This is a genomic window from Acidithiobacillus sulfurivorans, from assembly GCF_018853815.1.
In the GTDB taxonomy this organism is placed as follows: Bacteria; Pseudomonadota; Gammaproteobacteria; order Acidithiobacillales; family Acidithiobacillaceae; genus Acidithiobacillus; species Acidithiobacillus sulfurivorans.
In genome coordinates, this window is sequence record NZ_JAAOMP010000016.1 from 1 (window position 1) to 41,113 (window position 41,113).

Consider the following 41,113-nt stretch of genomic DNA (forward strand, 5'->3'; position numbering starts at 1 on the left):
CATGATGTCAATCATCGGAATGATTTCGACCCGGCCTTTCTTCTGCTCAAAGTAACGCCGGTTCATTATCCTGCCCTCGCCACGGCCACCGCTTCTGCATTGGGGTGGCCTTCCGCGTCAAAGGTCACCACCGGCTGACCATCCATGCGGTTGATGAGCATGGTTTTCACCGAGTCCAGTTGCAGCAGAATCATACGCACCTGGTTGTTGAAGGCATTGAAGGTCAACAATCCGAGCATGGCGATGAACAGACCGGAAGCGGTGGATACCAACGCATCGGCAACCCCACCCGTGACCTGCATGGGCGCGTGTCCGGGCTGGGCCAGCACTGAAAACGCATGGAACATGCCAATGATGGTCCCAAACAAACCGAGCAGGGGAGCCAGGGTAATAATGGTGTCCAGCAACCAAAGGCGACGATCCAGTTTCGGAGCAATAACCAGCACGCTTTCTTCCAGGCGGCTGGCGAGAGCTTCGCCTTTCACCTGACCACTATGGGCGGCGGCGGTACGCAGCAATGCGGCTTCGGGTAAGTCTCCGGCATCATCGGCCAGGGTGTTGAGGGCTTCGCGGTCGAGGCGGCCATGACGACCAAGCTCCTGCACAAACACCAGACCACGCAAAATGGTCCGCCGCAGGTACCAGAAACGATCTACCATCACAGCCAATTCCACCAGCAGCATCAGGCCCAGTATGTATAAAACCCCGTCCGAGTAGTTGGCGAGGTGAATGAGATAATGAAGATTCATAGGATTACAGGCTCCATAGCAAGCAGAGGCTGACAAATAAGTGAAACGCTGGGTGACGAACCCCAAAATGGGTCAACATGAGGAATACGCTGGATAGGGCGCGAGAAACTCGCCGACCGGTGCTGTCTGGCTGGAGCGCAAAAATACTGGTAATCACATACCGCAGTGTGCCTGTTTGACGCGTGTTGCATATGCAGCCCTCTATCCGTTCTTGCATACGCTCGCTGCAAGAATCATTCGTAGAGTTCTATACCTTTATTGCCGAGCAGAATAACAACGGAATGTGACACTATTGCGACAATTTGATGACATTTTCCTTACAAAAGGGATTTATTATGGTTAATTTTAAAAAACATCAACAAAACAAAAAGATGGAGTTTTAATGATTATTTTTATCTTATTATATAATATACTAATGAAGTGTTGAGATGCTCACTCCCTTTCTCACCACGAATCCGGTACAATGCATTCTTCCCGGTGAGGAGATTTGATCATGCTGCGCTGGATGACCGACAGCTCTGCGGGTTTTGTTGTGCTGCTTGTCATTGCTTTTGTCGTGTTGCTCGGGGTGTATTTGTTACCGGCACTACTGGCATGGATGATGGCGTGTCCGCAGCGGATGACGATTTTATTATTGAATGTTTTTCTGGGTTGGACCGTGTTTGTCTGGATAGCGGCGCTGGTTTGGGCGTTGGCTTCGGGTAAAGATGAGCGTTTTGACGACGATCCCGTTGTCAGAAAAGAACCCTGGTTGCGCTAGTTTTAAATGTTTACATTGTGATTTATCAGGTTATTCAGGAAAATAATGAGCGATCTTAAGCAAAAGGACAAAATTAAAATGGGTGCTGATTCTCAGCCCGTTGATCAGGAAAAATTACCCCTGGTCATTTTTACGGTCGGAACCGCCGCTTCGGGCAAAAGCTCGTGGGCAATATCCATGCAGGCAAAGCACCCTGCCTTGCGCATCATTATCCTGGAACGGGACATGATCCGGATAGCCTTGCAAGAGGCTGAGAATGGTCAAGCCTTTTCCTGGGGCGAATGGAATCCGGCTTGGGAAAGCAAGGTACAATGGCTTTGGGAGCAACGGGTTCACGATGCAGTAAAACAATGTGATGTGTTGATTCTGGCCGACACGCATCTGGACGCCGTGGAGCTGCAAAAAAAGGCCACCTGGTTACGGGAGTTGGGCGTGACGGATTTCACCCTGAAGTACTTTCCGGCGTTGCCGTTAACGGATCTGCTGCGCCGGGATCAGGGTAGAACGCACCCCGTGGGTGGTGAAGCTCTACGCGAACATCTTAAAAAAATTGTTGCGGAAGATCGCTACTGGGCTGCTATTGAAGGGATTTGAGGGTTCTGCTTAGACCTGCTGTTCCGGTCCCAGAGCGCAGGGGTGGTCGGTATCTCCGGTTTCTACTTGCAGGGTAGGATGAACGATGGCGTACTGTTCCCGGAGGGTCGTAGCAATGTCTGATAAAAACCCATCGCCGGGAAAACCTTGAGGCATAACCAGGTGTGCGGTCAGGGCAGTTTCGGTGGTGCTCATGGCCCAGATATGCAAATCATGAACGGCTGCCACATCTGGAAGGCTGCGCAAATAACGGCGCACGGCATCCGTATCTATGTTGTCCGGGACCCCGTGCAAAACCAGACGGGCAGCTTCTTTCAGCAAAGACCATGTGGCCAGAATAATCAAGGCGCTGATTATAAGACTGACGGTTGAATCCAGCCAGTACCAGTGCATAAACAGCATGACAATACCCGCGACTACGACACCCAAAGAAATAAAGGCATCTCCAGCCATGTGCAAGAAGGCCGCTTTGATATTCAGGTCGCCCTTGCGCCCGGACATGAACAACAGGGCCGTGCCGGTGTTGATCAGCACCCCCAGGGCGGCGACGGCAATGACCACCCGACTGTCTACCGGGCTGGGATGGAGCAGGCGTTCTATGGCCTCCCAGGCAATGCCGCCAGTAACAACCAGCAGAAACAGAGAATTCGAGAGTGCTGCCAGAATAGAACTACTGCGCAAGCCATAGGTGTAACGCTGTGATGGAGGACGCAAGGCCAGGGCGCTGGCACCCCAGGCCATCACCAGACCCAGTACGTCACTCAGGTTGTGGCCAGCATCGGCGAGCAAAGCCAGCGAATGACCAAGCACTCCAAATACGGCTTCCGCCAACACAAAAACAACATTCAGAAAAATGCCAATGGAAAAAGCCCGCCCAAAACTTTTGGGGGCATGATGGTGATGGCCGTGATGATGCCCGGAATGCGGATGCGGGTGCGCAGCATGCTGGTGATCATGCTCATGCTGCCGGGATTCGGAGCGCGCTGGCGTATCATGTTGGTGTACAGAGGGGGATTGTGCTTCGCTCAAGGGACTATGCTCTGAATGGATTTTTACGCTTCACAAGCATAGGGAAAAAGCTTAGTCTGGACAACTCTCCATCAAACCGGAGGTCAGAGTTGATATCGGGAATGCCTGGAAAGGTTTTAATTTTGAGCGTCTTTTTACTTTTTTTGCCATTGGCTGCAACGGCAGCTCCTGGCACAAAGCCGCTTGCCTCAAGCGCGACTGAGGCAGTCACACCCGCTGTGTTGGCGAAATGGATGGCCGGGGCCGAGCATGGTTATGGACCGGATCAATATCGCCTGGGACTGGCTTATGCTGCGGGGGATGGTGTTGCCCAGAATTTCAGTGAGGCTGCACACTGGTGGCGTAAAGGTGCCTACAACATCAATCCCCAAGCGGAACTTATGTTGGGTGAAGCCTATGCCCATGGCTGGGGGGTACCCCGTGATATAGACAAGGCTATTCACTGGTGGAAAGCTGCTGCGCGCTATGGCCCGCCAGAAGTAGCCAGCCGCGCCCAGCTCCTGTTGGATTCAGCCATATAATATCCATTAAACAACAGAGGAATTTGTATGTTTTTTTTGCCCAAGAAATGGCCTGCCTGGGTTGCCTTTGCAGCTTTTTTCAGTGTTTCGATGCAGGCTATGGCCGATGAACCGGCAGTGATTCCTTCGGTTATCTCCAAAAGTGAATTTGCCAAAAAACCAGAGTGGTCTGGCACAGTGGGTTTAGGTTTAAGCAGTAGCACAGGAACCAGCCAGGCACTGAATCTCAATACGGATGATGCGTTACTCTGGCATCGCGGTTTGTGGTCGAACCAGAGTAGGCTCCTGTATAACTACGCGACTTCTCAAGGCGAAGTCAGTGCCGATCGCCTGGATGTCAGTAACCAGACCCGCTATGACATTGCCCTGCAGCAATATTTGTTTGCGAATCTCAATTATCATCGCAACCATTTTGACGGTTACTATTTTCGTGCCGACGAAACCTTGGGTTATGGACACTTTTTTGTTCTGAATCAGGTTTCTCATTTGCGTCTTGAAGCGGGTGCCGGTGTGCGTCAATCGCACCCCATTGGCAGCATATATAGCACGCATCCCATTGCCCGTCTCTATGGAAAATATCTCTGGAAATTCAGTCCACATGCGCATTTATCGGAAGCCGTAGATGCCATTTTGGCGGATAATGGAGCGAATACCTATAATTCGGTTTTTACTGTGGTCAGTCCATTATATGGGCCTTTGAATCTGCGTCTCGCCTTTATTGCCACTTATAATGCGAAAGTGCAACCTGGTTTTAAACCGATGAATACCTTGACGACTATCAATCTGGCCTATAACTTTTAAACAGAATATCGGGAAAATTTTTCCTGAAATTTTTGAACATAAGGTGCATAACGCTGTACGGCATCTGCTGCAGGGTAAAATATTTTTCCTGGTGGAGAGGGTGTCTGCCCTAATATTTTGATGCCCCCCAAATCGGCAGCCGCAGCAATGAGAGCAGATCCTTTTGCCGCCTCAGTGTCCATAGTGATTTCTACAGGCCTATTCAAAATGTGGGCACGCATTTGCATCCAGGCAGCATTCATACTGCCACCTCCCACCGTTTTTATGGGCCCCTGAATGCGTACCTCCGCTTTTTCCATCACGTCATAGCCCCAAGCTTCGATATAGCTGAGTCCTTCCAGCAAGCTCTGAAAAGTCTCGGCATTTTGTCCGGTGTGAATGGTACTTCCCGGCCATGTAGGCGCCTGGATCGGGAAGCGTTCTCCGCTGCTGGCCAGAGGATACAACAAAGCAGCGCTGGGATATTCCGTATGGATGGAGGATTCCAGTGCCCGCATTTGTTCACGCTGAAAATGCTGCAGCAGGGTGCCTGCTCCGGCATTGGATGCCGCGCCAACCAGACAAAAATCACCCAGATAATGACTGTAAAGCCCCATTGTGTTTATTGGATTGCCGTGCACGACCTTGAAAGCCATTGATGAACCAAGGCTGCTCAGGGCTGTGCCGGGCATATATAATCCAGCTGCGGTGGCCGCTGCAACACTGTCAGTACAACCGGCGCGAATCTGGACTGCTGTGGATAAGCCCAGCCTTTGAGCCCATGATTTATTCAGCGTGCCGACGCTGATACCTTCATGCACCACTTTCGGTAATATTGCCGGATCAATATCTGCAGTTTCCAGAATATTGATCATTTTCTCCGGATATTTCATCTGTTGAGCATCCAGACCCATTTTTAGAACATTTCCCCGATCTGAAATCCCCCAGTGATCGGTAAGATGCGCGGCTACCCAGTCCGCCTGGTGATGTACATGATGTACATCCGAAAAATTATGCAGATGACGGCGTAACCACAGGAGTTTACTCAGGGAGCTGGCAGGGGATAGGCAAATGCCCCCTTCTGGCCATTGCTGACTCAACTGTTGTGCCTGTGCTGCAGCACGTTGATCTGAATAGGCCAAAACTGGACCCAGAACATTACCCAGTCGGTCACTGAGCAGGAGGGTTCCGGATGTCCCATCCAGACTCATGGCCTTGATGGCAGACCAGGCCCTGGTATGAACGGATCGCAATTGTTGCGCCAGCATTTCCAGTCCCCGCAACCAACCCTGGCTATCGGTAAGAGTTTCAGACGGACAAGCTGGATAGGGAAGGGCGGCACTGGCTATCGTTTTAAGATTTTCATCAATAATCATACCGCGCAAGCCGGACGTTCCAAAATCTATTCCCAGATAAGTGGGCATGTCCGGGGCCGATCAGTAACCGGGCTGCAGCCGGGTCCATTGCACACCGGGCAACTGCCCGAGGATATCGGGGTTATCCCAGCCGGGTTGGCGGTGTTCGATGATCAGATCGGTGCTGATGCCTCCACGCACATACCAGCGGCCCAGAAGGCGCAGATAACGCGGCTGAATCAGTTGAATAATATCGTCAGCAATCCGGTTACTCATGGCCTCGTGAAAAGCGCCTTCATCGCGAAAACTCCAGAGATACAGTTTCAGGGATTTAAGCTCAACATTATGTTGGTCAGGAATAAAATCGAGCATAAAGTGCGCAAAATCAGGCTGTCCGGTCAGTGGACAGAGGCAGGTAAACTCAGGCATATCCATATGCACAACGTAATCCCGCTCTGGATGGGGGTTGGGGAATCGTTCCAGACTTTTGCTGGGTTGACTGGGCATGGCTTAATCCTCATCATAAAAGTTTCGATAGCCCGGTATCATACCTAAAAACCACTGTTCATGCGCCTCTCGGCTATTATTCTTCAAGGCTTCAAGTCCTTTCGCGAAAACACCCGCATCCAGATCAGCGCCAATCCGGTGGTGATTGTCGGACCCAATGGTTGTGGCAAGTCCAATACCGTGGACGCCCTGCGCTGGGTGCTTGGTGAGTCTTCCGCCAGGCAATTGAGAGGCGGCACCCTGAGCGATGTCATTTCCAATGGGGGAGGCAGTCGTCCGGCGGCTTCCCAGGCCAGTGTGGAATTGCGTTTTGACAATAGTGATGGCACTGCGCCCGGTGCTTTTGCCGAAGTGGCCGAAATCAGTGTCAAACGCAGCCTGGACCGCAAGGGAGACGGTCATTACCGGATTAACGGCGCACGTTGCCGGCGGCGGGATGTCAGTGATCTGTTTTTGGGTACGGGTTTGGGCAGCAGTACGTATGCCATTGTCGAACAGGGAACCATTGGTCGGATTATTGAAGCGCGTCCCGATGATTTGCGAGCCATGCTGGAAGAGGCGGGGGGAATCAGCCGCTACAAGGAAAGGCGCCGGGAAACCGCCCAGCGCATTGCCGAAACCCGAGAGCATTTGCAACGCCTGCATGATATTCACGGCGAAATGGATGGTCAGTGGCAGCGTTTGCAACGTCAGGCTGAGGCTGCCCGGAAAATGCGGACCTTGCGTGTGGAAGAACGTCAATGGCAATGGTGGGCTGTTTCTGAACGCCTGCAGATGCTGGAGACGGAAGCACAAGTCCTGAATCAGCGCCGCGATGAATTACAGTCCAAAAACCAGGCATTGGAAGAAAACCGCCAGTTGATCGAGCAGGGTCTGGAGAACTTGCGACAGGAAGCGCGGGTCTGTCAGGACAGTCTGAGCGCGGCTCAGGCCGGGCTGTATGCTGTTCAGGCGGATCTCAGTGAAGCAGAGCATCAACTGAAGGAAAATATCGCCCAGATTCAGCGTGTTCAGTCGGGCATGGAGCAATTTCAGAACCAACAGCAAAAAATCCACGGCGAAATGCAACGTCAACTGGATAGCGAAAAACACAGACAAGAACGGCTGCAGGTTTTGCTGGGTCGTCGTGAAACGTTGAGCAAAGAGGAGGAGTTAACCCGTCAGGCCCGTCTGGCAGCAGAGCGTCAGGCTGAAGAGCAGGAACAGACACGACAGTTGGGCGTACAAAAGGTCGCCGATTTGCGCCGCAAACGTGATGTGCTGCTGGCTCAGATCCGTGAGCTGGAGCCGCGTTTACAGGATCTTGACAAGCGCCTTGCACGATTTGTTCAGGAAATGCCATCAGAACGACCTGCTCTCGACGCCGCCGAACTGCGTGTGCAAACGCTGGCAGAGAACCTGAATACGGCAAGTCAGCATCTGACAGCACTGCGTGAGGAATGGGTACAACAACAAAAACAGATTGAGAACCTGCGCGAGCCGCGTGAAAGCGCCCAGGGGCAGCTGCAAGAGTGCAAGGCCCGCCACAAGGCACTCGAAAGCCTATTGCAACGCCTGCAAAAATCCAGTCCTGCGGGGGTATCCGGGCAATTGTTGTTGATGGATTGTTTACAGGTGCGCAAGGGTTGGGAGGCGGCCATTGAACGGGTACTTGGTGATCGCCTTCATGCCCAGGTGCTGGCTGCGCCTGACCAGACCATTAAGCACAGCACGTTATGGGAATCTGCTGAGGAATTGACGAGCCTTCCTGAAGACGCTTTGCTGAGCGTGCTGGAGATTCCTGATAATTTGCGCAAGGGCATGCAGGATTGGCTCTGGGGTTTGCGGACCGCGCCCGACTTGGCCAGCGCAATGGCCAAGCGGCATGAGCTAAGGGCAGGGGAAGCCTGGATAACTCCGCTGGGAGTTATTGTGCACGCGGTGGGTATGACTTTTCCCGAACACGAAGATGCGGCCAGTCTGCTGCAGTGTCGGCGGGAACTGGAAGACAATCAACAGGTTTTGATTGCCGCTGAAGCGCAGGCCGTTGCTACACAAACGGCGCTGAATGAAGCCGAAGAGGCTCTGCGCGCTTTGCAAATGCCGCTGCGCGAAGCTGAACCGCAAGTGCAGAACCTCAGCCGGGAACTGGCACAGGAACGGGAATCTGTCGCGCGTTTACGCAGTCGGGTGGAATCGGAAGATCACCAGCGCACGGAGCGGCAAACGGAAGCACAGCGTCTGGAATCTGAAAAATCCGCCACTTTGGACCGCTTGAGTGGGCTGCGCAAAGCTTTTGCCGAAGAAGAAGAAAACTGGGCTGTACGGGAAAAGCAGCTGCACGAGGCGCAACAAAAAGCGGATGTGGACAAACGCCGCGTTCAGGAATTGCGCAATGCCTTCGGGCGGTTGCGGGAAGAACGTCAGCAACTGGAATTACAGGTGCAAAAACTGCAGACTGAATCGGCGGCAGCGCAACAGCGCGGTGATGACCTGCAGCAGCAGGATCTGCAACTGATGCAGTCCATTACGCTCAGCCGCCACAATCTGGAGGTACTACAGCAAGCTCTTCCCGATTTGCAGGTCAAACAGAAAACCCTTCAGGATCGGCTGGGGGAACAACAGGCCGTCGTTCAAAAGCATCAGGAATCAGCACAGGCCATAGATCAACAAATACGCAATCTGGAGCAGCAGCGTCATCCTCTGGAAACTCAGCTGCGCCATTCACAACAAACTCTGGCGCTGACCGAACAGGAAATGGCGGCCTTGCAGGTCCGTCTGGAAGAAAATGGTCAGCGAGCTGCAGAACTGGCGGCAACTCTGGAAAAAAATCCCGGACCATGCCCGGATTCCCAGTCTTCGGAAGAGCAACTGGCACGCATTGCCACTGCCATACAGCGCCTGGGGAATGTGAACCTCGCCGCAGAAGAAGAATTACAAGAGCTGGAAGAGCGGCGCGGAAATTTGTTAAGTCAGGTGGAAGATGTGGAAATGGCTCTGAATAGTCTGGAAGAGGCCATGGCCGCCATGGATCAGGAAACCATCTCACGCTTTTCCGAAACCCTCCATCGGGTTAATGAGGAATTGCAGAACCTGTTTGCCATTTTGTTTGGGGGTGGTCAGGCCGCACTGAGTCTACTGAGTGACGATTTGCTCGATGCTGGCCTGATTTTACGCGCGCAACCCCCAGGCAAACGCAATGCCAGTTTGCAGCAATTATCCGGTGGAGAAAAAGCGTTGACCGCGATTGCCCTGGTGTTTGCGCTGTTTCGACTGAATCCTGCCCCATTTTGTGTGCTCGACGAGGTAGATGCCCCTTTGGATGATGCCAATGTTGGCCGTTTCTGCCATTTGGTCCAGGAAATGGCCGTACAAACCCAATTTTTAATTGTCACCCACCGTAACTTGACCATGCAGGTGGGTGAACAGCTTATCGGCGTCACCATGACCGAACCCGGAGTCTCTCGCATCGTGCCGGTCTCTGTGGCGGAAACGTTGGCCGCTGCTGCCGATTCTGAACCCCACGCTGCACATTGATGACCTTTTTGGATCAGGTTTTGGAAGCTTTAGGGGACCAGTTTATCATGCATCGACCCCGTATCCATCAAGGTACCGGTGGCAATCAGCATACTACCAAATGTCCAGATAAGAATGGCCATCTCTAATGCGATCAGTAATACCACGCCCAATAGGGCGAGAACGATTTTTCCTACAAGCATAAATCCCAGATATTTTACCAGAAAAAACAGAATGCCAAAAAATATGGCAAAAAAAATGCCAACACCGATGAATACCAGGATCAGGATTGCGGCCAGAATAAATGGAAAAAACAGCCATTTCCATTTTTTTCCCAAAATACCTAAGCTGCTGGTCATGGACATTTTGGCATTCAATCCATAGGCAGAATACAGCATAAATACATATCCAAAGAATACGCCCAATAACATGAGTGGAATAAACATTATCCAAATCTGCTGATGCATGAACCAGTCTGCAGGCAACTTTTGCCCCGGCTGAACCATGGGCATTCCCGAATAGGCCCCCAGGACGCTGCCAATAACAGCATAGATCAAGGCAAGTACCCAGGCTTCACCGCGTTTGAATGCCCAAAGCAAGTCTCCTATGTGCCATGACTGACCGGTGAGACTTTTAGCTAACAGATAAAATAAACCCATATCCAGCAAGGTGATCCACAAGAATAATGGAAATTGCCATAAGTGGACGTATGTTGGTCCGCTGAGATTGATTATTGAATCTATGGCAAAGCCTATTCCTATTAAGAAAATAAAAATGAGTAAAGCCGGCCATAGCGTTTTAAATTGGTTTTTAAGTAGATGCCAGCCACCACGGATGGCGCTGCTGTAAGTGGGATCATCTGCCTGCATCGGGGTAAAGCTGTCCATGATTTGTTCCTTTTTTCAATGCCAAAGTAGTAACAGAAAGCCACTGCCATTCCATACCATATGAAGCAGGATTCCGGGCCAGAGTGAACGATAGCGGATGCGCAAAAATATTAACGCCGCTGCCAATAAGGCGATGATAATCAATGCGGGAGGGTAATGAAACTGTTCGATTTTGCTGGGTACATGGGCTAAGACAAAAAGCAAACTGACGAACAGGGCCGACCAGCCTGGTGAAAAGCGCCGGCACAGCCCGGCATATATGGCTCCCCGAAAAATAATTTCTTCGGCAAAGGGCGCAATAACAATCAGCAACAAAAGGACCACATAGTGTGTCAATCCTGAGCCTTTCAGTCCCTCAAAGAGGCCTAATGCGCGCGGGTTCAGATGGGTGGGCGGAGGAAATACCTGGAAAAGCTCATGGACAATGAGTCCAATGACAATGGCCAGTACCAAGGCCAGCAGATAGGCATATGGATGACTGGGTTTGCACCAGGCAAAACCTTCAGCTTTGCGCCAGACCGCCCGAGGAAATTTCATCAGCAAAAAAATCAGGATCGCCAATGCACAAAATGTATAGCTCAGAATGCCCAGCCAGATACGAAACTTAGTGCTGATTTCGTGTAAGGCGGTTTTCAGAACAAGCGGCGGAATTTTTTCATGGAGTAAAGCATAATGCATCCCCAACTGCGCGCCTACGACAAAATCCCGCAGCATGATAATAACAATGGCAATAATGGCCTGACCGAAGAAAAAGCTCAGAAAGAGGATTATCGCTGCCCAGGGCCCCCAATGAGTGCTAAGAGATTTTCTCGTGGCCGGTTGCTTGTTTGTTTCTGCTGATAAAGCGTACTTTTGTTCTGTCTGCTGAATTTTTTGGGCAGAAAATTGGGATAAATTCCAGTCACTGCGCCTCAGGCGTTGTCGGGCAAGATAGGCGGCAAGCCCCACACTGATAAGGGCCATAAACATTAAAACCAGTGTTCCGCGCAGGTGAAAGGGCACGTGAATCAGGTGGCGATAAAACCAGTAGTGCGCGGTGCGCAACACCAGAACAGCATCCAAACCAAAAGAAAGGAGCAGGATGATTTGTTGCAGCATACCGGTAAATCCCAGACCAATTGCACCCATGGGTGCCCAGGCCAGCACCAGAATGCCCATATACAAAATCAACAAAATCATGCCGATTTGCAGGCTATGATATCCCAGCAGAACCAAAACAAGGGCCGGCCAAAACAGTAATACCAGGGCCAGCAGACTGGTATGAACAGCGTAACTTTTTACAATGTGCGTACTTGTCTGCTGGTGATTGCCACCAAAACGACCGGTAAGCGTCAGATATTGCCAATCAAATACGCGTGCCGACCAGGTACCCCATGAAAATACAGGTAGAAGGAAAATGACCGGAAGAAAAGGCAGCACCTGAGGCCAATGCGATGTACCAACGCGCAAAAATTGTAAGGCCATAAGAGCGGCCGGGAACAAGGGTTGAATGAAAAGAACCGCCAGTATTCCCTGCGGCCGTCGCGCCGTATCCAGAATGGGATTGTGCCAGTTGCCGGGCATCCAGCGCCAGAGTGCGCTCCACGGGATGTCCCTGATGCGAATATCCTGGGGTCTGTGAATATAGCCTGATACAAAATCTTGCCACTCTCGTGGAGTTTTTCGCATCAGCAGGACGATGAGTAAAAGCAGTAGAATTCCCAGGACCGAATCCACTGGTGCGGAAATCGCCAAAAAAACATTTCTGGCAGGTGGAAAAAATATGAGGGGATACACTGGAAGCAGGGGGAATCCGTACCAATATTTTCGGTCTTTCCTGCGGATTCCGCCGATATTGATCAAAATCGCATAAAAAGAGGCCCAAAATGCCACGTAAACCGTTAAAACAAAGGCCCCTGCCAAGGGAATGTTTGAAAACCGCATTTCCCCGGCAATGATGACCAGCAATAGGCCAAGAATGAAAACAAATATACCAATGGCCTGCCTGCGAAAACCGGGTAAAATTCTTAAAAGATCTTCAGAAATCATTCGCCAGTAATGGATGAGAAAGCCAGCCACGACAAAAAATGCGGGCAGTAATATCATTGTAAAAACCCCTTGCGATTCCTGGGGCTTATCGTGTGAGGAAAGGGAAAAGATGATTATTAGACCCACTCCCATTAAAAATAACAGGCTACCCATTATCAGGGTCAGGTTTTCCTGAAACAGCAGGCGCGGGTGGAGACAGCGCCAGATGCCCATCAGTTGCTGTCTCTGGTCATTGCCAGGAATCGGCTTTCCGCTTCTCCGGGCTGCAAGGTTTCGCGGGGCCATTCTGCAATGATCCGTCCGTGATGGAGTACCAGAAAACGCGAACAAATGCGTTCAAGATCGGAAACAATGTGGGATGAGAGCAGTACTGCAGCTTCCTGCTCCCGGGCGTGTTCCTGCAGCAGGGATAGAAAATCCTGGCGGGCCTGTGGATCCAGTTGCGAAACCGGTTCATCCAGGATCAGTAAACGCGGGCGATGGCGCATGGCAAGAACAATAGCCAGGCGTTGTCTTTGACCACCCGAAAGTTCCTGGACTTTTTTGCTGGAGTCCAGATCAGCCCAGTCTTCGAGTTTTTTCCAGTGGCGACCGGAAGCAGGATAAAAGCCCGCAATCAATTTAAGAAGTTGCTTAACCCGCATCCAGGAAAAACCGCTGAACTCCTGAGGTACAAAGCCAGTCTGAATGCGGTTTTGGGTATCCAGTTGCTGGATATCCTGACCAAATAACTCAATGTCACCATCATTGGCGAGGATGAGGCCGACAAGACAGGTCAGCAGGGTACTTTTGCCGGCGCCATTGGGACCCAGTAAAGCCACAATTTCCGCAGGATATAAGTCCAGAGAAACATCCCTGAGTATTTGTGCTTCTCCATAGAGTTTGCCAATACTTCTGCAGCGTAATAAGGCTGTGTCCTGCCCGGAAGGATTCATAGGAGTACACTCACCCGAATGGCTTCGGGAATTGCGCAAATTCTCCCGTGTTACCGATATGGGGCGCTGATCGGAAATAGGACATTGCGGCTCCTGATCCGGTTTTTACCGGTTAGCAGTTTAATAATAGGCAAATGCTAGCACCGTAATATGACAATTTGATGAACGTTTACTGATCCTGCAAGGAAAGAATCGGCCAGCCTTTGGCTTCTGCATGGGCTCGCAGGCGTTCATCGGGGTTTACAGCAACGGGGAAATCGACGGTTTCCAAAAGCGGCAGGTCATTGTAGGAATCACTGTAAAAGGTGCTGCCTTGCAAGCTTTGCTGCCAATCCAGTTGTTGCTCTTGCAACCAGTGACGCAGGCGTTCGATTTTGCCGGCCTGGAAGCAGGGGGTGCCGACCGTTTTGCCCGTAAATTCTCCGTCTGTGTTTACTTCGGGTTCGGTAGCCAGGAGGTTTTCAATGCCCAATTCAGTAGCGATGGGTGCGGTCACGAAGCGATTGGTAGCCGTAATAATGACCAGCAAATCACCTTGCTGGCGGTGATCTTCCACCAAAGCCCGTGCCCGATTGGAAATCATGGGCAAAACCCTTTCCTGAAGATAGTCACGGTGCCAGACATCCAGTTGGGCGCGGGGGTGGGCGGCTAATGGCGTGAGCTGAAAGTCCAGAAAAGCATGGATGTCCAGGCGTCCGGCCACATAATCGGCGTAAAACTGATCATTGCGGTGATTGAATTCTTCCGCATCGACAATGCCACGACTGCCCAAAAACTCCATCCAGGCGTGGTCGGAATCACCGGTCAGCAGGGTGTTATCCAGGTCAAACAGGGTCAAAGCCATACATTCTCCTTCTGGTTGATAGTGCAATTATCTGCAAAAATATACCAGAAAGGGCATCCGGGATACGCCGCCCAAAAATTACCCACGCCTGAATTTCAGCAAAGGAGCAATGAGTGGCATCAGCCAATGACAGGGATCTGCAGCGAATGATGCAATTACGCGCGCAACTGAGCGAAGCTAATGCCGCCTACTATCAGAAAGATGCGCCGACTCTCAGCGATCCGGAATATGACGTGCTCCTGCGAGAACTTCAGGCACTCGAAAATCGCTATCCACAGTGGCACAGTGCCGATTCGCCGACTCAAAGGGTAGGTGCAGCTCCCCTCAATCATTTTGCCGAAATACATTATCGTGTGCCCATGACCTCTTTGGACAATGTGTTTGACGATGCGGGCTTTGCAGACTGGTTGGCGAGAGTCTACAAAGGGCTGGGACATGACCAGGTCAGCATGAGCGCGGAACCAAAATTTGATGGTCTTTCGGTCAACATCCGCTATGAAAACGGACAATTACTGCAGGCAGGCACCCGTGGGGATGGCAGTACCGGAGAAGACGTCACCAGCAATGTGCGGAGTATTCGCAATGTGCCTTTGCAGCTAAAAGGTAAGAATTGGCCGAACATTGTTGAGGTTCGTGGCGAGGTTGTCATTCCGGTCGCGGCTTTTGAGCGTTTAAATAATGAACGTTTACGGAATGATGAAAACCCGTTTGCCAATCCCCGCAATGCGGCGGCGGGAAGCTTGCGGCAACTGGATTCACAAGTCACGGCGCAAAGGCCCCTCGCTTTTTTCCCCTGGGGCTGGGGGGAAGTGAGTGCGCCCTTGGCAGAAACCCATCTTGAAGCGTTACATCAACTTTCCGGGTGGGGATTTGAAGTGACTCCTTACCTTAACAAGATTGAACATCTTGATGATTGCAGGGATTATTATTTAAAAATGCAGAATTTGCGTGAACAAATGCCCTTTGAAATAGATGGCCTGGTTTTCAAGGTGAATGATTTGCATGAACGGGAGCGCCTGGGCTTCACAGCGCGCGCGCCGCGCTGGGCTATTGCCTTTAAATTCCCGGCGCACGAGGAAAAAACAGTGGTTGAGGACATTCTGGCTTCGGTGGGACGTACAGGTGTAATTACACCCGTTGCCCAGTTGCGTCCCGTGCAGGTGGGTGGGGTAACTGTCAGTCGCGCCAGCTTGCATAATCAGGATGAAGTAGATCGTAAGGATATCCGAGTAGGCGATACGGTGTTGGTGCGACGGGCGGGTGATGTGATTCCTGAAGTGGTCATGGTCATCCATGAAGCCAGACCGGACCATACGCAGCCGTGGCGGATGCCCGATCATTGCCCGATCTGCGGATCGGAAGTGTTGCGCCTCAGTAACGAAGCCGCGCATCGTTGCATGGGGGGTATTTATTGTCCGGCGCAAAGGATGGGCGCAATCAGCCATTTCGCTTCACGCAAAGCCATGGATATTCGTGGTCTGGGCGAAAAACTGATTACCCAACTGGTAGATCGTGAACTGGTCAAAACGGTGGCCGACATTTATTCCCTCAATGAAGACATGTTGTGTGGTCTGGAGCGTATGGCCCGTAAATCCGCACAAAATCTACTGGCTGAAATTGCGGCTTCCCGGCACACGCAATTCTGGCGTTTTTTGTATGCCCTGGGTATTCGTCAGGTCGGTGAAACGACGGCCAAATCACTGGCTGAGCATTTTGGTGATCTTGACCCACTGATGGATGCTAATGTGGAGCAACTGCAAAATATTCCTGATGTGGGGCCCATTGTCGCCGAGTCTGTACAGCATTTTTTTGCGCAATCCCATAATCAGGAAGTGATTACGGGATTGCGCGCTGCAGGCTTGCACTGGGAAAAAGTCACCCCCAAAAGCTCTGGACCTCTGGCCGGGCGTATTTTTGTCCTGACGGGAACCCTCCCACAGATGAGCAGGGATGAAGCCAAGGCGGTTATTGAGTCGGCGGGAGCAAAGGTCAGTAGTTCGGTTTCTGCGAAAACCGATTATGTGGTGCTGGGTGCGGATGCGGGCAGTAAGGCAGAGAAAGCGGCCAAGCTGGGCATTGCGGTTCTGGATGAAGCGCAGTTGCTGGAGCTGTTGAAGGAGTCATACAAAACCCTACATATTGATTGAAACTTAGCAGCGCGGCGGCGGTCACAAGGCTATTGCCATAAGGAGAGAAAAAATGCCACTTTTCCGTGTCCGCCTGCCCATTATGCATATACTATGGATGTTATTGCCTGCTTCCTTGCTTTTGACAGGATGCGCGCAGGAAGTCTCACCCCGCCCGGCCGCCCGCATACCCGTGCCTGCCCATGCTCTACCCCAACCACCTACCCAGCGTTATGCGGCTCCGGGCGTACAGAGTGAGGATCTTAATGGTCCCCTCGGGGGGCGGAACAAGTATTTATCTGACGCTGAACTGGCCGCCTTACCCACGCATCTGCGCGTTCATTTTGCTACAAATAGTAGTCAGGTCAATGTCCACGGCCGTCATATTGCTCTGGATAATGCCCGGTTTTTATTAAAATTCCCCCATGTAAACGTGCGCCTGGAAGGTAACTGCGACCAACGTGGTACCCAGGAATACAATCTGGCTCTGGGAAATCGCCGGGCAGAATCCGTGGCGCGCCTGCTGGAGGCCGATGGGGTATCTGCCCGCAGAATTCAGATGGTTTCCTTTGGTAAGGACAATCTGCTGTGTTATGCCAATGATCCCAAGTGCTGGAAACGCAACCGGCGCGTAGATTTTGTCTATCATGCCATGTTACCAAACTCCAACTAGTGGTACTGGCAGACGCGTGAGCGCTTGGCGACCCGTTTTGCTGGAGATCGGCATGATGGCCTTCCTGACCGGTTGTGCAACCCTACCGCCAGTTTCCAGTCATGCGGCTACGGTAGCAGAAGCATGTGCCCGCGACAGATCTGAGATTGGAGTTATTGATATAGGCTGGCATACCGGATTGATCATTCCTGCTGATGAAATGCAGGGTGACTTAAAGTTTGTACCGCAGTATTTTCGGGTCAAGCCTCATGACTGGATTTTCGGATGGGGTAACCGGCGCTACTATATGGCCGAAAACCCCAGTGTCTGGGAGGGAATCAGCGCCCTGTTGCCTTCTCATAGCGTGATGCTGATCAGAGCCGTGGAAAATCTGAGTGCAGCAAGCGATCTGTCGGGTGTTAAAGTCCGATGGTTACCTGTCACCCCGGAAAATCTGCACAGACTGGATAATTATATAGCTGCATTTCTGACTATAAACCATACAAACGGGTTGACAGTTGTTGGGGCCGGGCCTTATCCTCGCAGCAAATTTTTTGCCTCGCCGGGTACGTATGATGCTTTTCATACCTGCAATACCTGGACTGTAACCGCTCTGAAAACGGCGGGTTATTTGGTGCATCCGGCGGGGGTAATTTTCGCGGGGCAGGTGCTCAGCCAGCTGAAAACTTTGCCAGTCTGTAAATAGCGCTGTTCCGCCCAAATACGTCCGTCGGGGTATATGAAATCAGCAAATACATCTGTTTCGTCCATTGCCGCGCTGAATGACGCTACTCTCGGGCTTTTTCACTTAAAAACCATGTTAACTGCCGGGCTGGGATTTTTTTCGGCAGCCTACGATTTATTTATCATTGGATACGCCTTGGCACTGATTCGTCAGGAATGGCATCCTGATGCCCTGATGATGGGCCTGATTGGCTCCATTTCTTTGCTTGCCGTACTATTTGGGGCATATCTGTTTGGTAGAATTGCGGATATTTATGGGCGCCGAAAAATATACGGTATCGAAGCCCTGTTGATGGTGCTCGGCGCACTCGGATCTGCCTGCGCCAATGATATTACCACATTAATTATTTTTCGTTTTATTCTGGGGCTGGGGGTAGGCGGCGATTATCCCTTGTCTTCAGTGATCATGAGCGAATATGCCAATCGGGATAATCGCGGATTGCTGGTGGGTCTGACTTTTTCCTTTCAGGCTTTGGGCGTTTTAATTGGCCCTGGTATTGCCCTGGCATTGTTGGCCGCACAAATTGACCATGATCTGGCCTGGCGCATCATGCTGGGGCTGGGGGCGTTTCCTGCGCTGGGTGCATACTGGATGCGACGCAGTATGCCGGAATCACCGCGTTGGCTGAATCGGGCCACAAAAGCTCCCAACAACGCGGATTCATCGGTTATTTCTCCAAAACCACTGAGACATTATTGGCGATATTTATTGGGCACGGCTGGGGCCTGGTTTGCTTTTGATTATGCCTATTATGGGAATACTATTTCGACTCCCATGATTATGCATGCACTGGCCCCACAGGGGGGGCTGATGGCCAATATTGCCTGGAGCTGGATTGTTTTTGCAATTGCTGCAGTGCCGGGATATTTTCTTGCAGCATTCACTCTGGACCGTATTGGTCATCGCCGTCTGCAATTGATCGGATTTTTTTGTATGGGCATGGCTTTTCTCGCCATTGGCGTGATTCCTGATATAGCCGGGGCATTTGCTCTGTTTATTGCCTTGTATGCCATCAGTTATTTTTTTGCAGAATTTGGCCCAAATACCACTACTTTTGTTTTGGCTTCAGAAATTTATCCTGCCCATTTACGGACTACAGCCGCTGGTATTTCCGCAGGGACAGCCAAGGTCGGCGCATTTATTGGAGTGTTTTTATTTCCCATTTTGCTCCAGGCGATGGGCATAGAAAATACCCTTCTGCTCACTTTTTTATTCAGTATGACGGGATTGGCTCTGACTTTTTTATTGCCTGAGCCTGCCCGCCAGAATTTGGAACAGGTAGCAGGCGAGGAAAATCTGGCAGAGCAGACGTTTTCCGCTTCCGCCGGACCAAATTCCGAGATCAACCCGGAGGGGTCTGGTGCTGAAGGGAAACAGCAGATTGCGGGCTGATGCGTAACAAGGTCAGATTTTCGTGATTATATAATTCATAACTGACATAAATGCTTTGGATATGGAGAGTATCCGGCAGGCTTCTGCGCATGTCAGGAACATCCCGACTAGGTAAGACCAGATAAAGGGGACTGGGGTTATGGCGCAAAATGTTTTGTAATTCCGCCATATGTCTGGGCTGATGCAAAACCATGTTGCCACGCCCGGCATAAAACAGAAAATTGGGCTGGAACCAATGCCAGGCGGCAATGCTGTAGGGGTTGTCGCCTTGGTATTGACGGATTTTTTCGCCCATGAAGTAAGAAGGCTTCAAAATATTCAATGCTGGCTCGGTATAGGTCATAAGCGCGAAAGTCAAGGCGGCGGCCCCGGCGGTCAGCGTGATCAACCAGCGTCCAACCTGATCTTTCCATACCCAAAGCGCGGCAAGGATGGCAGACAGGGCATAGGGTAATCCCAGGTAATAAAGCGAGCCCAAGGGAGGGATTTTTGCCGGTACGATTACCGCACCGGCATAGATCAGCGCCGCACCGACGCTGAAAAGAACGGACAAGGATGCATATAATCCCCGGCGGCGAAAGGGCATTTCTCCGGATAGGGCCTGGTAAAGGCGTATTCCGAGAAAAATAAACAGGGGTGGATAGGCTTCCCAGACATAATTGGGCAGTTTGGTGGCGGAAATACTGAAAAAAATGACCCACACCAATAACCAGCTGAGTAAAAAGGTATCCACAGGATATCGCTGGACCAGTTGCTTGCGTTTGAGCCACAGAGGCCGCAGTGCCTGAGGGAGAAATATGGACCAGGGGAGCAGGGCGAGCGGAATGGTAAGCAGATAATAAAAAAACGGCCCCTGATGCCCCTGCATTTCCGCATTGTAACGGCTGATATTGGCCCGCAAAAGAAAGCCCAGATCCCATCTCCAGTGGCTTTCCACCCCTACGGCAACATACCAGGGCAGGCCGATCAGTAAAAACAAAGGTAAGCCCCATTGCAGACGCCCTTCTTTCCATAAATAGGGGAGATTACCGCGCAACAATAAAAAAACCACAATAATCAACCCCGGAATCAGGAAGCCTATTGGTCCTTCATCCACAGTGGCCAGGGCCATGGCGGCATAACTGAGTAAAATATTGAAGCTGCGTGCCTCCGGGAATTGATAGGCGCGCAAATAGCTGATCAGGCTCATGCTGACAAATAAAATCAATAAGGGGTCCGGTACCGCCGCCCGAAAAATGATCTGGCTATGCAAGATAGTGGCGGCCACCAGGCCCGTCAGCAAAGCGGGGCCACTGCCTATCAGGCGGCGTGTCGAGACAGTCAGGTACAGGACAAACAGCGCTCCCACCAACACCGAACCCATACGTAAACCCCAGCTGTTCATCCCGAACACTTCCACACCACCCCACATGAGCCAGTAATTCAGAGCGGGTTTGGCAACACGCAGGGTCCCGTTGAACAGGGGAACCACAAAATTATGCTGAGCAAACATTTCCTTGAGTGCCTGGGCATTATTGGGCTCATCAATATCCCAGAGGCTGCCGCTGCCACTATGGTAGGCAAAGAGGCTAAAAGCACCCAGAAACAGCAGGCCGCATAAAAAATAAAAACGGGTCAAACTCATTGATTTGTTGAAGGCCATAAAAAGTGGCGGTCTCCATGGAGGTTAGCAGTGCGGCGCTTATCATATCAAAAATGTGGTCCTGATCCTCCATGGCTTACTGCAAAGCGGGTTGCCGGGAACTTTTGCATTGTCTACATATCATATCAAGCTTATACACCGACTAACTGCTCCAATGCTTTCAGGTAGAACTAATTGTTGTTATTGAACCGTATTGTCAATGGATAGACCCGTAAAATTCCTGCCCGCAGGACGGGCGCGTCTGGTCATCATCGTCCTGTTACTGACTTTTGCAGTTATGTTGATTCGCGATATTTATCTGCAGATTCTGGACCAGTCCACTTTGCGTCAGCAGGGTCAGATGCGCTATTTACGGGCTATTCCTTTGCCAGCCAGTCGGGGAATCATCACGGCCCGTAATGGTGAACCTCTGGCGGTGAATGTGCATGCGGTCACCATCTGGGCGGACCCTGCCATTCTGGATAAACACCACGACCAATGGGCAGCACTCAGTAAAGCCCTGCATCTCTCCGAAGCCAGTTTTGCCCGTCGAGTGGCCAGCGGGGGAGCAGATTATGCTTATATTGAACGTCAGATTGCTCCGGAGTTCGGAACGGCCCTACAAAAGCTGCAGGTGCCGGGCATTTATGTGCAGGATACCAGCCGCAGTTATTATCCTATGGGCGCGGTAACGACCCCCCTGCTGGGGTTGGTGGATGAGGCCCATCAGGGTTCTGCAGGTTTGGAGCGTGGTTACAACACCTGGCTCAGGGCTCATCCTGGAAAGGAATTGGCACTGGTGGATGGACATGGCCAGATAGTGCACGTGGCCAAAGTGCAAAAACTCTCGCATTTTGGTCATCCCCTGCAGCTCACCATTAATCCCCAAATTCAATATTGGGCGTATATTACCCTGACCCGCTCACTGCATCATTTTCACGCCAAAGATGGGTCTGCGGTGGTGATGAATGTGCATACCGGACAGATTCTGGCCATGGTCAGCGCGCCTAGTTGCAATCCCAATGCAGAGGGTTCCTGCATGGACCCTGCCGACTATACCAATAATGCCGTGCATCAGGCCTTTGAACCGGGTTCTGTGATGAAACCCTTTGTCGTAGCAGCCGCCTTGGCGAGCCACAGTGTTCAGCCTGATGCCCGATTCAATGTTTTTCATCCGCTGATGGTAGACGGGTATGCCATCACCGACGATGTGCGCCATCACATCCTGAATATTGAACATATTCTCAAATATTCCAGCTGTATTGGGGCCTCCAAAATTGCACTCAAAACCCCGGAACAGATTATTTACAATATGTACCGCAGTGCCGGGTTCGGGCGCAAACCCGATCTCGGTTTCGTAGATGCGACTTCCGGGGTACTTCCCAACTGGCATAGCTGGAGTCTGGCTCGCCATGCCACCATTGCCTTGGGTTATGGGGTTAGTGTCACCACCCTGCAATTGGCAGATGCTTATGCCGCCTTTGCCAATGGGGGGTACCATATGCGTCCGGAATTGGTCATGGGGCAGGCACCGGTCGCCAAAAGGATCATGCCTGCCTGGGTGGCCAAAAAATTGCGGGTCTGGTTGCAGAGCGTGGCGGAGCCGGGAGGAACAGGCATATTGGCGGCCATTGATGGCTATCATGTGGCGGGCAAGACGGGAACAGCCAATATGGCCAATGGCCATGGCGGCTTTTATGGACATACCACCAATGCCACCTTTGTCGGCTTCGCTCCTGGCAATCATCCCCGACTGGTGATGGCCGTTTCCCTGCGCGGTAGTCATTTCAAATGGAATTTTGGGGGCATAGAAGCGGCACCCGTATTTCGGGTGACCATGCGTCATGCCTTGCAGGAGCTGGATGTGGCTCCTGCCTGTCATCATGGCCCGACCATGCGCGTCACTATCAGATCGGGCCAGAATCTGGCAGAAATTGCTCAACAATATCATAGTTCTGTCGCCCATCTCATGCATATTAATCAGCTGACTAATTCAGAAGATATCGACTCGGGCGCATTACTCAAGGTGCCCACTCCCAAGGGGGGTAAGAATATTTGCCGTTTTGAAGCACCACTGGTTTCCAGAGCTCAGGCCGAAATCTGGAGTGAAGGCGGGGGTGGGGCATAGGACCCGGTCCTATTGGCCCGGTCATGTTGTTTGGGTGTCCCCAGAATAGTTCAATGGGGGGTTTTGTTTTTACCACAATGGGCACAGACACCGTTCACCACCAGTTCCATTTCGATGACCGAATAATCCTTGGGAAGAGTGGGCGTGGAGACCGTGCTTTCCGGGAGACAAAAAACCTGCCCACAGGAAACACAGTGAAAATGGGGATGCTGATTGGATTGTTCCAGGCGCCGGGCACTGAAACGCCAGACCCGATCATCGGCGGTAATACGGTGGGCAAGACCGATATCCACTAACCACTCCAGATTGCGATATAAGCTGACCCGATCTACCGGGCTCGCGATGTTCGATTCCAGTCGGTGCTGTACTTCGGGATGGCTCAGGGGCTGTTCAGCGTCCAGAAGTGTCCTGTAAACAGCCACTCGTAACTTGGTGACGCGCTGCCCTGCGTCCCGCAATAGCTGAGTCACTTCTGCATCACTGTGCGTGGGGGAGGGCGTATCATGAGCATGATTTTTCATGGGTTCATGCTAGAGCAGCCCCTGCATGGGTGCAAGTCCGACCGTGATCCGGGGAATGGCTGGACATCAGGGCATCAGCCGCGCTAGATTTTCAACAGGTTCACTCAGGAGTCTTCCATGTCCTCAGAAAAAATCGCCGTCGGTCAAGATGCCCCGCAATTTCACGCTGCTGCTTATGGAAAGGATTCAGAAATCCGTTTGCGCGATCTCCACGGCAAAATTGTCGTCCTTTATTTTTATCCCAAGGATGATACTCCTGGCTGCACTACTGAAGGTCAGGAATTTACGGCCCTTTATCCTGATTTTCAGGCGGCTGGCGCAGAAGTTTTGGGCGTTTCCCGCGACAGTCTGGCCAGCCATGAAAAATTCGCCTGCAAGTTCAATTTCCCTTTCCCGCTTCTGGCAGATACGGACGAAGCCCTCTGCACCGCTTTTGACGTGCTCAAGGAAAAAAACATGTACGGCAAAGTCAGCATTGGGGTAGAACGCAGCACCTTTGTTATTGACCGGAAAGGTAAAATTGCCTATGAGGAGCGCAAGGTAAAAGCGGCAGGTCATGCGGCGGCGATACTTGATATTGTCAAAAAACTCCCATGAGTACCGGTAAAGCTGTTGCCAAGGATCCCCAAAAACCACGTCTTTATATTCTCGATACCAATGTCCTGATGCATGATCCGGCGTCGCTGTTCCGTTTTCAGGAACACGACATTCTGCTTCCCATGATTGTTCTGGAGGAGCTGGATCAGCATAAAAAAGGACTCAGCGAGCAGGCGCGTAACGTCCGTCAGGTCAGTCGCAGGCTGGACGAACTACTGACGGATACGGCGGATCTTGATCAGGGCTTGCCTTTACCCTACGCCCAGGGACGTCTATTTTTTCAGACTGCAGCCTACCAGCAGGCTTTGCCGGAAGATCTGGCAGGTGGCAAGGCTGATAACGAAATTCTTGCGGTCACTTTGGCCTTGCAAAATCGTCACCCTGAAAAAGATGTCATTCTGGTCAGCAAGGACATCAATCTGCGCATCAAGGGCCGGACCCTGGGTATTCGCGTGGAAGACTACGAAAATGACCGGGCTCTGGAAGACGCGGACTTATTGTACACGGGTTCGGTAATTCTCAGTGGAAATTTCTGGGATCAGCACAGTCGCGATCTGGATGCCTGGCAGGAAAGCGGGCGCAGTTTTTATAAAATCAGCGGTCCAGCCATTCAGCATTGGCATGCCAATGAATTTATTGCCCTGAATCAGGGGGAGGCTGGTGCTGATGATTTCGCGGCTATTGTCCGTGAAGTGCATCCTGACCATGCCATCATCGAGCGGATCACGGATTATCGTCATGATCGTCACGCCGTTTGGGGAATTGTCGCCCGTAATCCTGAGCAGAATTTTGCCTTGAATCTGCTGATGGATCCGGACATTGATTTTGTCACCCTGCTGGGTCATGCCGGCACCGGAAAAACCCTGCTGACCCTGGCGGCTGCTCTGGATCAGGTTTTTGAACATAAACGCTATTCGGAAGTCATCATTACCCGGGCAACGGTACCCGTAGGCGAAGAAATCGGGTTTTTGCCGGGGACTGAAGAAGAAAAAATGCAGCCATGGATGGGTGCGCTGGAAGACAATCTGGAAATTCTGGCGCGCAGCAGCGATGAAGCCGGGAGTTGGGGACGCAGTGCGACCCAGGACTTACTGAACAAACGCATTCGCGTGAAATCCATGAGCTTTATGCGGGGACGCACTTTTCTGGAGAAGTTTGTCATTATCGACGAGGCCCAGAATCTGACCTCCAAGGAAATGAAAACCCTGATTACCCGGGCGGGCCCTGGCACCAAAATTGTCTGCCTGGGTAATATTGCCCAGATTGATACGCCCTATCTGACCGAAACCACCTCGGGTCTGACCTATGTGGTGGATCGCTTCAAGGATTGGGCACACAGCGGCCACATTACCCTGCGCCGTGGAGAACGCTCAAGACTGGCAGATTTTGCCAACGAGGCACTATAGATGACTTGTCGGGTGGCCTGCAGAACCCTTAGACTGCGCTAGGCTTTTGAGGGGGAGAGCGGGCATGAGCTGGACGGTGGCCGATAGTCGTCATCTGTACAACCTGCAGCAATGGGGCGAAGGTTATTTTGACATCGCCGAAGATGGGCAAATGCTTGTGCGGCCCGATGCGCGTGCGGACAGTCCGGCAATTGGACTGGCCGATGTGGCCGCCGAATTAGGAGAACATTCCCTGGGGCTGCCCTGTCTGCTGCGTTTTCCACAAATTCTCGGCCACCGGGTAGAAAAACTGCGTGGAGCCTTTACGGCCGCCATGCAGGATACGCAATATCAGGGGGGCTATACCCCGGTTTATCCTATCAAGGTCAATCAGCAGCGTCGGGTTGTAGAAGAAATTCTGCGGGCTGGCTCAGGCAATGTGGGTCTTGAAGCGGGCAGTAAGCCGGAATTGCTGGCCGTGCTGGGTCTTATGCCCGTGGGCGGCACGGTCATTTGCAATGGCTATAAGGATCGCGAGTATATTCGTTTGGCCTTGAGTGGCGAAAAGCTGGGCTTGCGGGTTTATCTGGTGGTGGAAAAAATATCGGAATTACCACTCATCCTCAGTGAATCCCGGGATCTTGGTGTGCAACCCCGCATTGGCGTTCGCGCCCGGCTGGCTTCGGCAGGTGCCGGAAAATGGCAAAATACGGGTGGAGAAAAATCCAAGTTTGGTTTATCTACCGCGCATATTCTCGATTTACTTGAACATCTACGCCGGGAAAACGCCCTGGAAAGTTTGCAGTTACTGCATTTTCATCTGGGTTCGCAAATTCCCAATATTCAGTTTATTAAAGGCGGTATGCGCGAGTGCGCGCGACTTTATGCCGAGTTGCGGCGTCTTGGCGCGGCACTGGAAGTAGTCGACGTAGGCGGCGGTCTGGGGGTGGATTACGAAGGAACCCATTCGCGTGCTTATTGTTCGACCAACTATCATGTCAGCGATTATGCACATACCATTGTCAGTGCCCTGGCGGAGGTGTCCCGCCAGGAAAACCTGCCGGAGCCTCATGTAGTTTCGGAATCGGGCCGGGCTCTGACCGCGCACCATGCCATTTTGTTGACGAATGTGACGGATGTGGAAATGGCCGCAGGAGAGCTGCCCTTGTCTGCAACAGCCGCGCAGGGAATAACCGAGGAATGGCAACGTCTGCTCCAACGACTGGAAAATGCGCAGTCATCAGATGCCCTGGAGGTTTATCAGGAAGCTATTTACCTGCTGGGTGAAGTGCATCAACAATTTAATCTCGGTCTGCTGCACATTGAACAAAGAGCGCAGGCGGAAGAGATTTACGCGCGCATTATCTGGCAGGTGCGCCGCTTTCTGGACCCCCACAATCGGGCGCATCGGGATATTCTGGATGAATTGGACGAAAAAATTGTGGATAAATATTTCGTGAATTTTTCGTTATTTCAATCCTTGCCGGATGTCTGGGCGATAGACCAGATTTTCCCCATCATGCCCATTCAGCGTTTGCATGAAGAACCAAAACGTCGCGCCCGGATTGAAGATATTACCTGTGATTCCGATGGTCGTATTGACGCTTACGTGACCGCAGAAGGCTTGACGCCGGCCTTGCCGGTTCATGCCGTGCAAAATGACAAGCCCTATATATTGGGTATATTTATGGTGGGTGCCTATCAGGAAATTCTTGGTGATATGCACAATCTTTTCGGCGATACGGATTCGGTGAATGTGCTTTGTAATGCGCAGGGCCAGGTTCTTCTGGAGCAGCCTATGGCCGGGGATACCGTAGAGTCGGTATTGAATTACGTGCAGTTTTCTGCTCCGGATTTATTGGCGCGTTATCAGAAAAAAGTCGATCAATGTGCAGGCCTGGATGCTGAGCAACGGCATCTTTTCCTGCAACAATTTGCCGATGGTTTACATGGTTATACTTATCTGGAGTGATTTGTGATTCTTGAACCTGAAACTTCTCCTTATACCCTGTTGGGCGGCGAAAGCGCGGTCCGGGCATTGGTCAATCGTTTTTATGACTTGATGGACAGTGAAGCCGAATGGCGGAGTCCTTTGCGGGAAATGCATCCGGCCGACCTGACCGAATCGAAGGAAAAACTGTTTTTATTTCTTTCAGGCTGGCTGGGTGGACCGGATTTGTATGTCGAAAAGTTTGGACATCCTCGCCTGCGGGCTCGCCATGCCAGCTTTCCGGTAGATGACCAGGCGCGGGATCAATGGATGGCCTGCATGTTGCGCTCCATGCAGGAACAGGAAATGTCACCCGAAGTGTATACGCATTTGCAGACTGCCTTGCAGCGTACGGCAGATTTTATGCGCAATCGTTAGTGCTGCGTGCCTGGTTAATTTGCCGTGACCGGATTGATGAGCGACCCGATGCCTTCAATACGGATTTCGCAGTGTTCGCCGGCCCGTAAAAAGCGCGGCGGATTGCGGGTGAATCCTACACCAGCCGGTGTTCCGGTAATGATCAGGTCTCCACAACGCAAGGGTGTGACTGCCGCCAGGGCACGAATCAGTGACGCAACGTTGAAAATCAGATCGGCCGTATTGCCAGTCTGCATGACCGTACCATCAATTAACGTATGCAAGGCCAGGCCTTTAGCTCCCATAGGGAGTTCATCGGCACTGACCATCACGGGTCCGCATCCGCCCGTTGCCGGGAAGTTTTTGCCCAGGGTCCACTGACTGGCACGAAACTGGAAATCCCTGACGCTGGCATCGTTGAAAATGGTGTAGCCCGACACGCAATCCAGTGCTTGTGCATCATTCATAGGCCCGAAGCAGGTCTTGCCGATAACCACAGCGAGTTCTCCTTCGTAATCCAGTTCCTGGGAGTTGGAAGGGATACGCAGGGCCTGGCCGTGTCCCACCAGAGTATCTTCGTAACGAATAAAAAAGTTGGGATATTCCGCTGGCGGAGCGGAAACTTCCGTGGCATGACTTTGGTAATTCAGCCCTGCGCAGAGAATTTTGCAGTTTTCGGGTAAGGGGGGCAGAAAATTCAGTTGCGTGGGATCGAGCAGGTCTTCGGCATGAGCACGATTAAGTCGTTGTTCCAGATCATTGCGCAGGCTGGCACTCGCGCCGAGCAAATCCATCAGGGTCAAACGCGGAGCGATATTCCGCAGGGACAGTAAGTCCCGACCGCGCCAGAGTGCCAATTCAACGGTGCTGTTGCTACTGATTTTACTGAGTTTCAATGCTTACTCCTTGCCTTGTTGGTTGCCATATACTAGCACCTCGGCTAAGGTGCGCCTATAAAACACCCGGCAAGGACAGGACATGGTGATGACAGTATACGGGATTGATGTAGATCCCGAATGGCTATTGCATAGAGCTATATATACGGTACTGATTGTACTGGGCAGTTATGTCATTTTGCGTTGGTACGGAAAAGGCATTAATCATCTGCTTTCTTTTCTGGGATCGCGGCGCACCATTTCGCATGGTTATGGCATCGTTTTTAAACGCATAACCACCTGGTTTTTATGGCTTCTGGTTTGGGTAGTGGTGCTGCGCGTCTGGGCGGTGGATGTGACCGCCATCTGGACGACTTTTGTCAGTCTGCTGGCGGTAATCGGTGTGGGCATGCTGGCTTTGTGGGCTATGGTCAGTAATATAACCGCGCGTTTTTTTATCTGGTTCTGGCAGCCCTTACGGCTGGGGCAGCGTATTGAGATTTTCCCCGAAGCACTCATCGGAGAAGTGGTTGAAGAAAACCTGATGTTTACCGAGCTCAAACAGGACGATGGCGCGGTGGTCGTCATCCCCAATAATTTTTTCTTTCAGCGCGTGATCCGCCGTTTACCAGATGTGGGTAAAAAAGTAGAAAACGAGTAATTTTCTATAGCCTTCCAAAGGTCCATCTACCCGGACACAGAACCGGACTTTAAAGCGGCCTGACAGGTGGGTTTCTCAGAGCCGATACATTGTTATATAATGAGAAATGGCTAATAAGAAAGCGGACACAAAAGCGGCCAAGGACCGGGGCGAGCTGCCGCGCGGCGATGCTGCCAGCATCGTCGGAACCGGCGAGCGTCAGGCCCGCCGCGTCGTTTCCGCCCTTATCGACCATGGCGTGGTCACAGCCGGAAGCACGCGCGCGCCGCTGCGCCTCAACTTCCCCGCAACGCTCGCTTCACGCTGGATGCCCGGACTGTTTCCAGAGATGACGATCCCGCACAAGCGGACATTGCCGCCGCAGTCTTGACCAACGCCGAGTTGGTCGCGGCTTGTGATGGACCAGATCTGGAGTGACGGAGATTTCGGCGGTTTGTTTTTATATGGCCGACCCCGCAGTGGTGTTGGCTGATGCCTCTGTTGCGAGCGGCACATTTTCTGCCTGCAGATTATGCCCGCTTAACCAACCAAGGATAATCCCCACAATGGCCATGGCAGATAGTGCGGGATAACCGATGAACTGCACCAGCGGTCCTCCCAGAAAAGTACCCAGCACTGTGGCTACAGCGCCACTGGCATTAAATAAGCCCATGGCGGCACCCTGGCTGAACGGCGTCAGGCGGGCTGTGAGGGTGGTGCCCGAGATACTTTGTAAAGGCCATACGGCAATAATCAGGGCAAAACCCAACAGGGCCACGAAGGTTTTGGGAACGGGCGTAAAAAAGACGGCCAACAGCAAGGCAAAGCCGAGCAGTCGTCCGATGAGCGACCAGCGATATACCCGTCCGGCACCGAATTTTCCAGAAAGCTGTCCACCCACAGAATAGAGGACCAGGGCAACGGCGGCAGTCACTGCATACACACTGGAAGTCAAGGCGGGGGCCACGCTGTAAGCTTTTTGCATGGCTACGGGGAAATAGGCAAAAAATGCGGCAACGCCGAAAGCTACGGCAGACCAGGAAAACAAAAAACGCCCAAAACGGGTGGACAAGATTTCCTTAAAGCGTTTGCCGCCACGCAGAGATAAATGGTGGGAAAAGCGCATGACCCCACCTCCCAACAGTTCGGGGCGCCCAAAATTGGCCAGCAGTCGCCAATCTATTTCCCTGCGCATCTGATTGCCGATTTCTGCAGACCAGTCAAAACGTTTTGCAGCGGCGGGCAGGCCTTTGGCGCCCAGCCATATGGCTGGAATTAAGGCCAGTGCCGAGCAGATTAATCCCATCTTGAAATTAGCTACAAAAGCACCGGCAACCAGTAGGCCGACCACCTGTCCGGCGCCATTAAAAGTCTGCAACCAACCAAGACGAGGCTCCCAGTGGTCTTTGGGATCAAATTCGACAATGAATAAGCTGGCCACGGTTGCCACGGCCGAGGTGCCAGCCCCTGCCAGTAGTGCCAGAAGACTCCAGGGCAAAAGTCCCGGAAGAAAAGGCAGGAGCGCAAGGGCCATGATCAGCATCAAAAACCCGGCAAAAAAAACCGGTCGGTGCCATTGTTTGCTGTCTGCCAGAAAGCCCCAGAGCGGTGAGCTCAGGAGTCCTAAATTAAATCCCCCCATTACATAGGCGACCCAACTGAGATGATGGGTTAAGCCAACAATCATCAATGGTAAAAGGATGGGGAGGAGCCCGGAAGAAATGGCGCCCAGAAGGGCGTAGGACAGAAACCAGACCGATATCCAGCGCCTTGGTTCATTCAGAATTTTCAGAACGGTGGCGAAGCGGGCATGGGCCAGACGTCTGCGCTCCATGGAAAATATCGGGTTTCCGGGTTGATGCTGTTCTGCTGTTATTTTTACAAGCATGGCAAGACCCCTCACGTTGAGTGATAAATTGCATTGGCGTAAAAATCATGGGTATATAAAATATTGATGGCTATCCTGGTAAATAGTTCAATGTGGATTGATCAATGGGTTTGCTTGTCAGTGACCTATGCTTTCGTTATGGTGAGAAGCATGCATGATTTTAAGGGTCTTGGAGCGATTTTCGGCGAATGCCTGGTCGATGACTTTGGTGACAGCCAGCGCCTTGGGGGCGCGCCCTTTAATGTGGCGCGTCATTTGCACGGCTTGGGAGTGCCCGCAATTTTTATCAGTCAGGTGGGCGATGACATCAATGGCAGGAATATCTTGGAACATATGCGGCAATGGCAGATGCCCTTGTCAGGAGTGGCGGTCAGTAAGACTCTGCCGACCGGGCGTGTGGAGGTGCTATCTGACCCGGTAGAAGGGCATCGCTTCGAAATTTTGCCCCATCAGGCTTATGACTACATTCCATTCCCCGAAAAATTACCTGAACCTGTTTCCTGGCTTTATCACGGTTCTCTTGCCTTGCGGGAAAATGCTACTTCCCGGCAAACCTTGCAAAAATTAGCTTCCATCAGTAACAAGCGATTTCTGGATATCAATTTACGGGCACCCTGGTGGACACCTGACACGCTTGCCCCGTTACTGACCGATTCATCTATACTGAAATGTAACGTTGATGAATTAGAGACATTGCTGGCCGTTTATTCGCTACGCTGCGGTCCTGCACTATGCGACAAGATGCGGGTTTTCGCAGACCATTTTTCATTGGAATCTGTGTTGCTGACTTGCGGACCGGAAGGCTCTGCCTACTGGGATCATCAAGACTTTTATGAAGCGGCTGCTGAACCCGTAAATAATCTGGTGAATACGGTAGGAGCGGGTGATGCATTTTCTGCCGCCTGGTTATGGAGCCTGCTGCGGGGTGAATGCCCGGAATTACGCCTGCGTCGGGGTGGGGAATTGGCGGCTGCAGTTTGCGCTTTGAAAGGTGCAACGCCCGAAACCCTGGATTTTTATGAACCGTTCATGAGTCGCTGGACCCAAGGCGAATAATCTGCCTGAACCAATGTGAAGGCGCTAGCCCAGCATCAGCTGTGAGGAGAAAAGCCTTTGGCCGAGAACGAACCTTGTTTCACCAAACCCCGATACCATGGCGTCAGTCCGGCCCTGGATGACGCCTATCGACTGATTGAGGCTGCTGGCATCTTCTATAGGGGGCAACTGGTGGGTACGGCAGCCAGCGTCGACCCCAAGGCTCCTGCAGAAAATTATGCGGATTGCTTTGTACGGGATTTTTTCCCTGTCGGATTGATTCTGCTGCTGGAAAACCGGGCTGACGTCGTCCGCTCCTTCCTGCATCTGATTATGCAGCTCAGAGGACAGCAGGAAGAACTTGAAGGTCAGCAGATTGCTCCCGGGGTTATGCCTGCCTCGTTTCGCGTGCAGCGTAATGACCGTGGAGAAGAGGAGGTGCTGGCAGACTTTGGGGATCGGGCCATTGGCCGCGTAGCCCCGGTGGACTCGATGATGTGGTGGTCGATGCTTCTGTATGCTTATGTGCAATATACAGGGGACCTGGATTTTGCCCACAGCCCCGAAATTCAGCGCATGTTGCGGATGATCCTGAGCCTGTGTTTGCAGAGCCGCTTTGAGGTCTTTCCGACCCTGCTGGTTCCAGATGCCTCCTTTATGATTGATCGACGTATGGGCGTCAATGGTCATCCCATCGAAATCCAGGCGCTGTTCAATGCTACCCTGCGCTGTGCTTCCCTCTTACTTCCAGAGCAGGGAAGCCAATGGTTGGTGGATTTGGCACAGCGCCGCAGAAACGTATTGCGTTCTTATGTACAACAGTATTACTGGCTGGATATGGACGCTCTTAACCGGATTTATCGCTTTGAAACAGAAATGCTCGGCGTCAATATTGAAAATCTTTTCAATATCCACCCGGAATCCATTCCTCTGTGGATTCAGGACTGGCTTCCCGACGGAGCCGGCTTTTTCGTAGGAAATCTGGGACCAGGACGCATGGATTTTCGCTTTTTTGCCCAGGGAAACCTGTTGATGCTGGCTACGGGCATGGCGACGACTGCTCAGGCTCAGGCGTTGACCAGCTTGATTGAGCAGCGCTGGAATGATTTGCTGGGACGGGTCCCCATGAAACTCGTTTATCCCGCCGTTGAGGGGGATGAATGGCGGCTGATCACTGGGTCTGACCCTAAAAATATTCCCTGGTCCTACCATAATGGTGGTAATTGGCCGGTCATGATCTGGCCCTTGGTGGCAGCAACCATTAAGGCGGGACGCATGGATCTGGCGGAACGGGCCTGGCAAATGGTTGAGCCACGCCTGTTTGCCGACCGTTGGCCGGAATATTACGACGGACGCCTGGGACGTCTGGTAGGCCGTCGGGCCAATATCGGGCAGGTGTGGAGTGCTGCAGGACTACTGCTCGCACGCTATTTCCTGGATGAGCCGAGTCTTCTGGAGCGGCTGGGGTTCGATGAAAAACTGGACGAAGCCACGGAAAGTGCAGAGGAATAAATAATATGTCTCGGAAGCATACAATTAGGGGTAGATAATGGACAATCGCCCGGAAAGCAAGCCGGAATCAGCCCAGCTCCATCTGGTCCTTATCAGCCTTCACGGACTGATTCGCGACCAGAATCTAGAATTGGGCCGCGATGCGGACACGGGCGGTCAGATTCTTTATGTGGTCGAACTGCTGCGCGCGCTGGCCGCGCATCCTCGGGTCGGGAGGGTCGATCTGCTTACCCGGAGGATTCAGGATACGCATGTGGCTGATGATTACGCCCGGCAAGACGAGAGTCTGCCTGACTTGCCGAAGGCGCATATTATTCGTTTTCCGGCTGGACCTGACGAATACCTGCCCAAGGAAGCCCTCTGGCCCTATCTGGATGGCTTTAGTGATCACGCCATGGAGTACCTGCGCCAGCAGCAATCTCCGAGTCTTATCCATTCTCACTACGCCGACGCGGGCTATGTGGGTATGCGCCTGGCCTTACAGCTCGGTGTGCCGCTGGTTCATACCGGACATTCCCTCGGGCGCAGCAAGCGCCAAAGCCTTTTGGCCTCCGGAGAGTCAGAGCGAACCCTGGAGAAAAAATATCGCCTGTCCCAACGTATCCGCACTGAGGAGGAGATTCTGGCTACTGCCTCCCTGATCATCACCAGTACCCAGGACGAGATCCTTAGACAATACGGGATGTACAATTGGGCTAATGCTGAGCGGATGCGGGTGATTCCGCCAGGGGTTAATCTTTCCCGCTTTGAACCCGGCCCTCAACCCCCGCCGCCCATTAGCACAGAATTGCAGCGATTTTTACGCGAGCCACAAAAGCCACCTGTTCTTGCCCTGTCCCGTCCCGATGAACGAAAAAATATCGCCGGTTTGATTCATGCCTACGGCCAAAATCCGGGTTTGCAGGCGCGGGCCAATCTGGTGATTGTGGCCGGAACACGCGAAGACATTCGTGACATGGCCGCCGGTCCACGGCAGGTGTTGACGGAAATTCTGCTGTTGATTGATTGTTATGATCTTTACGGAAGAGTCGCCTATCCCCGCTACCACCGTCCTGATGACGTACCTGATCTTTATCGCTGGGCGGCAGGCCTGGGAGGTGTTTTCATCAATCCGGCTCTGACTGAGCCATTTGGTCTGACATTAATTGAGGCGGCGGCTTGCGGGTTACCGATCCTGGCGACCGAAGACGGGGGACCCAAAGATATTATTGCCAATTGTCAAAACGGCGTGCTGATTGATCCTCTGAATGCCGAAGAAATCGGCGAGAAGCTGCTCTCCATGCTAAGCGATAAGGCTACCTGGAAAAGTTATGCCAAGAACGGTATTGCCGGGGTGCGTCGGTATTATTCCTGGCAGACCCACGTTGACCAATACCTGACCGCCCTGGATGAATTGCCCCTCACCGTTCCTCAGCGACAAGATATTATCCCAACGGGCGAACGTATTACCGCCGATCGGCTATTATTTCTGGGTGCCCGTTTACTCGATCCAGCACCAATACCGGAACAACAGGCTGAACTGGTCGCTCTGCTGCATCGCCATCGGCGGAAAATGGCCTTTGGTTTGGTCAGCTTTCGTCCCCTCCATGAGTTGTTGGCTCTGCTGAAGCAACGCCGTATGAACGTTCCTGATATTCTCATAACCCGTGGAGGGACTCAGATTCATTATGGTGCCAGTCTCTCCCGCGATCAGGGTTGGAGTCGCCACATTGGGGTAGATTGGCAAGGCGATCGGGTCTATGACCTGCTTGCCGAAACCCCTGGAGTACAGGTTGTAGGACGCAGCGGCCAGGGATTTTATGCTGTGCATGGCTTCATCCGTGACCGTGCTGAGTTTGAGGGATTGGTAGCGCTGAATGATCAGCTTCACAACTGCGATATTCCCGGCCGCTTGATAACCCTCAATCCGCAAGAGTTTCTGGTTGTACCCCAGCGCGCTTCCCTGGGGTTCGCTATTCGTTATGTGGCGGATCGCCATGACATCGCCCTCGATCACGTACTGGTCGTCGGCAGCGCCCGTGCGGATCTCGATTTGCTGGGAGGCAATATTCTCGCTGCCCAGGTGGGCGGAGAAAAAGATCTGCAACAACATGAGGCTATTTATCAATCTCAAGCAAGTGGGTTACCAGGAGCGATGGAGGCCATCACGCATTATGATTTCCTGAGCAATAACGCACTGATCTGAGCAAGGGAAATGGTGATCTGTCACAAACGAAGCAGGAGACAAGCATGATGAACGCAACAGAGGAAAATATTCCGACAGTATTACTCTGCTGTGATCTGGATCGAACCCTGATTCCTAACGGCAGCCAGACTGAATCTGTACAGGCCCGTCCTTTGTTTCGGGAGCTTTGCGCCCATCCTGCTGTACACCTGGCCTTGGTAACCGGCCGCCATCTGCATCTGGTTACCGAAGCCATTGAGCAATGGCAACTACCTGTTCCCAATTTTATCATCGGTGATGTCGGCACAAGCATTTACACCCTCGAAGAAGGACATTGGCGTCATTGGGATCATTGGTCTGCGGAAATTGGTCCCGACTGGGGAGGAATGACGCACCAGGACATTACTACAGAGCTTGCCGATATTTCCGCCATCAACTTGCAGACAGCCAAACAGCAGGGAATATTCAAGGTCAGTTACCAGGTGGATATGCGTATTAATCGCGACATCCTGGAGGCGGAGCTGCTCCGCCGCCTTTGGGGTATCGGGGTTAATGCGCGACTGGTCTTGTCTTTCGATGAAATGACCGATACGGGTTTGTTGGATATTCTGCCCAGCAGCGCCAGCAAGCTCCATGCCATAGAATTTCTCGGTCAACAGTGTGATTATCCCCAGGAGCGCACGGTTTTTGCTGGTGATTCGGGTAACGATCTGGAGGTGTTAGGCAGCCATATTCACTCCGTGCTGGTAGCCAACGCGCATCAGGAGGTCCAGGAAGAGGCAATACTTATTGCTGCAGCGTCGGATCTGGCAGACACCCTGTATATTGCCCATGGAGGATTTCTGGGCATGAACGGAAACTACAGCGCCGGTGTATTGGAGGGACTCGCGCATTATCTACCCGAAACGGCGGCGTGGATGAAGTTGCCCGCTTCTCAATAAACCGGAAATTCGGTTTTATCGATCATTTTCCGCAACACAAAGCTGGAATGCACGCCAGTCACGCCCTCGATTCTGGTCAGGCGATTCAGCAAAAAATCCTGAAAGTGGGCCATGTCCCGCAGGACCACTTTCAATTGATAATCAGCATCGTGCCCGGTGATCAGATAGCATTCCAGAACTTCGTCGGATTTTTTGATTTCTGCTTCAAAATGCTCAAAGCGTTCAGAAGTATGACGGTCCATGCTGATGTGCATCAGCACCATGAGTTCCAGCCCGACTTTTTCAGGCTGTAACAAAGCCACCTGTTTGCGAATGATGCCCGCTTCTTCCAGTGCCTGCACCCGGCGCAGGCAGGGAGAAGGGGAGAGACCAATTTTTTCAGCGAGTCGCTGATTGCTCAGGCTGGAATCCTTTTGTAAGGCTTCAAGGATGCGGCGATCATACCGGTCCAGGGGCATTTTGGGTTCTCCATTTTTCATGGCACAATATTCCATCTAAAAAAAGACCATTGTAGCAATAATAATGCGCGAACGGCGGCAGTAAAGTCAAAATTCGCAAGCACCTGCCGGATAATGCCGCGTATAGTTCTCCCATCGTCTTGAGCAGGCAGGAGAATCATCATGAACAGCTTTAATCATCGTCGTTATCGGGCTTTTCCAGCGGTTCACAAGCCGGATCGGCGCTGGCCCAACCGTCGCATGCATCATGCACCCACCTGGGCCAGTGTGGATTTGCGCGATGGCAATCAAGCCTTGGTGTCGCCCATGAGCGTGACCCAGAAAATGGAAATGTTCGATTTGCTGGTACGGATGGGATTCAAGGAAATCGAAGTGGGTTTTCCCGCCGCCTCGCAGCCCGACTTTGACTTTGTGCGCAAAATCATTGAGGAAAAACGGATTCCTGAGGATGTGACCATCCAGGTTTTGACCCAGGCACGAGAAAATCTGGTTGAGCGGAGTTATGCGGCCCTGCAAGGGGTGCACCGCGCCATTGTGCATGTGTACAACTCGACCAGTCCGGCGCAGCGTGAACAGGTGTTTGGTCTGGATAAAGAGGGCGTCAAGGCTGTTGCCGTGCGCGGTGCCGAGTGGGTAAAAGCGGGAGCGGCCCGTTTCCCGGAAACCCAGTGGACTTTTCAGTATTCACCCGAAAGTTTCAGCAATACGGAATTGGACTATGCCGTTGAAATCTGCGAAGCCGTGATGGCTGTCTGGCATCCTGAAGAAGGTCAGTCGGTTATTTTGAATTTGCCGGCTACCGTAGAATCCGCCATGCCCAACGTGTTTGCAGATCAGATTGAATGGTTTTGCGACCATTTGCGGGGACGGGAGCATGTTAAAGTCAGCGTGCATACCCACAATGATCGGGGATGTGCGGTGGCTGCAGCAGAATTGGCGGTGTTGGCGGGTGCTGACCGGGTTGAGGGGACCCTCTTCGGGAATGGTGAACGGACCGGGAATATGGACATTCTCACCATGGCCATGAACTTGTATTCTCAAGGGCTTGATCCGAGGCTGGACCTGTCCATGGGGGAGGCCATCAGAGAAATTTACACCCGTTGTACGGGAATGGCGGTTTCTCCCCGGCATCCCTGGTTTGGTGAACTGGTCTATACCGCGTTTTCCGGCAGTCATCAGGATGCCATTCGCAAGGGCATCAATCGTCGCCAGGGACAGGATGAGGCCATTTGGGAGGTGCCTTATCTGCCTATAGACCCTGCCGACTTGGGCCGCAACTATGAAGCGGTGGTGCGCATTAACAGTCAATCCGGTAAGGGCGGGGTCAGCCATGTACTGGAAAGGGATTATGGCATTTCCTTGCCACGCTGGTTGGCTCAGGAATTCAGTGCCGTTGTCCAGAAGGCGACTGAAGAGCAATCAGGCGAGATCACGGCGAAGCAAATATATGCCTTGTTTGAAAGTCATTTTGTGCAGCGCAATGCCGACTGGCAGATGCAACGCTACCGTCTGCAGCGTGAAGGCGAAAAGGTCATTGCCTCGGTAGTCATGGGTACGGAAGCGCATTCCCGCATTTTGCAAGGGAAGGGGAGTGGGGCCGTAGGGGCGCTGGTGGGTGCCTTGATTCAGGGCGCTGGCATTTACGCCGAAGTGGAGCAATTTGATCAGCACGCGCTGGGAGCAGGCACCGGTGCCCGCGCCATGGCCTGTGCCCGGGTCAGTGTGGAATCCGGTGGAACCGCTTCAGCTGTATCTTTTGGTGAAGACACCACCGAAGCCGCCTTGCAGTCTGTGCTGAGTGCCATTGGTAAGGCGGGGGCGGTGGTTCGTTTTCATCAAAACAATGAGCAGAAACAGGGATGAAAACTCCAGCTTGCTCAGAATGGCTGTTTGTTGGAACACAAAGCACATTTGAAGGATTCCCCAAAACATGGTGGATGAAAAATTGGATATTCGATCGTCCTTCCTCCTGTTCTTCGGCGTTGGACTCGCCCTCGCTACCAGCTCGTTTATCGCGGTTGCCGTTCAGAATATTTTCCCTTATCTCGCGGGAAGTTTGACGACCAGTGATCACCATGCGGTCTGGGTGCTCACCTTTATGGTGATGAACTGGGCTGTAGGTTCCACTCTGATGCCTTGGGTGTCTTCACGCATAGGCATTCGCGGTGCTTTTAATGGGTCTGTGCTCGCCTTGATAGTCAGTAGCGCTGTTTGTGCCAGTACCAGCAATATCTGGGTCATGTTGCTATTTCGTGGTGTACAAGGCCTCGGCGCGGGGATACTGGTTCCCCTGAGCCAAACCATTTTCATTCGCTACAGTGCTTCTGACCAGCGGTCACTGATGATGTCTCTATGGACCAATGCCATGTTAATTCCCTTTTACATTGGTCCATTCATCGGCGGTTGGTTGGCCACGGTGGTCACTTGGCGTTATATATTTGTACTTTCCATTCCGCTTTTTGTTTTGTCGATGTGGCTGAGTGGAAAAAAGATTCCAGACAGCGAGCGAGTGACTAAACCTTTTGATGGGATTGGATTCCTGATGTTGTATGGGTTCGTGGTGAGCGTGCAATTCATCATAGATCAGGGCGATGAATCCGGTTGGTTCCGGTCTGGCCATATAGATATGGCTGCAGGGCTTTCCTTTGTGCTCCTGATCGCTTTCATCATTCGCCAGAAAAGGACCGAACATCCTTTGTTGAACTTGTCCTTTCTGAATATTCGCAGTTTTGGATTAGGCCTGCTGCTGCTCTGTCTGGGCTGGTCCATCTTTACGGGGTGGACGGCAGATATTCCCTTGTGGGTGGAAAAATATACGGGCTACAACGGATTTTACGGAGGATTACTCAGTATACCGATCGGCGTTACCGCTATTCCTGTCACCATGTTCATGAGTAAAGCTTCTCGATGGGTGCCGGTTAAATATCTGGCAATACTGGCCTTTTTGGTTTTTTCTGCGGTGTATGCTTCTATTTTTCTCGTTCCGCAGGAATCGCTGCAAGAGGTGATTTTCTACATGGCCCTACTGGGCGTTGGTATCGGTCTTCTGTTTGTACCCATGAACATGTTGGTTCTATCGGAAATACCGCCGCAAAATCTTCATGAAGCTTCTACTTTGGCCAACTTTGTGCGCACGCTTTCTTCGAGTATGGGCGTGGGTATTTTAGGGGGTCTCTCCTACAACGCGACGGGCACAGCTTACGCTGCCCTACGCAATCATATCTCACGCTTTGCAGGTGTCAGGCAAACACCCATGGACATTCTGGGCTATCATCATAAAGCTCTGTCGGTGGCTGCTACCATGGGTATCAATGACGTCATCCGAATATCCGCATGGATATGTCTTGTCGCAGCCATTATTGCCCTATTCAGCTTGCAATCTGTTTCGCGTATTGCAGATTTCAAATAACTTCAATCCTTTTGCTCATCAATCGGTAGATCCTATTTTGCGGGTTGACTGTTTTGCTGTAACGTCATCCACCAATAAAACGCGACCCAACTTCTCCACCCATGGAACGGTTCCGTGATGTCACGCACCTCCTTTTCTGATGCCGTCCGCCCTAACCCATAGAGTTCTCCAGCCACCTTCCGTAGCCCTATAT

Annotated in this window: 35 protein-coding genes and 1 pseudogene; 22 read left to right on the forward strand and 14 right to left on the reverse strand. The window is 52.1% G+C overall.

Translation table 11 applies throughout. The annotated features are described in order from the left end of the window. A pseudogene (locus HAP95_RS17430) lies at nt 1-66 on the reverse strand (ExbD/TolR family protein); the annotation flags it as partial. Next, a complete protein-coding gene (locus HAP95_RS00715) occupies nt 66-749 on the reverse strand; it encodes a MotA/TolQ/ExbB proton channel family protein (RefSeq protein WP_215882542.1) in 684 nt (227 codons plus the stop codon). The gene HAP95_RS00715 and the pseudogene HAP95_RS17430, both read right to left, overlap by 1 nt. A gap of 493 nt (nt 750-1,242) precedes the next feature. Between HAP95_RS00715 and HAP95_RS00720 the strand changes: the two genes are divergently transcribed. Beyond that, nucleotides 1,243-1,509, forward strand: coding sequence for a superinfection immunity protein (locus HAP95_RS00720; protein WP_215882543.1), 267 nt, complete (start codon nt 1,243-1,245; stop codon nt 1,507-1,509). 45 nt (nt 1,510-1,554) lie between these two features. Next, nucleotides 1,555-2,103, forward strand: a complete 549-nt coding sequence (locus tag HAP95_RS00725; protein WP_215882544.1) for an AAA family ATPase — start codon at nt 1,555-1,557, stop codon at nt 2,101-2,103. Between the two features lie 9 nt (nt 2,104-2,112). On the opposite strand, the gene HAP95_RS00730 is transcribed toward HAP95_RS00725, so the two are convergent. Next, nucleotides 2,113-3,132: a cation diffusion facilitator family transporter gene (locus HAP95_RS00730; protein WP_215882545.1), complete on the reverse strand. Its 1,020-nt coding sequence runs from the start codon at nt 3,130-3,132 to the stop codon at nt 2,113-2,115. A 233-nt stretch (nt 3,133-3,365) separates the two neighbouring features. Between HAP95_RS00730 and HAP95_RS00735 the strand changes: the two genes are divergently transcribed. Both HAP95_RS00735 and HAP95_RS00740 read left to right on the forward strand, forming a co-directional pair. Further along, nucleotides 3,366-3,653 carry a tetratricopeptide repeat protein gene (locus HAP95_RS00735; RefSeq protein ID WP_215882546.1) on the forward strand — a complete coding sequence of 96 codons (288 nt, stop codon included), beginning with the start codon at nt 3,366-3,368 and terminating at the stop codon, nt 3,651-3,653. 27 nt (nt 3,654-3,680) lie between these two features. Next, nucleotides 3,681-4,454 carry a DUF481 domain-containing protein gene (locus tag HAP95_RS00740; RefSeq protein ID WP_215882547.1) on the forward strand — a complete coding sequence of 258 codons (774 nt, stop codon included), beginning with the start codon at nt 3,681-3,683 and terminating at the stop codon, nt 4,452-4,454. Here the strand turns inward: HAP95_RS00740 and HAP95_RS00745 are convergent. Next, nucleotides 4,451-5,857 (reverse strand): FGGY-family carbohydrate kinase, encoded by a 1,407-nt coding sequence (locus HAP95_RS00745; protein ID WP_215882548.1) that lies wholly within the window; start codon nt 5,855-5,857, stop codon nt 4,451-4,453. The two genes, HAP95_RS00740 and HAP95_RS00745, sit on opposite strands and share 4 nt — an antisense overlap. A 12-nt stretch (nt 5,858-5,869) precedes the next feature. Further along, nucleotides 5,870-6,295 carry a preQ(1) synthase gene (queF, locus tag HAP95_RS00750; RefSeq protein WP_215882549.1) on the reverse strand — a complete coding sequence of 142 codons (426 nt, stop codon included), beginning with the start codon at nt 6,293-6,295 and terminating at the stop codon, nt 5,870-5,872. A gap of 60 nt (nt 6,296-6,355) precedes the next feature. Here queF and smc point away from each other — a divergent pair, with 60 nt between their 5' ends. Beyond that, a complete protein-coding gene (gene smc, locus HAP95_RS00755; RefSeq protein WP_215882550.1) occupies nt 6,356-9,811 on the forward strand; it encodes a chromosome segregation protein SMC in 3,456 nt (1,151 codons plus the stop codon). Between the two features lie 29 nt (nt 9,812-9,840). Here smc and HAP95_RS00760 read toward each other — a convergent pair whose 3' ends face one another. From HAP95_RS00760 to HAP95_RS00775, 4 genes are all read right to left on the reverse strand, one after another. Next, entirely contained in the window at nt 9,841-10,659 is an 819-nt protein-coding gene (locus tag HAP95_RS00760; RefSeq protein ID WP_215882551.1) for a hypothetical protein, read from the reverse strand. 33 nt (nt 10,660-10,692) lie between these two features. Further along, entirely contained in the window at nt 10,693-12,762 is a 2,070-nt protein-coding gene (locus HAP95_RS00765) for a CPBP family intramembrane glutamic endopeptidase (RefSeq protein ID WP_215882552.1), read from the reverse strand. Nucleotides 12,763-12,917: 155 nt separating this feature from the next. Beyond that, a complete protein-coding gene (locus HAP95_RS00770) occupies nt 12,918-13,640 on the reverse strand; it encodes an ABC transporter ATP-binding protein (RefSeq protein ID WP_215882553.1) in 723 nt (240 codons plus the stop codon). A 169-nt stretch (nt 13,641-13,809) separates the two neighbouring features. Next, nucleotides 13,810-14,484 carry a histidinol-phosphatase gene (locus tag HAP95_RS00775; protein WP_215882554.1) on the reverse strand — a complete coding sequence of 225 codons (675 nt, stop codon included), beginning with the start codon at nt 14,482-14,484 and terminating at the stop codon, nt 13,810-13,812. Nucleotides 14,485-14,630: 146 nt separating this feature from the next. Here HAP95_RS00775 and ligA point away from each other — a divergent pair, with 146 nt between their 5' ends. The 4 genes from ligA to HAP95_RS00795 are packed head-to-tail and all read left to right on the forward strand — an operon-like array spanning nt 14,631 to nt 19,399. Next, nucleotides 14,631-16,631 carry an NAD-dependent DNA ligase LigA gene (ligA, locus tag HAP95_RS00780; protein WP_215882574.1) on the forward strand — a complete coding sequence of 667 codons (2,001 nt, stop codon included), beginning with the start codon at nt 14,631-14,633 and terminating at the stop codon, nt 16,629-16,631. A gap of 52 nt (nt 16,632-16,683) precedes the next feature. Beyond that, nucleotides 16,684-17,283, forward strand: a complete 600-nt coding sequence (locus tag HAP95_RS00785; RefSeq protein WP_226832350.1) for an OmpA family protein — start codon at nt 16,684-16,686, stop codon at nt 17,281-17,283. Between the two features lie 52 nt (nt 17,284-17,335). Continuing rightward, nucleotides 17,336-17,968, forward strand: coding sequence for a DUF2459 domain-containing protein (locus HAP95_RS00790; protein ID WP_215882555.1), 633 nt, complete (start codon nt 17,336-17,338; stop codon nt 17,966-17,968). A gap of 33 nt (nt 17,969-18,001) precedes the next feature. Beyond that, complete coding sequence (locus HAP95_RS00795) at nt 18,002-19,399, forward strand: MFS transporter (RefSeq protein ID WP_215882556.1); 1,398 nt, start codon at nt 18,002-18,004, stop codon at nt 19,397-19,399. Here the strand turns inward: HAP95_RS00795 and HAP95_RS00800 are convergent. Next, nucleotides 19,350-21,041, reverse strand: coding sequence for an ArnT family glycosyltransferase (locus tag HAP95_RS00800; protein WP_215882557.1), 1,692 nt, complete (start codon nt 21,039-21,041; stop codon nt 19,350-19,352). The genes HAP95_RS00795 and HAP95_RS00800 overlap by 50 nt on opposite strands. Nucleotides 21,042-21,240: 199 nt before the next feature. Between HAP95_RS00800 and HAP95_RS00805 the strand changes: the two genes are divergently transcribed. Further along, nucleotides 21,241-23,148 (forward strand): penicillin-binding transpeptidase domain-containing protein, encoded by a 1,908-nt coding sequence (locus HAP95_RS00805; RefSeq protein ID WP_215882558.1) that lies wholly within the window; start codon nt 21,241-21,243, stop codon nt 23,146-23,148. 50 nt (nt 23,149-23,198) lie between these two features. On the opposite strand, the gene HAP95_RS00810 is transcribed toward HAP95_RS00805, so the two are convergent. Next, entirely contained in the window at nt 23,199-23,669 is a 471-nt protein-coding gene (locus tag HAP95_RS00810) for a Fur family transcriptional regulator (protein WP_215882559.1), read from the reverse strand. A 117-nt stretch (nt 23,670-23,786) separates the two neighbouring features. On the opposite strand from HAP95_RS00810, the gene HAP95_RS00815 reads away from it, so the two are divergent. The 4 genes from HAP95_RS00815 (at nt 23,787) to HAP95_RS00830 (ending at nt 28,019) form a co-directional block, all read left to right on the forward strand. Then, nucleotides 23,787-24,266: a peroxiredoxin gene (locus HAP95_RS00815; protein ID WP_215882560.1), complete on the forward strand. Its 480-nt coding sequence runs from the start codon at nt 23,787-23,789 to the stop codon at nt 24,264-24,266. Beyond that, nucleotides 24,263-25,672, forward strand: coding sequence for a PhoH family protein (locus HAP95_RS00820; protein WP_215882561.1), 1,410 nt, complete (start codon nt 24,263-24,265; stop codon nt 25,670-25,672). Before HAP95_RS00815 ends, HAP95_RS00820 begins: the two co-directional genes overlap by 4 nt. Before the next feature lie 64 nt (nt 25,673-25,736). Further along, nucleotides 25,737-27,623 carry a biosynthetic arginine decarboxylase gene (gene speA / locus HAP95_RS00825; protein WP_215882562.1) on the forward strand — a complete coding sequence of 629 codons (1,887 nt, stop codon included), beginning with the start codon at nt 25,737-25,739 and terminating at the stop codon, nt 27,621-27,623. Between the two features lie 3 nt (nt 27,624-27,626). Next, on the forward strand, nt 27,627-28,019 hold the full coding sequence (locus tag HAP95_RS00830; RefSeq protein WP_215882563.1) for a group II truncated hemoglobin: 393 nt from the start codon (nt 27,627-27,629) through the stop codon (nt 28,017-28,019). Nucleotides 28,020-28,033: 14 nt separating this feature from the next. Here HAP95_RS00830 and HAP95_RS00835 read toward each other — a convergent pair whose 3' ends face one another. Continuing rightward, nucleotides 28,034-28,894: a fumarylacetoacetate hydrolase family protein gene (locus HAP95_RS00835; protein ID WP_215882564.1), complete on the reverse strand. Its 861-nt coding sequence runs from the start codon at nt 28,892-28,894 to the stop codon at nt 28,034-28,036. An 82-nt stretch (nt 28,895-28,976) separates the two neighbouring features. Between HAP95_RS00835 and HAP95_RS00840 the strand changes: the two genes are divergently transcribed. Continuing rightward, nucleotides 28,977-29,534 carry a mechanosensitive ion channel domain-containing protein gene (locus tag HAP95_RS00840; RefSeq protein ID WP_226832352.1) on the forward strand — a complete coding sequence of 186 codons (558 nt, stop codon included), beginning with the start codon at nt 28,977-28,979 and terminating at the stop codon, nt 29,532-29,534. A gap of 106 nt (nt 29,535-29,640) precedes the next feature. After that, entirely contained in the window at nt 29,641-29,904 is a 264-nt protein-coding gene (locus HAP95_RS00845) for a hypothetical protein (RefSeq protein ID WP_215882565.1), read from the forward strand. A 69-nt stretch (nt 29,905-29,973) separates the two neighbouring features. Here the strand turns inward: HAP95_RS00845 and HAP95_RS00850 are convergent, their stop codons facing one another. Further along, a complete protein-coding gene (locus tag HAP95_RS00850; protein WP_215882566.1) occupies nt 29,974-31,401 on the reverse strand; it encodes an MFS transporter in 1,428 nt (475 codons plus the stop codon). A gap of 150 nt (nt 31,402-31,551) precedes the next feature. Here HAP95_RS00850 and HAP95_RS00855 point away from each other — a divergent pair, with 150 nt between their 5' ends. The 4 genes from HAP95_RS00855 to HAP95_RS00870 are packed head-to-tail and all read left to right on the forward strand — an operon-like array spanning nt 31,552 to nt 37,053. Then, the gene (locus tag HAP95_RS00855; protein WP_215882567.1) at nt 31,552-32,457 is read left to right on the forward strand and encodes a PfkB family carbohydrate kinase; all 906 of its coding nucleotides are present in this window, start codon (nt 31,552-31,554) and stop codon (nt 32,455-32,457) included. Nucleotides 32,458-32,514: 57 nt separating this feature from the next. Then, nucleotides 32,515-33,948 (forward strand): glycoside hydrolase 100 family protein, encoded by a 1,434-nt coding sequence (locus HAP95_RS00860; protein ID WP_215882568.1) that lies wholly within the window; start codon nt 32,515-32,517, stop codon nt 33,946-33,948. Between the two features lie 37 nt (nt 33,949-33,985). Continuing rightward, a complete protein-coding gene (locus HAP95_RS00865) occupies nt 33,986-36,133 on the forward strand; it encodes an HAD family hydrolase (protein ID WP_215882569.1) in 2,148 nt (715 codons plus the stop codon). 44 nt (nt 36,134-36,177) lie between these two features. After that, nucleotides 36,178-37,053: an HAD-IIB family hydrolase gene (locus HAP95_RS00870; protein ID WP_215882570.1), complete on the forward strand. Its 876-nt coding sequence runs from the start codon at nt 36,178-36,180 to the stop codon at nt 37,051-37,053. Here the strand turns inward: HAP95_RS00870 and HAP95_RS00875 are convergent. Beyond that, nucleotides 37,047-37,532: an Lrp/AsnC family transcriptional regulator gene (locus HAP95_RS00875; protein ID WP_215882571.1), complete on the reverse strand. Its 486-nt coding sequence runs from the start codon at nt 37,530-37,532 to the stop codon at nt 37,047-37,049. The genes HAP95_RS00870 and HAP95_RS00875 overlap by 7 nt on opposite strands. Before the next feature lie 141 nt (nt 37,533-37,673). Here HAP95_RS00875 and HAP95_RS00880 point away from each other — a divergent pair, with 141 nt between their 5' ends. Together HAP95_RS00880 and HAP95_RS00885 are read left to right on the forward strand one after the other, a co-directional pair. After that, entirely contained in the window at nt 37,674-39,374 is a 1,701-nt protein-coding gene (locus tag HAP95_RS00880) for a 2-isopropylmalate synthase (RefSeq protein ID WP_215882572.1), read from the forward strand. A gap of 67 nt (nt 39,375-39,441) precedes the next feature. After that, a complete protein-coding gene (locus HAP95_RS00885; protein WP_215882573.1) occupies nt 39,442-40,920 on the forward strand; it encodes an MFS transporter in 1,479 nt (492 codons plus the stop codon). Nucleotides 40,921-41,113: the final 193 nt, after the last annotated feature.

Bases quoted from the DNA above. Each gene is read 5' to 3' on its own strand.
- HAP95_RS00760 (WP_215882551.1), bottom strand. From the start codon at position 10,659: ATGCAGGCAGATGATCCCACTTACAGCAGCGCCATCCGTGGTGGCTGG.
- HAP95_RS00720 (WP_215882543.1), top strand. From the start codon at position 1,243: ATGCTGCGCTGGATGACCGACAGCTCTGCGGGTTTTGTTGTGCTGCTT.
- HAP95_RS00800 (WP_215882557.1), bottom strand. From the start codon at position 21,041: ATGGCCTTCAACAAATCAATGAGTTTGACCCGTTTTTATTTTTTATGC.
- HAP95_RS00820 (WP_215882561.1), top strand. From the start codon at position 24,263: ATGAGTACCGGTAAAGCTGTTGCCAAGGATCCCCAAAAACCACGTCTT.
- HAP95_RS00845 (WP_215882565.1), top strand. From the start codon at position 29,641: ATGGCTAATAAGAAAGCGGACACAAAAGCGGCCAAGGACCGGGGCGAG.
- HAP95_RS00805 (WP_215882558.1), top strand. From the start codon at position 21,241: ATGGATAGACCCGTAAAATTCCTGCCCGCAGGACGGGCGCGTCTGGTC.
- HAP95_RS00735 (WP_215882546.1), top strand. From the start codon at position 3,366: ATGGCCGGGGCCGAGCATGGTTATGGACCGGATCAATATCGCCTGGGA.
- HAP95_RS00880 (WP_215882572.1), top strand. From the start codon at position 37,674: ATGAACAGCTTTAATCATCGTCGTTATCGGGCTTTTCCAGCGGTTCAC.
- HAP95_RS00875 (WP_215882571.1), bottom strand. From the start codon at position 37,532: ATGAAAAATGGAGAACCCAAAATGCCCCTGGACCGGTATGATCGCCGC.
- HAP95_RS00785 (WP_226832350.1), top strand. From the start codon at position 16,684: ATGCCACTTTTCCGTGTCCGCCTGCCCATTATGCATATACTATGGATG.
- HAP95_RS00885 (WP_215882573.1), top strand. From the start codon at position 39,442: ATGGTGGATGAAAAATTGGATATTCGATCGTCCTTCCTCCTGTTCTTC.
- HAP95_RS00765 (WP_215882552.1), bottom strand. From the start codon at position 12,762: ATGATATTACTGCCCGCATTTTTTGTCGTGGCTGGCTTTCTCATCCAT.
- HAP95_RS00775 (WP_215882554.1), bottom strand. From the start codon at position 14,484: ATGGCTTTGACCCTGTTTGACCTGGATAACACCCTGCTGACCGGTGAT.
- HAP95_RS00850 (WP_215882566.1), bottom strand. From the start codon at position 31,401: ATGCTTGTAAAAATAACAGCAGAACAGCATCAACCCGGAAACCCGATA.
- HAP95_RS00770 (WP_215882553.1), bottom strand. From the start codon at position 13,640: ATGAATCCTTCCGGGCAGGACACAGCCTTATTACGCTGCAGAAGTATT.
- HAP95_RS00865 (WP_215882569.1), top strand. From the start codon at position 33,986: ATGGACAATCGCCCGGAAAGCAAGCCGGAATCAGCCCAGCTCCATCTG.
- ligA (WP_215882574.1), top strand. From the start codon at position 14,631: ATGATGCAATTACGCGCGCAACTGAGCGAAGCTAATGCCGCCTACTAT.
- HAP95_RS00870 (WP_215882570.1), top strand. From the start codon at position 36,178: ATGATGAACGCAACAGAGGAAAATATTCCGACAGTATTACTCTGCTGT.
- HAP95_RS00745 (WP_215882548.1), bottom strand. From the start codon at position 5,857: ATGCCCACTTATCTGGGAATAGATTTTGGAACGTCCGGCTTGCGCGGT.
- HAP95_RS00810 (WP_215882559.1), bottom strand. From the start codon at position 23,669: ATGAAAAATCATGCTCATGATACGCCCTCCCCCACGCACAGTGATGCA.
- HAP95_RS00795 (WP_215882556.1), top strand. From the start codon at position 18,002: ATGAAATCAGCAAATACATCTGTTTCGTCCATTGCCGCGCTGAATGAC.
- speA (WP_215882562.1), top strand. From the start codon at position 25,737: ATGAGCTGGACGGTGGCCGATAGTCGTCATCTGTACAACCTGCAGCAA.
- HAP95_RS00855 (WP_215882567.1), top strand. From the start codon at position 31,552: ATGCATGATTTTAAGGGTCTTGGAGCGATTTTCGGCGAATGCCTGGTC.
- HAP95_RS00725 (WP_215882544.1), top strand. From the start codon at position 1,555: ATGAGCGATCTTAAGCAAAAGGACAAAATTAAAATGGGTGCTGATTCT.
- queF (WP_215882549.1), bottom strand. From the start codon at position 6,295: ATGCCCAGTCAACCCAGCAAAAGTCTGGAACGATTCCCCAACCCCCAT.
- HAP95_RS00740 (WP_215882547.1), top strand. From the start codon at position 3,681: ATGTTTTTTTTGCCCAAGAAATGGCCTGCCTGGGTTGCCTTTGCAGCT.
- HAP95_RS00840 (WP_226832352.1), top strand. From the start codon at position 28,977: ATGGTGATGACAGTATACGGGATTGATGTAGATCCCGAATGGCTATTG.
- HAP95_RS00715 (WP_215882542.1), bottom strand. From the start codon at position 749: ATGAATCTTCATTATCTCATTCACCTCGCCAACTACTCGGACGGGGTT.
- HAP95_RS00790 (WP_215882555.1), top strand. From the start codon at position 17,336: ATGATGGCCTTCCTGACCGGTTGTGCAACCCTACCGCCAGTTTCCAGT.
- smc (WP_215882550.1), top strand. From the start codon at position 6,356: ATGCGCCTCTCGGCTATTATTCTTCAAGGCTTCAAGTCCTTTCGCGAA.
- HAP95_RS00815 (WP_215882560.1), top strand. From the start codon at position 23,787: ATGTCCTCAGAAAAAATCGCCGTCGGTCAAGATGCCCCGCAATTTCAC.